The following is a 55,141-nucleotide window of genomic DNA, read 5'->3' on the forward strand; positions in this document are numbered from 1 at the left end:
AAACAAAAGCCGCGCCGCGATCAGCACCACCGAGACCTGCACCGCGCCCACAATAAAATAGGGAAGCACCTTGCCCAGCATCACCTCAATCGGTGTGACGGGCATGGACAGCAGGTTTTCCATCGTGCCGCGCTCCACCTCGCGGGTGAGCGCCATCGCCGTCATCATCACCATCGTCATTTGCAAGATCACGCCCAAAAGGCCGGGCACGATGTTGTATTGGGTGACGCCTTCGGGGTTGTAGCGACGATGCACCACGACATCGACTTCGCTGGCAGAAGTGGCACTTTGGGCTGTTTTAGAGCCGCTTTCGCGCAAAAGTGCCTGCGTCGCCACGGTGCCCAAAGTGGAAATCGCGCCCGAGGCGACGGAAGGGTCCGTGGCATCCGCCTCGATCAAGATCTGCGGGTGATCGCCGCGCAAAACCTTGGTGCCAAAATCTGAAGGCACGGTCACAACAAAGCTGACCTTGCCCGTGGCCATCAATTCCTCCGCCTCGGCGGCGGAGACATAGGGGTGGGTGAAGCGGTAATAGCCCGTCAGTTCCAGCGCGCTGACCATTGAGCGGCTAAACCGATCTTGCGCCGTGGCCACGAGGGCGGCGGGCAGGCCCTTGGGGTCATTGTTGATCGCAAAACCAAAGAGCAAAAGCTGCATCAGCGGCACGCCCAGCATCATCGCGAAGGTGATCCGGTCACGGCGCATCTGCACCGCTTCTTTGCGGATGATGGTGATCAGGCGGCGAAAGGACAGGAGCCGTGTCATTGCATATTGTCCGTTGAAGCACCCATGAGCTGGATGAACACATCTTCAAGGCTGGTGTCGGCCTCATGCACGGTGGCCCCGGTTTCCTGTGCCACCGCTTGCGCGGCTTCGCGCAGCGCAGGGCCATCGCGCCCGATCACATGCAAATCGGTGCCATAGGGGGCCACCTGATCGACCCCATTTCGGCCTGAAAGCTGGGTTTGCGCTGCGCTCAAATCGCCGCCGCGCAAGATCATGGTGGTGAGCCCGGCATCGCGCACGACCTCTGCGACTGTGCCTTGCGAGATCAGCTTGCCATAAGAGATGTAATTGATCCGCTGACAGCGCTCTGCCTCATCCATGTAATGGGTGGAGACAAGGACGGTGAGCCCGGCGCTTGCGCGGGTGTGGATTTCATCCCAAAACTCGCGCCGTGCTTTTGGGTCCACACCCGCTGTGGGTTCATCCAGCATCAAAAGCTGGGGGGTATGCATCAGGCACGCGGCGAGCGCGAGGCGTTGCTTCCAGCCGCCCGAAAGTGAGCCCGCCAATTGCCGCTTGCGGCTGCTCAGCCCAAAATCTTCGAGCGTATCGTCCACAGCGCCTTTGGGCAGGCCGTAAACCCCGGCCACGAAAGAAAGGTTTTCTGCGATCGTCAGGTCTTCGTAAAAGCTGAAGCGCTGGGTCATGTAGCCGACCTCGCGCTTGATCGCGCGCTGGTCGCGCAAGATGTCATGGCCCAACACCGAGCCAGTGCCGCCATCAGGCGTGAGCAACCCGCACATCATCCGAATGGTGGTGGTTTTGCCCGAGCCGTTTGGCCCCAAAAAGCCAACGATCTCGCCCCGGTTCACCTGCATCGAGACATGGTCCACCACGGTCCGGGTGCCAAAGGTCTTGACCAAATCGGTGACGGTGATGGCGGGGGCGTCACTCATGCGCACTCTCGGCCAAGGTGGCATCGACAATCTGGCCGGGTTTGAGGCTGGTCGTCCCTTCGGGCCGCGCCTCCACCAGATAGACCAGCTTTTGGCGGTTTTGCAGCGAGTAGATCACCGGGGGGGTGAATTCTGGCCCGTCCGCGATGTAGCTCACCCGCGCGGTGAGCCCCGGCGCGCAGCCATCGCAACTGATGCGCAGGCGCGTTTCGGGATGGATCGCGGCAATCTCGCCTTCGGGCACATAAAGGCGCAGTTTCACCGCGCCCTCGGGCAGCATCGTCAAGACGGGTGCCGTTGGGCCGACCATTTCGCCGGGATGGCGTAGCACATCGGAAATCACCCCATCGGCGGGCGCTTGCACTTTGCGCTTGTCCAAAAGCCATTGCGCCTGATCGACGCTGGCTTGGCCTGCGCGCACCGCGGCCTCTGCGGCGGCGATCTCGGCGGCGCGGGCAGGCAGCTTGGCCACGACCAAATCAGCCTCTATTTCGGCCACTTTTGCCTCTGCCACGCTCAGCGCGGTTTGCGCATCCTCGCGCTGGGCTTCTGTGGCGGCACCACGGGTGGCCAGCGTTTCATAGCGCGCGGCGGTGCGCCGCGTTTCCACCAATTGCGCGCGGGCAGAGGTAAGCGACGCTTCAATCACCCGGATTTCCTCGGGCCGTTTTCCCTGTTGCAGGTTTTCAAGCTGGCTTTGCGCTTGGGCAAGGGCTGCCTTGGCCTGCTCAAGCGCGATCATGGCGTCGCGGTCCTCTTGCATCGCAAGGGTTTGGCCCGCCACGACCTGATCGCCTCGCGCCACCTCCAGCAGGCGCAATTCGGCCAAGGCGACCGGCGCCAAAGCGACATGTTCCCCCTCGACATAGCCCGTCGCCAAAACGCTTGGTGCCGCGCAGGCGGCCAAAAAGGAGGCAATGATCGGCAAAGAACACAGGCTCATAGACTGCTCCTTCGGTGCTGTGCGATCAGCGCGGAGATGTTTGATTTCAAAATCGCGACGATGCGTGCGGTTTCTTCGGGGCCGATCTCTGTCCACCCCATGCGGCGGGTGACCACGGGCGCGCCAATGCGGAAGTAAAGGATCTGGCCCAGCGCGGTGAAGATCAGCAGTTTTGTTGTTTCCGCCTCGGCGGGTTCGCCCGTTGCGGTTTCCCACAGCCGGCAAAACCGCGTGTGGGAGGGAACCACCAGTTGTTCATAGAAACTATCGAGCCCGCTGCCGCCGCTTGCCACTTCGCGCAACATAAAGGCCACGCGGGACTGCATGTCATGATCGGCGATCATATGCGCCGCAAAGCGCTCAACAATCGTCAAAATCAGGGCTTCGGCGGCCTGTGGCGTTTCGGGCTCGGGCAGGGTGTCGAGGTTCAAAAGGCCGCCAATATGGCTGGCAAAGGCGGCAGCGCAGGCGCGGCGCAACCCGTCCTTGCCGCCGAAGTGATATGCGATCGAGGCGACATTGGTTTGCGCTGCGGCGGCGATCTCTCGGGTTGAGGTGGCATCAAACCCCTTTTGCCCGAAAATGGCGATGGCGGCGCGCACCAAAGCCCCGGCTGTTCCGGGATCAGAGAGGGAAACGGATTTTGTGTCGACTCGCTCAATCATGCGAATAGAATTCAATCAAACGATTGATTAGTCAATGACGCAAAGAAAACCCGATCCGGGGCTACCCCGGATCGGGTCAAAATAGGCTCTATTCTGGCCTAAATCTTAGTTCACGACAAATTCAGCATGCAGCGCCCCAGCGGCATTGATGCTTTTGAGAATGTCGATCATGTCGCGCGGGCTGACGCCAAGGGCGTTGAGTCCGGCTACCACATCAGAGAGCGAACTGGTTTCGGCCACTTCGGCCATCTGGATGCCGGGACCTTGTTCGATCGTTGCCTGAGTGCGCGGCACCACCACGGTTTCGCCCCGGGCAAACGGGTTTGGTTGCACCACAATCGGGGTTTCTTGCACGCGGAGCGTCAGGTTGCCTTGGCTCACCGCTACGCGCGAGATGCGGACATCTTCGCCCATGACGATGGTGCCGGAGCGTTGGTCCACCACCACGCGGGCGCGTTGTTCGGGTTCGACATCAAGGTTTTCAAGCCGCCCCAGCACATGCGCGGCCGAGCGCATGCCGGCATTTTGCACGTTCACGGTCACGGTGCCGGAATCTTCCATCGTTGCGATGCGTTTGCCGAATTCGCCGTTGATCACCTTTTCGATCCGCAGCGCGGTGGTGAAGTCGGGCGTGCGCAGCGCCAGCCGGATCGAGGACAGGCTGTTCAACTCAAAGCCAATCTCACGTTCGATATGCGCCCCCGAGGGGATCAGGCCTGAGGTTGGCACGCCTTGGGTGACTGCCGCGCCTTGGCCTTGCGCGGTCACACCGCCCGCAATCACCGCGCCTTGAGCGACGGCATAAATCTCACCATCGGCGGCATTGAGCGGCGTCATGATCAGCGTCCCGCCAAGCAGGCTTTTCGCATCGCCAATCGCCGAAACGGTGACGTCGATCTTGCCGCCCGCGCGCGCAAAGGGCGGCAGCGAGGCGGTCACCATGACGGCGGCAACGTTTTTGGGGCGGAATTGCTCACCGGTAACGTTAACGCCGAGCCGTTCGAGGATGTTGGACATAATGTCTTCGGTGAAGGGTGCGTTGCGCATCCCGTCGCCGGTGCCATTTAGGCCGACCACAAGACCGTAGCCCACCAGATCGTTGCCGCGGACGCCATCGAATTCGACCAGATCTTTGATCCGGATCGGCGCCGCCTCGGCAACAGGGGCGGTCAGCATCGGCACGATAAGTGCCAATACGAGGACAAGAAGCTTCATCAGTGATTTCATCACATGTAATCCGTCAGCGACAGTTGTGCCACGCGCGTGGTCAGCGTGTAGAGGGTTTCAAGCTGGGACTGCACCGCCTCAAGCGCGGTGGCCCCGTCATAGGGATCGACACCGATCAACTCGGTCTTCGAGATTTCGAGCGCGGCTTTTTGCGAGGTGTTGCGGGTTTGGGCGCTTTCCAACTGGCCCTCGACCAGACCGACATTCGCGCGCACAGTGGCCAGCGCGACATCCGCCGTCACCATCCGTTCCCCTGCCGCCTGCATCACAAACGCGCGCGCGGTTTGGTTGTTGGGGACCGCATCTTGCGAAACCAGCGTCGCCAAGGCGAACCCTTTGAGAAGGTCACGAATGGTGCTATCGGCGGCCGTCAGCGTGATCTGCGCTTTATCGCTGTCAGAGATTTGCACCGGCGCAAGCGGGTTTTGGCTGCCAAAATACGCAACATCCAAGAAACCGCCGCCGCCTACGGGTTGATCGAACCACGCATCGACCGCCGTCACCACATCTGTGCCGCTGAGCGCTGTGCTGGTTGCGGCTTTCAAGGCGGTCATAATGGTGTTTGAATCGGCCACGGGACGGGTGTCGGTCGTATTGCCCGACATCACATAACGGCCAGCCACATTGGTGTTGAGCGCATCCAGAATCGAGGAAAAGCGGATTTCCGCATCTTGTGCGCCGGTCGCAATTTCTGCCGTATGCGTTGTGTTCGTGATCGACATCAGGGACGATCCAAGATCATTGGCATGCCCCTGCATCAGTTCGAGCGCGGATTGTTGGCTGCTCGCCAGAAGATTGGTTTCCACAGCGACTTGGTTGAACACATCCGACCGTGACAAAGACCGTTCAATCGCCGCAAGCGCGGTGAAATCACCCCCGACAGCGGCGCCGACATCGCTGGAGACACCCGTAACCAGCTCATTCGAGAGCTTGGTCATGGTATTTTTGAGCTGCACATTATGATTGCGCATCATGTAGGTCTGGGCCATGTCGCCGACGGACATATACTTCATGTCAGAGCTCCAGGAGTTGCTGGATGAGGGCGTCGATCGTCTGGATCACCCGGGCATTGGCCGCATAGGCCTTTTCGACGACAAGCAGGTTTTGCATCTCGTAATCGGTGTCGACCCCATCAGCGAGCGCCATTTCATGCAACGCTTCTTGGCGCGCATTTGTGTAGCCTTGGGTCAGTTCCGAGGATTGCCGAGAGGACGAGGCAAAGGACAAGAGATCCGCCGACAGCCCCGCCATGGAGCGTTGCAGCGCGCCGAAATTGCCCGAGGCCGGAACGCTTTGGGTGGTCATGGCCGACGACATCGCATTGAGCAGCGTTGCGTCGCTTACCACGCCGGGCGTTGCCGCGTTCAGACCATCGCGCATATGCCAAGCGGCACCGCCCTGCAGTGGGTCGACAATCGCGTTGATCGAGATGCGTCCGGCAAGACCGGCTTCATTTGCCACCACAAGCGGGCCACCGCCATCGGTGAAAAGCCCAGCATCGCCGGGGTTCAGGGTCGGATCGACACTGGTGCTCTCAAACCGGGAGATCAGATCGCGGGCCACCGCATCAAGTTTGGCCTGCGCCTCGGTTCCCAGAGTATCGCGCACGGCAAAAGCTGCACCAAGTGTCCCACCGCCAAACTGGCTGCCCTCGCCAACGGTCATCGCTTGGCCATTGACGGTGATGCCGGAAAGCTGACCGCCCGCAAGCGTCATATCTGCGGCCATCACGCCAGCGCCGGTAAAGCCGATCTCATAGGCGTGGCCATCAAGCAAAATGCCGCCGCCTTTTGTGAACAGCGCGATCTGGTTGTTGTCGCGCTGCACGACCTTGATCGGCACGATTTCAGAAATGCTGTCGACCAGCATTTGGCGTTGATCCATCAGTCCATTGGCATCGCGCCCAACGGCGATTTGCGTGGTGATAGTGCGGTTCAGCAGTTCAATCTCGCCGAGCGTTTCGTTCAGTGTATTGACCTGTTTGGCGATCGATTGATCGGCCTCAAGCCGGGTCTGCTGCAGGTCTGCGGAAACACTATTGAGTTTGTCAGTCACCAGACGCGCGGCATCCACCGCGCTTGAAAGCCGCGCGCTGCTGTCGGGCATGCTTGCGGCTGTCAGAAGCGAATCCTCAAATTTGCTGATCGTCCAGCTGAGCGAGCCTTCGGTGGTCGGATCGCCGATTTGGTTTTCAAGGTCCGCATAAAAGGTGGTGCGGGCCGTGGCATCGGCTGCCGCCGCATCGGCAAGCCGTTTGTCTTGTAGCAGTGTTTCGTTGACCATGCGGTTGATGCCGTTGATCCGCACGCCGCCGCCATCTCCCCCGAGCGTGTCGGAGGAGAGCGAGATTTCGCGGCGTGCATAGCCTTCGGTCATCGCATTTGCGACGTTCGAGGAGACAACCTCGGCGGCCCGGGAGGCTGCGGTCAGCCCGGTCACGGCATTGTTCAGTGCACCTGTGATGCCTACCATTTGTCAGCTCCTCTCACTCAGGCGTTTTGCCTTAGCGTTTGATATTCGTCGTCTCTTGCAGCATCTCGTCCACCGTCTGGATGACTTTCGCATTCGACGAATAGGCGCGTTGGGTTTGGATCAGGTTGGTCAGTTCCTGCGCCACATCGACGGCAGACCCTTCACGGGCATAGCCTTCGACGGCACCGGTCGGGCCGTCACCGGCATCCCACAGGTAGAACGAGCCCGAACCCGACGAGACTTGGAAGGTCTGGTTGTCCAGCGCGGTCAGCCCGTTCGCGTTCGACACATCGGCCAGCGGCACCTGATAAACGGTGCGAATGAAGCCGGTGTCATAGGTCGCTTTGATGAAGCCGTTTTCGTCAATCTCTACCGCGGTCAGGTTGCCCACCGGCGAACCGTCTTTGGTGATCGAGGTCGGCGCGAAATCGGTGGCAAGCTGGGTCAGGCCGTTGGTATCGCCGATCCGGCCAATGGTGGCAGTGATGTTTTGCAAACCATCGCCAACGGAAAGGTCGATTGCACCCGTGGTGGCCGACCAAGCCGGGCTGCCCGAAAGCGGGGTCACGCCCGAAAGGGTGCCGCCGTTCGCGCTCGTGTTGTCGAAGTTGATCGTATACTGGCCCAAAACGCCGACACCAAGACCCAACGGGTCGGTGGTGGTGGCCGAATCGGTGATGGTCATCGTCCAGCTGTTCGAAGCGCCGGTGGCCGGAACGGTCGGGTCAAAGGTCACTTGCAGCGTGTTCGACGTGCCAAGGTTGCCGAAATATTCAATCGACGAGGTCAGGTTTTGGTCGCTGGCGCCGGCCATGGTTTCGGTGGCGGGCAGGTTGATACCGAGGTTCATCACCGTCGTCGGGTCGCCCGCAGTTTGGTTGGCGTTGATCACGACCGGCTCCAGACCGGCGGTGGTGTCGCGCGGTTGCAGCGGGATCGAGCCATCGGCGTTCGCGGCCCAGCCCAGAAGCACAAGCCCCGAATCGGTGCGCAGAACGCCGTCTTTATCGGTGTGGAACGAGCCCGTGGTGGTCATCATCAGCGGCTGCGAGCCCAGCCCGTTGATCAGCCCCGCCGTGGTCGAGACCGGCAGGAAGCCACGGCCCGAAATGGCGATGTCCATCGCGTTCGAGGTGCCGACAAGCGAGCCGCGCTCGTCAATCAGACGGCCCGTGGTGGCGCGCACGCCGCCTGCCGAATAGGTGCCGGAGTTGCGCGTCTGCGTCAGCACCATGCTTTCGAAATCCGCCGTGGCCCGTTTATAGCCATAGGTGGCGGAGTTAGCGATGTTGTCAGAAATCGTCGCAAGACGCGTGGCGTTGGCGGCAAGACCGGCCACACCGGCGTTGAGCGAGGAAGAAATAGACATGGGGGCGCCTTTCTGCTGCTGGTCCCTTGATCGACCGCCAGACTGCCGCAGGCGTCGTTAAGATGGACCTAACACCTAAAATGCGTTGGATTTCTTTGCCCCCGCGGCACGTGAAACGGGCGGATTAACGCCCGTTTCGCAGCAAAATCACCTCGAGCCGGTTGTTGCGCACCGACATTGCGGATTCGATGGCCGGTTTGCGGTCAGCGAAACCCGAGACACGGTGAATGCGCGCCGCTTCAAACCCGTCACCTTCCATCAAGCCCCGCATGGTCTGCGCACGCTCGGTCGACAGGTCCCACACCGGGTTTTGCCGCAGCATAGACGGATAGGCCCTTGTATGCCCGTTGATCGCCACACCATTGGTTGCGTAGCTGAACACACGGGTCAGCATTTGCGCGATCTCTTCGAGAATCAGTTCAGGCTGTGCGGTATCGGGCACGAAGAGCGGCTCTTCTTCCAGGTCGAAGAATTCGACGATCAGCCCTTCATCGGTGACTTTGGTCAAGATGTGGCGCGCCATCTGCTCGCTCACCATCGATTCGCCACCCACGCCTTGCAGCGCTTGTTCGATCTTGCGCGCCATTTCCTCGAAGGCGGCCTTTTCGTCTTCGGCGGCCTTGTCTTCAGAAAGGCCACTGTCGCCGCGGGCCTGCCGTTCTTCGGTGGGGCGTTGCCCCGCCGCGCCGGTGCCGGTTTGCGCGATCTGGTCTTCTGAGAAGACGGAATCGCCGCCAAAGGCACCTTCGCCGCCGCCGGAAATCCGGTTGATCGGAATCGTCGGATTGAAGTAATCCGCGATGCCTTTGCGTTGCTTTTCTGTTGTTGCGTTCAACAGCCACATCAAGAGAAAGAAGGCCATCATGGCGGTCACGAAGTCAGCATAGGCCACTTTCCACGCCCCACCGTGGTGCCCGTCGCCGCCGACGACCTTCTTACGTTTGATGATAACCGGAGCCGCGTTGTCACGCGCCGCCATGTCCACCACCTCATTTTCACCCGAGACAAGAGGTAGCAGGTTGGGCTTAAGCCACGCTTAACGGATAAAATTCAACGCAGTTATGGACTTAGGTCTTGGGGGCGAAGCCGCCGAACTTGCCGCCAAAAAAGCACAGCGGCGCGCCTTCGGTGCACAGCGTGAAGCGGTCCACTTGGCCGATGATGATCGTGTGATCGCCGCCTTCGTGCATCGCTTCCGTGGTGCATTCAAACCGCGCCAAGCACTTGTCGAGCAGTGGCACGGCTTGATCGTTGAGTTTGTAAGCCAGCCCCTCAAACCCCGGCCCCGAGGAAGACGAAAACCGTTTCGCGATCTCCGCTTGATCGGCGCTCAGCACGTGAATGGCAAAGGCGGGCGCGGCGGTAAAATGGCGATGCCGCAGCGATGACCGTGCCGCCGACCACAAGACCAAGGCCGGGTCGAGCGAGACCGAGGCGAAGGAATTCACCGTGATTCCAATCGGTTCGCCACCACCTTCTTCGCGCGCGGTGACCACGGTTACCCCGGTCGCGAAGCGCCCCAAAGCATCGCGCAACAGGCGCGGGTCATCGGGGGAGGGCACATGGCCAAGGCTTGCCGCCTCGGCCGCGCTCAGGCTCGCGTCGATATCGTCGCTTTCGCTCATCTATCCTCCTGCCTGGATGGTCCCGGATCAGAAATCGAGGTTTTCCACGCTCAGCGCGTTTTGCTGAATGAATTCGCGGCGCGGTTCCACTACATCGCCCATCAGCTTGGAGAAGATATCCTCCGCCTCGGCCAAGTCATCCACGCGCACTTGCAACAGCGTGCGGGCAACCGGGTCAAGCGTGGTCTCCCAAAGCTGTTCGGGGTTCATTTCGCCCAAACCTTTGTAACGTTGCAGGGTCAGACCCTTTTCGCCTTCTTGCAGAATTGCTGCCAAAAGGTCGAGCGGACCATAGATCAACTGCTCGCGATCCTTGCGCATCAACCGCGCGGGCGCGCCATAGGTTTCTTGCAGGCTGGCGGTGAACTGGGCAAGCCGCCGCGCCTCGCCCGAGCGTAGCACCGCGCCATCGAGCGTGCGGACCTCTTCCACCCCGCGCAGCACACGCGCGAGCCGCAGACCCTTGTCTTGCGTGGGCCGCCCGCTCCAGCCGCGCTCGTATTCCAGTGCCACAAGGTCAAGCCGCGCCGCGACTTGGTTCGCCGCGCTCTGCGCATCGGCATCGACATAGCCGGGCACCAGCGCGCCGGCGATGGCGGTTTGCTCCAGAATGCGCTGCGGATAATGCGTTGGGAAGGCTTGCAGAATGCGGCGGATTTGCCGGGCTTCTTCGACCAAACGCGCAAGGTCCGCGCCGACAATATCGGTGCCATCACCAAGCCGCAGGATCGCGCCTTCCACCCCTTGGGCGACCAAGTAATCTTCCAGGGCGAGTTGGTCTTTCAGATAGACCTCAGACTTGCCGCGAGCCACTTTGTAAAGCGGCGGCTGGGCAATGTAGAGATAGCCATGCTCGATCAGTTCCGGCATTTGCCGGAAGAAGAAGGTCAGCAGAAGGGTGCGGATGTGCGCGCCGTCCACGTCGGCATCGGTCATGATGACGATCTTGTGGTAGCGCAGCTTGGCGATGTTAAACTCATCGCGGCCAATGCCGGTGCCGAGCGCCGTGATCAGCGTGCCGATTTGATCCGACGACAGCATCCGGTCAAAGCGCGCGCGCTCCACGTTGAGGATTTTACCGCGCAACGGCAGAACTGCTTGGTTCTTCCGTTCGCGCCCTTGCTTGGCGGAGCCACCCGCCGAGTCCCCTTCGACGAGGAACAGTTCAGACAGAGCCGGATCTTTTTCTTGGCAATCGGCGAGTTTACCGGGCAGCGAGGCAACATCCATCGCGGTTTTGCGACGGGTGAGTTCGCGCGCTTTGCGCGCCGCTTCGCGCGCCAAAGCGGCTTCGATGATCTTGCCAACAATCCCTTTCGCCTCGGCGGGATGCTCCTCAAACCATTCGCCCAACTTTTCGTTCACAAGGTTTTCGACCGCAGGCCGCACCTCAGATGAGACCAGCTTGTCTTTCGTTTGGCTGGAGAATTTCGGGTCCGGCACTTTCACCGAAAGCACGCAGGTCAGCCCTTCGCGCGCATCATCGCCGGTGAAATCGACCTTCTCTTTCTTGGCGATGCCGCTGTCTTGGGCGTATTTCGTGATCGTGCGGGTCAGCGCGCCACGCAGGCCCGCCAAATGGGTGCCGCCATCGCGCTGGGGAATGTTGTTGGTAAAGGGCAGCACGGTTTCGTGGTAGCTGTCGTTCCACCACATCGCCACCTCAACACCGATGCCGCGCACTTCGCCGGTCATATAGATCGGATCAGGCATCACCGCGGTTTTCGACCGGTCGAGGTATTTTACAAACTCGCGCACGCCGCCTTCGTAGTGCAGTTCGACCTTCAGCGGCTCGGCGGGGCGTTCATCTTCCAAGATGATCCGCACGCCGGAATTGAGGAAGGCCAGTTCCCGCAGACGCGTTTCCAGCGTTTTGAAATTATATTCGAGGTTGGAAAAGGTGCCGTCCGGGTCCACCACTTTGGACGAGGCCAAAAACCGCACTTCGGTGCCTTTTTCGCCCGGTGCGTCGCCGACCTCATGCACATGGACGGTGCATTCGCCCTTTTCGAACTTGGCGTAATAGACCTTGTCATTGCGCCAGACGCGCAGTTCCAGCCAGTCAGACAGCGCGTTCACCACCGACACACCCACGCCGTGCAACCCGCCCGAAACCTTGTAGGCGTTGCCATCGTCATCGGTGTTGTTGAATTTGCCGCCCGCATGCAGCTGGGTCATGATGACCTCGGCCGCCGAAACCCCCTCTTCGGCGTGCATATCGACCGGAATGCCCCGACCATTGTCGCGCACCGAAACCGAATTATCCGCGTGGATTTTCACCGCCACATAGTTGGCATGGCCCGCCAGCGCCTCGTCGATGCCGTTATCGACCACCTCATAGACCATGTGATGCAGGCCAGACCCGTCATCCGTGTCGCCGATATACATGCCGGGGCGCTTGCGCACCGCCTCTAGGCCCTTGAGAACCTTGATGGAATCCGCGCCGTATTCGGTCTTTTTCTTGGGGGTGTCGGTCATCCGCGCCTATCCTGCAATTCGATGCGGATTTATAGTGTTTTGCGCCTGCCTTGTCACGCCTTCGCCACAATATTTAGCGGTTTTGAAACGGGGTTTCCGCCACTTGCGAGGTGCCTTGCGCCTCGGTCACATGCCAATATTGGCCGCGGTCCGCCAAAGCGTCAAAAAGCTCAAGCCCGGTGCCGGTCATCATCACCTGTGCGGGAAGCGCGCAAATCTCGTCATAAAGCGCGGCGCGGCGCCCGGCATCAAGATGCGCGGCGACTTCATCAAGCAAAAGCACGGTGCTTTCCCCCGCAAGCGCGCGGGCATTGGCCAGAAGGAGCGAGATCAAAAGCGCCTTTTGCTCGCCGGTGGAGCATTGATCGGCGGGCGTGTCTTTTTCGGCGTAAAGGGCCGTAAGGTCAGCGCGGTGCGGGCCCTCCAGCGTGCGGCCCGCCGCCATATCGCGGCGACGGTTGGCATCCAGCGCGGCGGCCAAATCATCGGGGCCTTGGTTCACCACGGCCAATGTTGCTGCTGGAAAAGCGGTGGCCGCGCCCGCCTGTGCCGCGGCGAGCTTTTCCAAAGCTTGCAGCCGTTGCGCCACGATCTGTGCGCCTGCCTCTGCCATCTGGCTTTCGAGCGCGTGATACCACGCCGGGTCGCGCACCTCGTCTTTCAGCAAGCGGTTGCGTTCGCGCATCGCCTTTTCATAGGCGAGCGTGGCATCGGCATGGGTGGGGAAGAAGCTGAGCGTCATCCGGTCCAAAAACCGCCGCCGCCCCTCGGCCCCCTCGATCCAAAGCCGGTCCATCGCCGGCACCAGCCAGAGCACCCGCATCAGCCGCCCCAAGGCGAGTTGCGAGGCGGATTTGCCATCAATCAGCACATCGCGGCTTTGGCCGGGCCGCGCGGAGGTCTCTAGCTCATACTCAGGGAGGTTTGCACGCAGCTTCCAGCCCACAGATTCCTGCCGCCGGATCAGTTCTTCGGCCGTCGCGCGCCGCAGCCCACGGCCCGGCGAAAACAGCGACACCGCTTCCAAAACAGAGGTTTTGCCCGCGCCATTCGGCCCGTAAAGCGCGACAGGCCGGGTATCAAAGGCAAATTCCGCCCGGCGATGCGAGCGGAATTGCAAAAGCGTCAGGCTGCGCAGGCTCACACGCGCATCGGCATCACGACATAGACCGCCGAAGTGTCATTGCCTTCGCGCATCAGCGTCGGATCGCCCGAGGAGTTGAACAGGAAAACGGCGTTTTCCCGGTCCACTTGGCTGGCGATTTCCAAGAGATACTTGGCGTTAAAGCCAATTTCGAGCCGCTCATCGCCGTAAGCCACGGCCAGTTCTTCTTCGGCAGCGCCTGCATCGGGGGCATTGACCGACAGCACGAGCCGATCTTCATCAAGGCTCAGCTTCACGGCGCGCGAGCGTTCAGACGACACGGTCGCCACACGGTCCACGGCTTTGGCGAATTCTTGCGCGTCCACTTCCAGCCGCCGCGTGTTCCCCATCGGAATAACGCGGGTGTAATCGGGGAAGGTGCCGTCGATCACCTTAGAGGTCAGCGTGATGGCGGGCGTGGCAAAGCGCACCTTGGTTTCGCTGACCGAAACGGCGATTTGCGCCTCGTCATCATCCAAAAGCTTGCGCAACTCGTTCACGGTTTTGCGCGGCACGATCACACCGGGCATCCCCGCCGCGCCCTCGGGCAAAGTCGCATCAATGCGCGCCAGACGGTGGCCATCGGTCGCCACACAGCGCAGCGCTTGGCCATCTTCGCCAGTCGCGACATGCATATAGACGCCGTTGAGATAATAGCGGGTCTCTTCCGTCGAGATTGCGAATTTCGACTTATCAAACAGCCGTTTGAGCACGCCCGCTTGGGCGGCGAAATTCGCGGTATATTCGGACGAGGCCATCACCGGGAAATCTTCGCGCGGCAGCGTGGCCAAGTTGAAGTTCGACCGCCCCGCCATCACCGAAAGCCGCCCGGCGGAGGGGTCATCGGCCAATTGCACCAGCGCGCCATCGGGCAGCTTGCGCACGATCTCATGCAGCATCACCGCCGAAACGGTGGTGGCGCCAGCGCGTTCCACCTGCGCGGGGGCTTTATCGACCACCTCAATATCAAGGTCGGTGGCGCGGAAGGAAACCGTGTCACCCTCCGCCTCGATCAGCACGTTTGCCAAGATCGGAATCGTGTTGCGACGTTCGACAACCGATTGAGCCTGTGCCACCGCCTTCAGAAGCGCGGCGCGTTCGATGCTGATTTTCATATCCATACCTCACCGGTTCCCGGGGGCGGCAAGGTAACATGCCAGCGCGCCGGAACAAGATTTTTCCGGACATTCCGTTGCTTTGTGCGGGGCGTCAAGGGTTCAGGATTCCATCAGCCGTTTCAGAAGGCCAATATCTTCCGCAAGTTGCTGATCGGTCGCCATCAACTCGTCGATCTTGCGGATTCCGTGCATAATCGTGGTGTGATCGCGGCCGCCAAAGCGCCGCCCAATCTCGGGCAGGCTCCGCGTGGTCAGGTGTTTGGCCAGATACATCGCCACCTGACGCGGGCGCGCAATGGTGCGCAGCCGTTTCGGGCCGATCATATCCGACAGGCGCACGTTGTAATGCTCTGCCACCTTGCGCTGAATTTCCTCGATCGTGACACGACGATCCGAGGCACGCAGAATATCGGCCAAGCATTCCTGCGCCAGATCAAGCGTGATCTCACGCCCCACAAGCGAGCCAAACGCAAAGAGCCGGGTCAGCGCGCCCTCCAGCACACGCACGTTGGTGGTGATACGATGGGCGAGGAATTCCAGCACGCCATCGGCCATTTTCAGGCCCGGATAGCGGGCGCAATAGGCATCGGCTTTGGATTGCAAAATACCCAAGCGCAGCTCGTAATCGGTCGGGTGCAGGTCCACCACAAGGCCGCATTGCAGGCGCGAGCGGATGCGCTCTTCCAAATCTTTGATCTCGCCCGGTGCGCGGTCCGCAGAAATTACGATCTGCTTGCCCTGATCCACCAGCGCGTTGAAGGTGTGGAAGAATTCTTCTTGCGTGCTGTCTTTGCCAGCGATGAATTGCACATCATCCACCATCAGCACATCGACGGAGCGGAACAGCTCTTTGAAATCCATGATCTGGCGGTCGCGCAGGGCTTGCACGAAGCGATACATGAATTGCTCGGCCGAAAGGTAAAGCACGCGCAGATCGGGACGCCCGGTTTGCAATTCATGCGCGATGGCGTGCATCAAGTGCGTTTTCCCAAGCCCAACGCCGCCGTAAAGGAACAGCGGGTTAAAGGTCACCGGGCCACCCTCTGCCACGCGCCGCGCGGCGGCATGGGCCAATTCGTTCGGTTTGCCGACCACGAAGCTGTCAAAGGTGAACCGCGCATCCAGCGGTGCGCCGGGCAGTTCGCTGTCCTCAGTCGCGCGCGCGGATTTGCGCGCAGCGGGCGCCGGGGCAGGGGTGTTGGCCGGGGCAACCGGACGCGCCGCGCCCAGACCAATGGTGATGCGTTCGACGGGCGCACCGGTCTTGCGCAGCGCGCTCAGAATCGGTTCGCCATAATTGCGCGACACCCAATCGCACATGAATTTGGTGGGCGCTTCAAAGGAAACGATGCCGTCTTTCAGCGCGACGATTTCAAGGGGCGCGATCCAAGTTTCATGGTTGGTCTTGCCGACCGTTTTCCGCAGATCATTGCTCACTTGCCCCCAGAGCTCTTTCGTCATGTTTTTCTTCCATCGCAGCTGTTCAGCTCAACATCATGAACCACGTCTCCGATGGCCCTTTCGCCGCAGCTGGCGAAAAGGTTTTCAGACACGACGAATGGACCGGAAAAACCGGACACGGCATCACCTGCCGAGTAGGGCTTGCGCCCCTCTTTCGTCGGATCGCATCTTGATGTCGAAGCGGTGGGCTTCTTGTCACGGCAGCATTCTTACCCTGCCTCGACACCAGCAATGCGTCATGTCCCCCAAGGCGACGTGAATCGCTCAACCAAGCTAGCAAGCCCTCACGGGAAGGTGCAACCGAACTTCATGCTTGACGGCGACTTTGATGAAACGAATCTGTGACACCCACGCAAATGCGCCACACCCATGATTAAGTACTTGAAAAAGCAGAAAAAACGAAAAGGCGCCCCGGAATCGGAGCGCCTATCCTAAAGGCGTAGTTGGTCTGATCGAAAGATCAGTTCGCGAGGGCTTTCACGCGCGCCGAAAGACGCGAGATTTTCCGCGAAACCGTGTTTTTGTGCATCACGCCCTTGGTCACGCCACGCGCCATTTCCGGCTGGGCGGCTTGCAGAGCGGCTTTCGCAGCGTCGGAGTCGCCCGAGGCGATCGCTTCTTCGACTTTGCGGATGAAGGTGCGGATACGCGAACGACGGGCTTTGTTGATGTCGTTGCGACGCTCGGCCTGACGAGCGCGTTTTTTGGACTGGGGCGTGTTGGCCATTGTACCGTGTTCCCGAACTAAAGCGAATATATAGCGCAAAGCCCGGTCGTCCCAGCGAACCGGATGATTCTAGCCTGAGCGGGCTCCACGCGCATGTGAGAGGTGCCAATAGGGGAAACAGGCCGGAAAGAAAAGCCCCTTTCGGGCCCCGGCCTGCCTTTTCGCCCTTATTTGTCGCGGAATTGCGGTTCGCGTTTTTCCAAGAAGGCTGACATACCCTCTTTTTGGTCTTCCGTCGCAAAGAGCGCATGGAACACCCGGCGTTCAAACAAAACGCCTTCGCGCAATGTGGTCTCATAGGCGCGGTTGACGCATTCCTTGACCACCATCGTTGCAACGGCAGATTTAGAGGCGACTTTGCGCGCCGCCGCCAGCGCCTCGGGCACCAGTTGCGCCACGGGCACGACGCGGCTCACCAGCCCCGAACGTTCCGCCTCGGTCGCATCCATGAAGCGGCCCGTCAGATGCATGTCCATTGATTTGGATTTGCCCACAAAGCGGGTCAGGCGCTGCGTGCCGCCAATGCCCGCGACCACGCCGAGGTTGATCTCGGGCTGGCCAAATTTGGCGTTTTCGGCGCAGATGATGAAATCGCACATCATGGCGAGTTCGCAGCCGCCGCCCAAAGCGTAGCCAGCAACGGCGGCGATGATCGGTTTGCGGGTGCGCAGAAGGCTGTCGGCCTCAGAACCGAAGAAATCGCTCGTGTACATCTCAACGAAGCTTTTCTCCGACATCTCTTTGATGTCAGCGCCAGCCGCGAAAGCTTTTTCCGAACCCGTCAGAACGATGCAGCGCACCTTGTCATTGTCATCAAGTTGCTTGAGCGCATCGGCCAACTCGCCCAACAGCTCGGAATTGAGAGCATTGAGGGCTTCTGGACGGTTAAGGCGGATCAGAGCGACGCTGTCTTCGATTTCGACGATCAGGGTCTGGTAGGCCATTGCGGGTGCCTTTCCTTGTTATCGGGGCAAGTCCTAGCAGGTGGGGCGCGAAACTCAAGACTTGTTGCGGCACTGTAGCGCAGCGTTACCTAAGGGCAGGGCGAAGTGCTAAAAAACCCGGCCATTAGCGCTGACAGCTTGGGCAGAAATAGCTTGAGCGCCCCCCTTGCACGATGCGCCGGATCGGGGTGGCGCAGGTGGTGCAGGGCGCGTCTTCGCGGTCATAAACGCGAAAAGCGTGTTGGAAATAGCCAAGCTCGCCATCGGCTTGGCGGTGGTCGCGCAGGCTTGATCCGCCTGCTTCAATCGCCTCGGCCAGCACCTCGCGGATGATCGGCACCAGCGCCGCGATCCGTGCGCTCGCGATTCTATTGGCGGCGCGGCGCGGGTCGATGCCCGCACGATGCAGCACCTCGCAGACATAGATATTGCCAAGCCCGGCAATCAACCGCTGATCCAAAAGCGCTGTCTTGATCGGGCTTTTGCGAGATTTGAGCGCCGTCACAAGATAACTCTCGTGAAAGTCATTGCCGAACGGCTCTGGTCCCAGCCCCGCAAGCAGCCAATGCGCGGCTTCTCGGTCGGTCCGCACCAGGTCCATCGCCCCAAAGCGCCGCGCATCATTAAGGGTGACGCGTGCCCCGCCTTCCATATGCAACACCACATGGTCGTGCTTTTGCGGCGCGGGGTGGTCGAGGTGGAAATCCCCTAGCATCACGCCCGAGACCAGCATCCGCCCCGACATGCCCAAATGAATAAGCAGGCTTTCCCCGGTATCGAGATCCGCCAGGATGTATTTGGAGCGTCGCCGCAACAGCCCGACCCGCGCGCCGGTCAGCCGATCTGCCATGCCCTCGGGCAGGGGCCAGCGAAGATCGGGGCGGTTCACCTCGGCCCGTTCGATCACACGCCCCTCCATCGCCGGGGCAAGGCCGCGGCGCACCGTTTCTACCTCGGGCAGTTCAGGCATTTTCGCTCCTGTCGCATTGTCACGGCCGCTGCCGCCCCTATAAGAGGGGGAACGTTTCAAGGATCGGCAAGGGCAGATGAGCACGGATCAGACCAGAACGACGCATTTCGGCTACCAGACTGTGGATGAAGACGCGAAGGCCGGGATGGTGCATGGCGTGTTTTCGCGGGTGGCCTCGAAATACGACATCATGAACGACCTCATGAGCATGGGCATCCACCGCATTTGGAAAGATGCGATGATGGATTGGCTCGCGCCGCGCCCCGAGCAAAAGCTGCTCGATGTGGCCGGTGGCACTGGGGATATTGCCTTCCGCTTCCTCAAGCGCGCGCCGGGGGCGACCGCCACCGTTTGCGATATGACGGAATCGATGCTGATCGAGGGGCAAAAACGCGCCGAGGCATCCAACATGGCCGACCGCCTGAATTGGGTGGTGGGCGATGCGATGAACCTGCCCTTTGAGAGCAACACCTTTGACGTTTACACCATTTCCTTTGGCATTCGGAACGTGACCCGCATCCAAGATGCGCTGAACGAGGCTTACCGTGTGCTGCGCCCCGGTGGGCGGTTGATGGTGCTGGAATTCAACCAGATCCCCAATGATCTGATGCAGGCCGTCTATGACGCCTATTCGTTCAATGTGATCCCGGTGATGGGGCAGATCGTGGCGAATGACCGCGCCAGCTATCAGTATTTGGTGGAATCGATCCGCAAATTCCCGAACCAAGAACTCTTCGCCTCGATGATCCGCGAAGCCGGGTTTGAGCAGGTGAAATACCGCAACCTTTCCATGGGCATTGCAGCACTGCACTCCGGCTGGAAGGTCTAAAATGCGCGGCCCGCATAATATCTGGCGCCTGATCCGCACCGGGGCGACTTTCGAACGGACCGGGGCCATGCGGGTGGCGCTGGAAGCAATGGAGGCGCCGCCCCGGCTGCGCCTCGTCGCCCGGATCATGGGCTGGCCGTTTAAATGGCTGGGCTACAAGGGCGATCCGAACCTGCCGCCGGTGACCCGTGCGATCACCGCGCTGGGCCCGTCTTACATCAAATTTGGGCAGATCATGTCGACCCGCCCGGATGTGGTGGGCGAGGAACTGGCGAACCAGTTGCGGATGCTGCAAGACCGTCTGCCGCCCTTTGACCAAGCGGTGGCCAAGGCGGTTTTGGCCGAAGAACTGGGCCATTCGGTCGATGAGATTTTCTCGGAGTTTTCCGAACCCGTTGCGGCGGCTTCCATCGCGCAGGTGCATGCCGCGCGGCTTGCCGAAACCGGCGAGAAGGTCGCAGTAAAAATCCTGCGGCCGGGCATCGAGAAAGCCTTCCAACGCGATATCGACGCGTTCCATTTCGCGGCCGAGATGATCGAGCGGCTCTCGCCCGCCTCGCGGCGGCTGCGCCCCACTGATGTGATCAAGCACTTTGAAGGCATCGTGGTCGGCGAATTGGATTTGCGGCTTGAAGCGGCCTCGGCCTCGCAATTCGGTGCCAATACCGAGCGGGACGAAAAGTTCCGTGTGCCGCTGCCGGTTTGGTCGCTGTCCAGCCGCCGGGTGTTGGTGATGGATTGGGCCGAAGGTCTTCCGATGGGCGATGCCGAGGGGCTGAAAGCCGCAGGCTATGACGTGACCGAAATCGGCACGCGTGTTTTGCAGCTGTTCCTAAGCCATGCGCTGCGCGACGGGTACTTCCACGGTGACATGCATCAGGGCAACCTGAAGGTGGCGCCGAACGGCGATGTGATTGCGTTTGATTTCGGCATCATGGGCCAGATCGACGAATACACCCGCCACGTTTACGCCGAGATCTTGATGGGCTTCATCCAGCGCGATTATCGCCGCGTGGCCGAAGTGCACTTTGAGGCGGGCTATGTGCCCAAAGATCAAGATGTGACGCAATTTGCTTTGGCCTTGCGCGCCGTGGGCGAGCCGATCTTTGGCATGAATGCCAAGCAAATCTCGATGGCGCGGCTTCTGGCCTATCTCTTTGAGGTGACCGAGCGGTTTGGCATGGCCACGCGCACGGAGCTGATTTTGCTGCAACGCACGATGGTAGTGGTCGAGGGGGTGGCGCGTTCGCTCAACCCGGCGATCAACATGTGGGAAACGGCAAAACCCGTGGTGGAAAGCTACATCCGCGAAAACGTCGGGCCGAAGGCCGCGTTGCGCAACCTTGGGCGCACGGCGCGGGTGCTGGGACGGTTTGGGCCGCAACTGCCCGATATGCTGACCGCTGCGCTGGAAAACGCCACAAAACCCGCCGAGCCGGCACCCGAACCGCAAGTGGTTCGGGGCACGCATGTGGCGGGGGCTGTGGGGCTTTTGGCCGTGGGCGTCGTGTTGGGGCTGTTGCTTTAATTCGCGTCGCGCAAAGCCGAGATAGACCCGGTTCCGACCGTTGCACCGCCTGCAAGCACAAGCACCGCACCCTCTGCGGTGCCTTGGGCTTCCAAAATGCGGTTGTAGGTCTCGACCGGGTCGGTCGAAAGCAAGGTGCCGTTGTTATAGCTTTCAAGGTTGAAGGTGTAATTGCCTGCGGGCAGGAAGTTGCCCGTGGAATCCACCCCATCCCATTGCATCGCATCGGCCGAGACCGGAATTGTTTCGCGGGCGACCTCGTTGCCTGCCGCGTCGCTGACGACCAGAACGGTATTCGTCGCGCCAATCGCCGGGTTCGGCGAGATTGTCACCGCATCGGTGCCATTGAAATATGCGGGCGATTCGCTGCGCGCATCCATGCCCACCCAACCCGCATATTCGCTCATCCCCATCAGACCCAATTGCGCGGTGAGGCTTTCCAAAAGCTCGTTCGTCTTGGTTTGTTGTTCCACCTGCGAGAAGGTCGCCAACTGCACCGCATAATCGGCGCTGTCCATCGGGTCGGTCGGGTCTTGGTTCGTCATCTGCGTGGTGAGCAGTTTCAGAAACATCTCGTAATCGGTGTTCAGCCCGCTTGAGGCGGTGGAACTGCTGCTGGTCGTGGAGGTGGTCGTCGCAGCGGTGGCGGAGGTGACGGTGGTCATGGCAAGTCCTCAGATGCGCAGGTCAAGCCCGCCGATGGCGGCGGTATTGGTGCTGCGTTGCATGGCGAGCGTGGCATTGTCGAAGCGGATCGGGCGCTCGGTTTCCGAGCTGGTTTCCGGTGCGAACATCCGTGCGGCTTCGGCACGGTCCTGCGCCGATTGGCGTTGATCGGCCTGTTGGCCAAAATCGAAGCTGATGTTGGAATAGCCCATCTCGCGGAAGTCACGCGCGAGGCTATCAATATTGCGCCGCATCAGGTCGAGCGTTTCGGGCCGTTCCGCCTGCACGCTCACGGTGATCGACCCGTCATGGCTGTGCAGCGTCATACGCACTTTGCCGAGTTCCTCGGGCGAAAGGGAGACTTCCACGGGCTGATCTGGGCTGCTGGGCATTGCCTGTGCAAGCTGCTGCGCAATGTGCTGCGGCGAGGCGGCTACGGTTCGGTTCGCGGTTTGCACACCACCGCTATGGGTGGTTGCATCGCTCCGTTCCCCCTGCACCAGCGGCGAAAACGGCTCAACCGAATCCGTTGTGGTTTGCGCGGTGGTCTGCTCCGGCGTTGCGGTCGCGGCGGTGCTGCGTGTTGTTTGCAGCGCCTCGCCCACATCTTTTTTGCGGTTGACCTCGGCTCGGGCCTCAGCCGCATCGGGGGTGGCCTTAGTCTCTCCTTCATCGCCGCGAAGCCGGTTTTGCGTCCGGGTTTCGCTTTGCGGCGAGGCGGCCGCGGCGGCTTGCGCGGGCACGCCCTGTTGCGCGCTATTTGTGCTGGCGCTGGCCACGGTTTGCGGCGCTGCGGATGGGTTGGCTGCTGCCGCCGTTGGACGCGGTGTTTCTGTGGCCGCCTCCGCCGTGGGAGTCGATTCGGCCAAAGCTGCCTCGAACCGGCTTTCCGCCATCGAGGGGCGATGCTGAGGTTGCGGGGGGGCTGCTGCGGCCGGCGCGGGTTGCGCCGCGACGGTTCGCACCGAAACATCTGACCCAGTTGCGGGCAGAGTGTTTTGCGTCGTCTTGGCGGTGCGCGCTTCGCCATTGGCAATGGGCGCAGCAGCTTGTGCAGCTGCCGTTTGCATCGTGGCCGATGGCGTTGTGGGGGCCTGCGATTCGTTTGCGCCTTGTGCCTGCGCCGCTGCAAAGATTTGCGCCGCTGCGGAGAGGGCTTCGGGCTTGGCGGTTTTCTCGGCAGTTGGGTCCGGTTTTTGCGGAGCCACGTCGCGCGGGGCGGCCTCCGCCATGGCGGCGTTGGCTTTGGGGCTTGCGTCTGTGCTGGTGCGTTGCACCGGGGAAGCCGTTTCTTGCGGCTTGGTGGCGGGAACCTCCATCGCCGCACGAAGGGGATGCGTGGCAACCGAGGTGGTTTGCGCGGCCTGCGCGGACGAGGTCAAATCCGCTTTCGGTTGCTCTGTCTTCTCGGTGCGTTTTTCGCCCAAACGGGTCTCTTCGACCGCACGCATCGCGTTGCTCGCGTCTTTTGCGGCTGGCGCGTCAGCGGGTTCCGCAAGGGCCCCTTTAGGGCTCATTTGCATCGCGTCAGTCGCTTGCGCGGCGTGTTTCTTGATGTCGCCCTGCGGTGCGTTGCCTTGCGCGAGTACCTGCTTGGTCTCAGCGTTTCCGGCTGTTTCCGGGGCGACAATCGTCCCCTCTTGCGCATCGGCGGGCGTGGTTTGCGGCATCGGCATCTGGGGCGCAACCGGCAGCACAAGGCCAGCCGCATCCGGTGCCGCATCTGCAGCTTTCTCCGCCACAACCGATTTGCCGGCTTTCGGCGCCGATGCAGCCCAATCTTGCGTGGCAGAGGCGTCTTGCCAGAACACTTCCAGCGCGGCGGGGCTGGTTTGCCCGGTCAGGCGCGCGGCTGCCGGTTCGGCTTGCGCTTCGGGCACCGGCTCCGGCACGGGCGCGGAAGCTGTCTCGGACGTGCCCGTCTGGGCCGCAGCTTTCACGGGCACCGGTGTTTTGGGCGTATCCGCGACCAACGCATCAAAGGCATCAGAATCACCTTTGCTTTGCGCAGAATCGGAGGCTTGCCCCCGTGCCGCACGCTCGGCGGGCAAGGTGGCGAAGAGCTGGATCTGTTCTGGAGCAGTTGTTTTCATGGCCTCACGACTTCTGCCTGTGACTTTGGCCACCATGGCAGCAGGAGGTTACCGCTTCTTTACCTCGTTCTGCGCAGACTAGGGGAAATCGATGCAATTGGAGCGATTCCCATGCAGATGCGCCCCGCCACGGCCACTATCACGGCCCCTGTCGCCGCAAGCGACCTTCCCAAACCGCCCACCAAGGCGGCGGCGAGCGAAGAGCAGATGCGCGCGAAGGCAAAAGAACTCGAAGCCAGCTTTCTGGCCGAGATGCTCAAGCTTTCGGGCGTGGGCAAATCGCAAGAAAGCTTCAACGGCGGGGTGGGGGAAGAGCAGTTCTCTTCCTTCCTGACCGACGAATATGCCCGAATCATGGTCGAAAAAGGCGGCATCGGACTGGCCGAATCGATCTTTCAGTCGCTGCAGAAAGGAGCGCAGAATGCCTAATGAGACCGAGGACCGGATCGCACAGTTGATCGACATCCTTCGCCTTGAGAAAGACGTGATCAAAAATGCCGAATTCGGCGTGCTGCCGGATTTGGTCGCGCGCAAAGAAGCGGTGCTGGCCGATCTGGAAGGGACGCCCGCGCCGCTTCTGGCCCAAGCGCAGGCGATGGCGCTTGAAAATCAGCGGCTTCTGGATGCGGCGCTAAAAGGCGTGCAAGCCGTGCGCAAACGGCTTGCCGAAATCCGCGAAGCGGCGCGCAGCTATAAGAGCTATGATCAGAACGGAAAAGGCCGCTCAATCGGCGCAGCCAAAGGCACGATCGAACGGCGTGCGTAAACCATTCTTCTAAATTCTGATGCATTCAGGGCCGTCCGAAAGGGCGGCCTTAGCATTTCGTTAGCCCTTCACGTGCCAGTGTTCCCCTGCATCCCGAGGGGTGGCGCGGTCCGGCTCAGAAGCCGCCGCATGGGTCAGAAAGCCATTGGCGCCGTTTAATGGACGGCATGTGAAACCCGGCGCAAAGCGCCAAACTAAAGGGACCAACCATGTCCAGCATTCTCACGAACTCCAGCGCGATGGTCGCGCTTCAGACCCTCAAAGGCATCAACTCGAACCTGGCGAAAACCCAGTCCGAAATCTCGACCGGTAAATCGGTGGCTTCGGCCAAAGACAACTCGGCGATCTGGGCCATTTCAAAAGTGATGGAATCGGACGTTTCGGGCTTTGAGACTGTGTCGACCAACCTCGCGACTGGCCAATCGATGGTGTCGGTGGCGCGGACCGCGGCTGAATCGATCACCGATGACCTGAAGGCGATCAAGGAAAAAGTCGTCGCGGCGCAGGATCCTTCGGCGGATCAGGTAAAGCTGGGCGCCGAAGTCACGCAAATCGTCGACATGATCCGTTCGAAAGTCAGCGGCGCGCAATTCAATGGCATCAACCTGATCGATGGCTCGACCCCGTCGACCGGCGTTGTTGGCTCGCTCGACCGCAACGGTAGCTCTGTGACGGTGAACACGATCAACGTGGCGGGCGTTGACCTTGGGAGCACCCCCGGTGCCGGTACCGCGACCCTGGGCTCCCTTACCGGTCTGACGGCTGCGACCGACACGCATTCTGCGGGTGGTTCGGTTGCAACCGCTGGCACTGCAGCCTTCACGCTCGCGGGTGCCGTGGCCGGGGATGAGATCAAGATTACGCTTGGTGATCGCGATTTCAGCTACACCGTGACCACCGCCGATGCCGCTGCGGGTAACACCCCGAACGACATCGCGGTCAACGCTCTGCGTGATCAGATCAACAACTCGGGTATCGCTGGTCTGACCGCGTCGTACACTTCTGGTACGGCTGGTCAGTTGACCATCAACAACGCGACCGGCGGGAACCTCAACATCGCGATTGAAGTGACCGCCAGCTCGGGTGGTCTCTTGGGCGCGCTGAATGGTTTCGCCGTCGGTGGTGGCCAAGCGTCCTTGGACGCCATCGAAACGATGATCACGACCACCGTCAACGCGGCTGCGTCCTTCGGTGCGGTTGAATCGCGTCTCGAAAGCCAGTCCGCCTTCGTGAGCGACCTGACCTCGGCCATGAAATCCGGTATCGGCTCGCTCGTCGACGCCGATATGGAAGAGGCCTCGGCCCGTCTGCAAGCGCTGCAAACGCAGCAACAGCTTGGCATTCAGGCGCTGTCGATTGCCAACCAACAACCGCAGTCGATCCTGTCGCTGTTCCGTTAATAGCTTTCGGGGGCGCCGCACAGGCGCCCCCTTCCCCCCTCCGCGGCAAAGCCGCGGTCTGACCCCAATCGCCACTGGAAGGTATTCCCGTGAACGCTACAATTTTGGCCAAAACGGCCTATGCAAACCCCGGTCAGCCCACCCGCACCCTGCGCGGCACCGAATACGAAATCTTCGCGCGCGTGACGCATCGCCTCAAAATTACGGCGGGCATGGCGAAGTCGAATTTCCCCGCGCTGGTTTCGGCGCTTTACGACAACCGCAAGCTTTGGACGACCTTGGCTGTCGATGTGGCGCAGCCTGACAACGAGCTGCCGGAAATGCTGCGGGCGCGGATCTTCTATCTCAACGAATTCACACAACAGCACAGCGCCAAAGTACTCAAGGGTGACGGTACGGTGGATGTGCTGATTGATATCAATACCGCCATCATGCGGGGCCTGCGCCGCGAAGGCGGTGCCGAATGACCGGTCTTGTGCTCAAACTGGCGCCCAAAGAACGGGTGCTGATCAATGGCGCTGTCATTGAAAACGGCGACCGTCGCTCGCGGCTCGCGATCATGACGCCCAATGCGCATATCCTGCGGCTGCGCGATGCGATCCATCCCGAGGAGGTCAACACCCCGGTGCGCCGCGTGTGCTACATTGCGCAGCTGGTGCTTTCGGGTGATGCCGAACCGACCGAAGCGCGGATGCAGCTTCTGCGCGGGATCGAGCAATTGAGCCAAGTGCTGACCGACCCGGACAGCCGTGCCTATCTCAATCAAGCGACGGCTGCGGTGTTGGAAGACCAGCACTATCAAGCGCTGAAATGCTTGCGTGCCCTTTTGCCACGGGAGGAGCGGCTGCTCGCCGCCAAAAGCGCATGAGTTACACGCCAATCATCCCCGCCAGCGGCTACGCTGGCTGGAAAATGCTCAACAGAACGATGGATGTGCAGAAGGCGGCTTTCGTCAATTCTGCCGAAATTCAGCGCGATGAAGAGTATTTTCGGGAGAAGATTGGCAGTATCACCACGGCTGAAGACCTTGTCGCTGATCGCCGCCTGCTGAAGGTGGCGCTCGGCGCCTTCGGGCTGTCGAACGATATCGACAACAAGTATTTCATCCGCAAAGTGCTGGAAGAAGGAACGCTCGATTCCTCTTCTCTCGCCAATAAAATGGCAGACAAGACTTATCTCAAGATGTCGGAAGCCTTTGGCTTTGGCGATTACGAGGTGCCCCGCACCAGCCTCAGCAGCTTTGCCGACGAAATCCTGACCAAATACGAGACTCGTCAGTTCGAAGTCGCGGTGGGCGATTCCGACAATAGCCTGCGTTTGGCAATGGCCGCGCAGCGCGAATTGCCCGAACTTGCCGCGAAGACCAGCAGCAACGATGCGAAATGGTATACGGTGATCGGCTCCACGTCTTTGAGCGAGGTAATGCGCACGGCGCTGGGTCTGCCCACAAGTGTGGGCTCTTTGGACGTCGACCAGCAGCTGAGCATGTATAAAGACAAGGCTGAATACGTCTTTGGCACGTCGGATTTCTCGACCTTCAACGAGACTGAAACGATGGATAAGCTGGTGCGCAATTATCTTGTGCGCTCGCAAATTTCTGCCGGCAGCACCATGTCGTCGCAAAGCGTGGCACTGCAATTGTTGCAAGGCAGCGGCTCCAGCTTCTCGATTCTGCTCTAAACAGGGCAGGCGCCCCCTGCGGCGGGGTGCGCGGTTTACCCTAGGTTCAGGCATGCTAAACAAGGGCGCCCGGTTTGACCGGGCGTTTTGCATGAACGGAAGACCCAATGCCTGCACTGACCGCTGACCAAATTCGCACCGCGCGCGCCAAGAAACCGCGCGTCTTTGCCCGTGATTTTGCCGAAGGCCTTGGCATCACCGAGGCTGAGCTTTGTGCGGCGTTTTTGGGCAGCCATGCCACGCGGATCATCGCCGACCCGTCGGTTGTGTTGCCGCGTGTGACGGCGCTGGGCGAGGTGATGGCCCTGACCCGCAACGACAGTTGCGTGCTGGAAAAGGTCGGCCAATATGACAATTTTGCCTATACGCCCGAAGGTGCGCAGGTGGTGAATGGCACCATTGAATTGCAGCTTGATCCGGCGCGTTGGATTCATGCCTTTGCTTGGGATGAGCCCACGAATAAGGGGCCGAAACGCTCGATCCAGATTTATGACGCCAGCGGCGAGGCGGTGCATAAGGTGCACCTGCGCGAGGCTTCCGATGCTGAGGCTTGGGCGAAGCTGGTTGCCGATCTGGCGCTGCCCGATCAAAGTGATGCGCTGAACCTTGCGCCCAAAGCGGCCGCACGTGCCGCAGAGCCGCATGGTGTGCAGCTTGCGGGCGGTGCGGTTGAAAAGCTGATGTATCGCGCGGGAGAGCTGGGCTTGTCGGTGCGCTTTACGGTGGAAAGCAACGGATGCATGGAAACCCATCGCGGCTCGATCCACCGGGTGCTGCCCGCCGGGCCGTGGATCAATGTGCTTGATCCGGGGCTCGAATTGCATCTGCGCATGGATCACATGGCGGCCGTTTGGCGTGACCGCGAAACCGTTGAGGCGTTTGACGCCGAGGGGCGCTTGATTGTGCAGATGGGCGCGGGCGATGAAGACGCCGCCGAAACGTGGCGCGCTATGCTTGACGATCTGCCGACGGCTTAAGGCATCAATTCACGGATCACGGCATTGAGCACCGCGCGACCTTCCCCGGTGGCGCGGATGCGGTGTGCGTCGCGCGCAATCATGCCCCAGCTTTCAAGGTTATTTAGAGCCTGTTCCGGCAGGCTTTGCCCCGAAAGCTGTTCATAACGGGTGGGGTCGATCCCTTCGGCCAGCCGCAGTCCAAACAGCAAAAACTCGGTCGCTTCTTCATCACGGCTCAACGTTTCGCGCGGGGTCTCGCCGTTTCCCTCGCGTTCGACGCAGGCCAGCCATTCGCCGGGGGCTTTGGGGGCCTCGGTCGCGTAGCGGGTGCCGTTGAAGCTGAGCCGCCCATGCGCGCCGGGGCCGATGCCCGCATAATCGCCATAGCGCCAGTAAACGAGGTTATGGCGGCATTCCGCGCCGGGGCGGGCGTGGTTCGAGACCTCATAGGCCGGAAGCCTTGCCGCCTCGCAGATTTCCTGCGTGCGTAAGTACATGTCTGCGGCCAGCTCATCTTCGGGCAATTCGCGCAGCTTGCCCGCTGCGAACAAGCGGCCAAAGGCGGTGCCGTCTTCGATGGTGAGTTGGTAAAGCGAGAAGTGATCCACCGCCATCGAAAGCGCTTCGTTCAACTCGCGCGCCCAAGCCTCAAGGCTTTGGCCTTGGCGGGCATAGATGAGATCAAAGCTCACGCGGTCAAAATGCGCGCGCGCAATGTCAAACGCTGCGCGCCCCTCGGCGGCACTGTGCATCCGGCCAAGGCGTTTCAGGCTTTCGTCATCCATCGCCTGCATGCCCATCGAAAGCCGGGTCACGCCCGCTTCTGAAAAGGCTCTAAACCGGCCAGATTCGACACTTGTGGGGTTGGCCTCAAGCGTGATTTCCAGATCATTCGCCGTGGGCCAAGTGGCGCGGATGCGCTCAATCACCTGCGCGACGGTCTCTGGGTCCATCAGCGAGGGCGTGCCGCCGCCAAAGAAGACGGTGTTGAGCACCCTTCCTCGGGTTTCCGCCCCGATCCGGTCGATTTCAGCCAAATAGGCTTGCCGCCAGCGTGCGTGGTCAATCGTGCTGGCGACATGGCTGTTGAAGTCACAATAGGGGCATTTGGCGGCGCAAAAGGGCCAGTGGACGTAAAGGCCAAAGCCCCCCTGCCGCCAATCGCTCATCCCTTATAGGCCGTCACTTCGATCTCGACCTTCATCGCGGGGTTCACGAGGCCAGCCACAATCATCGTGGCGGCGGGACGAATCTCGCCAAAGGTCTCGGACAGTGCCGGGATGATCTCTTCCATGAAGGCCGCATCGGTGATGATGTAATTGGCCCGCACCACATCGCTCAAGCCAAAACCCGCCTCTTCCAGCACGGCTTTGATCGTGGCGAGCGCATTGCGCGCCTGATCCAGCGCCGCATCGGGGAAGGTTTTTGTTTCCGGGTCCACGCCCGTCGTGCCCGCGACAAAGCACCAATCGCCCTGCACGACCGCGCGCGAATAGCCGAGTTTGGGTTCATAGGGCGAGCCGCCCGAAATGTTACGGCGCATCATTCGGCCTCCATGACCTTGACGAACTTGCGGAACGCATCGGCGCGATGCGAGATTTCGTTTTTCTTCGCCGGGTCCATCTCGGCAAAGGTGACCTCATAGCCTTCAGGCTGGAACATCGGGTCATAGCCGTGGCCTTGGGCGCCGCGCATCGGCCAAACTAGCTGACCTTCGGCCTTGCCCTCAAACACTTCGTCATGCCCGTCAGGCCAGGCCAGCACGAGGGTGGAGCGGAAGCGGGCCGTGCGCGGGAAGGGAGCGCCCAGCTTTTCGCATTCTGCCCAAGTGCGCTCCATTGCCATCCCGAAATCGCGGCCATTCGGGGTTTCGGCCCAATCGGCGGTATAAACCCCCGGCGCACCATCCAAAGCATCGACCTCGATTCCGCTATCATCGGAAAGCGCGGGCAGCCCGGTCGCTTTGGCGGCGGCATGGGCTTTGATCCGCGCATTGCCGACAAAGGTGGTTTCGGTCTCTTCCGGTTCGGGCAGGTTCATTTCCGCCGCGCCCACGACCTCCACCCCATAGGGGGCCATCAGATCGCGCATCTCGGCGAGCTTGCCCTTGTTATGGGTGGCGACCAAAAGCCGCTTTTCGGTGAACCGTCTCATGCCACCGCAGCCTTTTGCGCCGCCACAAGCTGCGCCACGCCGGCTTCTGCCAGATCAAGGAGTTGGTTCATTTGTTCGCGCGAGAAGGTGGCGCCTTCGGCGGACATTTGCACCTCAACCAAGCGGCCCGCGCCGGTCATGATGAAGTTGCCATCCACGCCCGCTTCGCTGTCTTCGGCGTAATCAAGATCGGCCACCGGCTGGCCCGCGTAAATGCCGCAAGAAATCGCGGCGACATGATCCAGAATCGGGTCCGAAACGATCAGGCCGGATTTCAGCAGCTTGTTCACGGCGAGACGCAAAGCCACCCAACCGCCTGTGATCGAGGCGCAGCGGGTGCCGCCATCGGCTTGCAGCACGTCACAATCGACCACAATCTGCCGTTCGCCCAAAGCCGAGCGGTCCACGCCCGCGCGCAAGCTCCGGCCAATCAGGCGTTGAATTTCTTGCGTGCGGCCCGATTGCTTGCCCGCCGCCGCTTCACGGCGGTTGCGCGAATTGGTGGCGCGCGGCAGCATCCCGTATTCGGCGGTCACCCAGCCAAGGCCCGTGCCCTTGAGGAACGAGGGCGCGCGATCTTCGATCGTGGCGGTGCACAGCACATGGGTGTCGCCCATTTTGATCAGGCAAGAGCCCTCGGCATGTTTGGTCACAGCGGTTTCAATTGAAATCGAGCGAATATCACCAAGATTACGTCCAGAGGGGCGCATGATTGATCCTTTCCCGTGCGTTTGGGCCCCATTTGAGGCCCCGCGCGAAGTGATGCAACCCCGAAGGCAAGATTGACGAGACGCGAAACCCCGTTTTAATGCCGCATAAGAGCCATGACGAACCAAAACGAACTCTTCTCCGAACTGAATGACCGCTCGCGCGAGGTGTTTCGGCGGGTGGTCGAGGGCTATCTGGAAACCGGTGATCCGGTGGGCTCGCGCACGCTCACCCGGATGATGAGTGAAAAGCTCTCTGCCGCGACGATCCGCAACGTGATGCAAGATCTCGAATACCTTGGTCTGCTAGGTAGCCCGCATGTTTCGGCAGGCCGGGTGCCGACGCAATTGGGCCTGCGGATGTTTGTCGATGGCTTCATGGAAGTGAGCGAGGTGCAGGCCACTGACCGCGCCGCTTTGGAGGCCACCTTGGGCGGCGAGGCGGATATGGGCGCGGCGCTGGATAGGGTCGGCTCGGCGCTTTCGGGGCTCACGCATGGGGCGAGCCTTGTGCTGGCCCCCAAAGCCGAAGCGCCGATCCGGCATATTGAATTTGTTTCGCTTGCCCCGGACCGGGCCTTGGTGGTGCTGGTCACCGCTGATGGTCAGGTGGAAAACCGCGTCTTCACGCCCCCTGCGGGGCAAACGCCCTCGTCGATGCGCGAGGCCGCGAATTTCCTCAATGCTTTGGCCGAGGGGCATACGCTGAGCGAACTCAGCCGCGTTGTCGCCGCCGATATTGCCGCGCGTCGCCAAGAATTGGATGCGCTGGCCGCCGATATGGTCGAAAGCGGACTCGCCCAATGGGATGATCACGGCGAGCCGTGGGAGCGGCTGATTGTGCGTGGCAGTTCCAATCTGCTCGATGGCGAAGACGATCTGGACCGGGTTCGGAGCCTTTTTGATGACCTAGAGCGCAAGCGCGACATCGCCCAATTCCTTGATCTGGCCGAAACTGGCGAAGGTGTGCGCATTTTTATCGGCTCAGAGAACAAACTCTTTTCACTTTCGGGTTCCTCTTTGGTGGTCTCTCCCTATATGAACGCGGATCGGAAGATCATCGGTGCGGTCGGTGTTATTGGCCCCACACGGCTCAATTACGGGCGTATCGTGCCGATCGTGGATTATACGGCGCAACTGGTCGGGCGGATGCTGTCGGGCCGGGGCAAAGGGTGAGACGAATGACCGAGAAGAAAGACGAGATGGCAGAAGACCAAGCGCAACTCGACGAGGCGCTGGCCGCAGCGCTGGAAGAAGATTTCGACGAACTCGAGATGCTGCGCGCCGAGCGCGACGAGTTGAAAGACCGTTTCATGCGCGCGCTGGCCGATGCCGAAAACGCCCGCAAGCGGGCTGATCGTGATCGTCGTGAGGCCGAGAACTATGGCGGCTCGAAATTGGCGCGCGATATGCTGCCGGTGTTCGATGCGCTCAAACGCGCGCTGGATGCGGCCGGCGAAGAGGTCCGTGCGGCCGCGCCTGCGCTGATCGAAGGCGTGGAGCTGACCCAGCGCGAGTTGCTCAATGTCTTCGCGCGCCACGGCGTGAAAGCGGTGGCCCCGCAGGTGGGCGACAAATTCGACCCGCAAGAGCATGAGGCGATGTTCGAGGCCCCGGTGCCGAACACCGTCGCGGGGGACATCATTCAGGTGATGGAGCCGGGCTTCATGCTGCATGACCGGCTGCTGCGCCCGGCGAAAGTGGGCGTCAGCTCGATGCCGAAGGCATAAAGTTTCCAACGCCTGAGGGCTTTGAGGCGCGGCCTGATCGGGCCGCGCTTTTTTTATTTGAGCAGGGCGCGCAGTTCGTAAAGCGCATCCATCGCTTGTTTGGGGGTCATTTCATCGGGGTGAAGGTCGCGCAGACGGTCTTCCACATCCGATTTGGCGGCCGCTTGCGGCGCGGGCGCCGGCGGCGCTGCGGCGACCGAGAAAAGCGGCAGATCATCAATCACCGCCTGTTTCTTGCCGCCCTCGCGCTCGCCTTTTTCAAGCGCATCCAGCACCACGCGGGCGCGGCTCACCACGCTTTCAGGCAGGCCCGCGAGCCGGGCGACTTGCACCCCGTAAGACCGATCTGCCGCGCCTTTCTTGACCTCGTGCAGGAAGATCACCTCGCCGTGCCATTCCTTGACCGAGACGGTCGCGTTTTCGACGCCCTCTAGCTTCGCGGAAAGCGCGGTCATTTCGTGGTAATGGGTGGCAAAGAGCGCGCGGCAACGGTTCACGCCGTGCAAATGCTCCATCACCGCCCAAGCGATGGACAGGCCGTCATAGGTGGCGGTGCCGCGCCCGATCTCATCCAAAATCACCAGCGCGCGGGCATCGGCTTGGTTCAAGATTGCCGCCGTTTCGACCATTTCCACCATGAAGGTCGATCGCCCCCGCGCCAAATCATCCGCCGCGCCGACGCGGCTAAAGATTTGGCTCACCAGCCCCACATGGGCGCGGCGCGCGGGCACAAAGCTACCGGTTTGAGCCAAAAGCGCGATCAGCGCGTTTTGGCGCAGGAAGGTCGATTTCCCGGCCATGTTCGGCCCGGTGAGCAGCCAAATCGCGGGCGTGGTGCCTGCGGTCAGCGCGCAATCATTCGCCACAAAGGGCTCGCCTTGGCGTTTCAGCGCGGCTTCCACCACCGGGTGCCGCCCGCCCGCGATCTCAAAGGCGTGGCTGTCATCGACGTTGGGTTCCACCCAATCTTCGGCGGCGGCAAGGTCGGCAAAGGCGGCGGCAAGGTCCACCTCGGCCAAGGCGCGCGAAGCTTCTGAAATCGGCCCGGCGGCGGCGAGAATCGCGCCTTTTAGGCTGTCATAGAGCCGCTTTTCAATCTCCAGCGCGTGGTTGCCCGCATTCAAAATCCGGGTTTCCAACTCGCTCAGTTCCACCGTGGTAAAGCGGACTTGGTTGGCGGTGGTTTGGCGGTGGATGAACCGGGCCGAAAGCGGCGGGGCCAGCATTTTCTCGGCATGTGTTGCCGTCGTCTCGATGAAATAGCCCAGCACGTTGTTGTGCTTGATCTTGAGCGAGGCGATCCCGGTTTCTTCGATAAATTCGGCCTGCATCCGGGCAATCACGCCGCGCCCCTCGTCGCGCAATTGCCGGGTCTGGTCGAGTTCCGGCTCATAGCCGGAGGCAATAAAGCCGCCATCGCGCGCCAAAAGCGGCGGTTCGGCCACCAAGGCAGCATCCAAAAGCGCGACCAGATCATCATGGCCAACAAGGCGCTGCGCCGCTTCGGCCAAAATCGGGGGGGCCTCGGTCTCGCCCAGCCGTTCTGCAATGCGGCCCGCTTGTTCCAGCCCATTGCGAATGGCGGCCATATCGCGCGGGCCACCGCGGTCAAGCGCAAGGCGGCTGAGCGCACGGTCCATATCGGGGCAGCGCTTGAGATCGGCGCGCAAATCTTCTGCAAATCGACCCTGTTCCAGCAGAAAACGCACCGCATCATGGCGGGCATGGATCTGAGACAGATCACGCGAGGGAGCAGAGAGGCGCCGCTCCAACAGCCGCGCGCCGCCCGCTGTGACGGTGCGGTCAATCGTGGCCAAAAGCGAGCCCTCACGCCCGCCTGAAAGCGCCTGCGTCAGTTCAAGGTTGCGCCGGGTCGCGGCATCAATCTGCACAAGACTGCCAGCCTCTTCGCGCAGCGGGCGGCGCAGAAGGGGGAGTTTGCCGCGTTGGGTGAGGTCGAGATAATCGACCAAAGCGCCCATCGCCGAAATCTCGGCCCGCGAAAATGCACCAAACGCATCAAGTGAACCGACGGAAAACAGATCGCAAAGCCGCTTTTCCGCCCCTTGGCTGTCAAAGCTCGACCGCGCCAAGGGGGTGAGTGCTGCGCGCAAATCAGAGACTATTTCGGCGCAATCTTGCTCTTTCGTCTCGCTCACCAGCACCTCGCGCGGTGCAAGGCGGGCGAGTTCCGGGCCAAGGCGCGGCAGCGGGCAGGGCATCACCCGAAACTCGCCGGTCGAAATATCGACCCAAGCCAGCGCGCCTTCGTCGCGCAACTCGGCCCAAGCGGCCAAGAAATTGTGGCGACGCGCCTCAAGCAGGCTTTCTTCGGTGAGCGTGCCGGGCGTGACAAGACGCACCACGCCGCGCTTCACCACCGATTTGGCGCCGCGTTTCTTGGCTTCGGCCGGGTCTTCGAGTTGTTCGGCAATGGCGACGCGGAAGCCCTTGCGGATGAGCGTGAGCAGATAACCCTCGGCGGCATGCACCGGCACGCCGCACATCGGAATCTCTTCGCCCAAATGCAGCCCGCGTTTGGTCAGCGCAATGTCGAGCGCGGCCGCAGCGGCCACCGCATCGTCAAAGAACATCTCGTAGAAGTCGCCCATCCGGTAGAACAAAAGCGCCCCGGCGTTTTCTTCCTTGATGGACAGATATTGCGCCATCATGGGCGTGACGGTGTCTTTGGCCATGAAATCCCCCTGCGCGGCGCACATTATAAAAGGCCGCACCCCCGTGCAAACCGATTGAGGCACTGGGCCAAGGGGTTTAAGGAAAGGGCGCCCACTGGAGGAGTTTGGCCCATGTCCACCAAGAACCGCGTCACGCCTGAAGAGGCGCTGGCCTATCACCTCGATCCGACCCCGGGGAAATATGAGATCGTCGCCTCTAAGCCGATGACCACCCAACGGGATCTGAGCTTGGCTTATTCGCCAGGGGTTGCGGTACCGGTGGAAGCGATCGCAGAGCGGCCCGAAACCGCCTATGACTACACGGTCAAAGGCAACATGGTGGCGGTGATCTCAAACGGCACAGCCATTTTGGGCTTGGGCAATTTGGGCGCGCTGGCCTCTAAGCCGGTGATGGAGGGCAAGGCGGTGCTGTTCAAGCGCTTTGCCGATGTGAACGCCATCGATATTGAGCTTGATACCACCGATCCCGATGAAATCATCAAGGCGGTGAGCCTGATGGGGCCGACCTTCGGCGGGATCAACCTTGAAGATATCAAGGCGCCTGAATGTTTTATCATTGAGCAGCGGCTCAAAGAGATCATGGATATTCCGGTCTTCCATGATGACCAGCACGGCACGGCGGTGATTTGTGCGGCGGGTCTGATCAACGCGCTCGAACTGTCTGGCAAGAAGATTGAAGACTGTAAGATCGTGCTCAACGGCGCGGGCGCGGCGGGGATTGCTTGCCTTGAGCTTGTGAAGGCGATGGGCGCGCGGCATGACAACTGCATCATGTGCGACACCAAGGGCGTGATCTACCAAGGCCGTACCGAGGGCATGAACCAATGGAAATCGGCCCATGCCGCCAAAACCGAGGCGCGCACGCTGGAAGATGCGATGAAGGGCTGTGACGTGTTCTTGGGCGTTTCGGCCAAAGGCGCGCTGACGCCCGATATGGTTTCGACCATGGCCGACAATCCGGTGATTTTCGCCATGGCGAACCCGGACCCGGAGATCACCCCCGAAGATGCCCATGCGGTGCGCCCCGATGCGATTGTGGCCACGGGCCGCTCGGACTACCCGAACCAGGTGAACAACGTTTTGGGCTTCCCCTACTTGTTCCGTGGGGCGCTGGATATTCATGCCCGCGCGATCAATGACGATATGAAAATCGCCTGCGCCAAGGCGTTGGCCAATCTGGCGCGCGAAGACGTGCCCGATGAGGTGGCAATGGCCTATGGCCGCAAGCTGACCTTTGGCCGCGACTACATCATCCCGACGCCATTTGACCCGCGTTTGATCCATGTGATCCCGCCGGCTGTGGCGAAAGCCGGGATGGATACCGGCGTGGCGCGCCGCCCGATCATTGATATGGACGGCTATGCCGAAAGCCTGAAAGCACGGATGGACCCGACAGCGGCCATCTTGCAAGGGATCAACGCGCGCGCCCGTCAGGCGCAGGCGCGGATGATCTTTGCCGAGGGCGATGACCCGCGAGTGCTGCGTGCGGCGGTAGCTTACCAGCGCGGTGGCATGGGCACCGCGCTTGTTGTGGGCCGCGAGGCGCATGTGAAAGAGCAGCTTGAAGCTGCCGGGATCGGCGATGCCTACCGCGAATTGCAAATCGTCAACTCGGCCAATTGCAAGCATATCGAGACCTATAAAGACTTCCTCTACCGCCGCCTGCAACGCCAAGGGATGGACCGCGAAGACGCGCATAAGTTGGCCACGCGTGACCGCCATGTCTTTGCCGCGCTGATGCTGGTGCATGGCCATGGGGATGGGATGATCACCGGGGCCACGCGCAAATCGGCGCATGTGCTTGAGCTGATCAACAAGGTGATCGACGCCAAACCTTCCGATGGGGCGGTGGGGATCACGGCGCTCTTGCACAAGGGCAAGGTCGTGCTGATCGGCGATACGCTGGTGCATGAATGGCCCGATGAGCATGATCTGGCCGATATCGCCACGGCGGGCGCGCGGGTTGCGCGGGGCCTTGGGATCGAGCCGCGGGTGGCCTTTGCCTCGTTCTCGACCTTTGGCTACCCCGTGTCTGAGCGCGCGATGAAAATGCACGTTGCGCCGCAGGTGCTTGATGAGCGTGGGGTCGATTTCGAATATGATGGCGAGATGGCTGTCGATGTCGCCCTGAACCCCGAGATGATGAAGCACTATCCGTTTTGCCGCCTGACCGGGCCGGCCAACGTGCTGGTGGTGCCCGCGCGGCACTCTGCTTCGATCTCGGTCAAGCTGATGCAGGAAATGGCGGGCGCGACCGTGATCGGCCCAATTTTGACCGGCATCCCGCATTCGGTGCAAATCTGCTCGAACCGGGCGACGGTCAACGATATCCTGCATATGGCCGCGCTGTCGGCCAGCCGTCTGGGCCAGACGCGCTAAAATTGCTACCGGGTCAGGGCGCCCCTTGGCCCGGAATTTCCGTGAGGGGGTGCCATGACCATCTTCAACCTCGGCTCCATCAATGCCGATCATTTCTATCGTTTGTCGCATCTGCTGAGCCCGGGGGAAACCTTGGCTGCCAGCGCTTATGACCGGGGCTTGGGCGGCAAGGGGGCCAACCAATCGGTGGCCGCTGCCCGCGCCGGGGCCGATGTGCGCCATATCGGCGCGATTGGGGCCGATGGCCGCTGGATGCGCGAGGAATTGCGCCTTGATGGGGTCGATTGCACCCATGTCGCCGAGGTGGAAACCGCCTCGGGCCATGCGATCATCAATGTCGATGCGGCGGGTGAAAACACCATCGTGATCTTTGCCGGCGCGAACCGGGCGATTCCGGTCACTGCGTTGGAGGCCGCGCTCTCGGATGCGGCGCCGGGCGATTATATCTTGATGCAAAACGAGACCTGCTTGCAGGTGGAAGCCGTGGAACTGGCACGCCACAAGGGGGTGTTTGTCGCCTATTCCGCCGCGCCGTTTGAGGCAAAAGCGGTGAGCGCTGTGCTGGATAAACTCGACCTTCTGCTGCTAAACGCAGTCGAAGCGGCGCAGTTGTGCGAGGCATTAGACACGCGGCTTGAGGCGCTGCCGGTCAAGGCCGTCTGCGTGACCCACGGCGCCAAAGGCGCGGTTTGGCACGATTTGATTGATGGCACCAAGCATGACCAGCCCGCCTTCAAGGTGGAGCCGGTCGATACCACGGCGGCGGGAGATACTTTTGCGGGCTATCTTGTGGCCGGGCTGGCCGATGGGTTGAAGCCCGCGCAGGCGATGCGGCTTGCGGCGGCGGCTTCGGCAGTGAAGGTCACGCGCGCCGGTACGGCAGCCGCAATCCCAAAGCGCGGTGAGGTGGATGCTTTCTTGACCGCGCAGGGCTGATGCAAAATCTGCGCTATGGCTATGCCTTGGGCTGAGAGTCAGCCCAAGGAGTAACCAGTGCCGCGCACGGTGCGCACCGGATCGGTGCCGCCGTTGACCATAAGCGCTTTGCGCAACCGGCCCACATGCACGTCAATCGTGCGGGTGTCGACATAGATGTCGCGCCCCCAGACCCGGTCCAAAAGCTGGTCGCGGGTCCAAACCCGGCCGGGCTTTTCCATCAGCGTAGACAGCAGCCGGAATTCGGTCGGGCCAAGTTTGAGCGGCGCGCCATCGCGGAACACGCGATGTTCGGCGGCGTCCAAGATGATATCATCATAGGTGAGCCGTTCGCCCATCGTGGCGGGGCGGGTGCGGCGCAGTTGCGTGCGCAGCCGCGCCATCAACTCCACCACCGAATAGGGTTTCACGACGTAATCATCGGCCCCGGTTTCCAGCCCGCGCACCCGGTCGCTTTCTTCCGAACGCGCCGAAAGCATGATGATCGGGATCGCACGGGTATCGGGGTTCGCCTTCACGCGACGGCAGATTTCGATGCCCGAGACATTGGGCAGCATCCAATCAAGAACGATCAGGTCGGGCTTTTCCTCGCGCACGAGCAAAAGTGCCTCATCGCCATTGACGGCCATTGCCACCCGGAACCCTTCGGCTTCGAGGTTATATTGCAAAACCTCCCGTTGGGCCGATTCGTCTTCCACCACCAAAACACAGGGCTGTTGCGCCGGACTCATAAATTAACTCTCCCCGGGAACGAAATCAGTCACGCTATCGGCCTTGGGCCGCGCATCATCGGGCATTTCGCCGGTCACAAGATAGGTCACTTGCTCGGCAATCGAGGTGCACAGATCGCCCATCCGCTCGATGTTTTTGGCGATGAAATGCAAATGCATGCAGGGCGTGATGTTGCGCGGATCTTCCATCATATAGGTCAGAAACTCGCGGAAGAGCGCGTTATACATTTGGTCGATCTGCACATCGCGGGCGCGCACATCGGCGGCCAAATTGGCATCGCGCTGGATGAAGCTGTCGATGGCATCTTTGAGCATGCCTTCCACTTCCACCGCCATCCGCTTGATCGCACCGGAAGAGGCATTGATCGTGGGCATTTCGGCAATGACTTTGGTGCGCTTGCCCATGTTCTTGGCATAATCGCCCACGCGCTCAAGGCTGCCGGCGATTTTAATCACGCTCAGCGCCACGCGCAGGTCGGTGGCATGGGGCGCGCGCAAAGCAATCAGCCGCGCGGCTTCGGTGTTGATCATCTCTTCAAGCTGATCAACCAGCTTGTCGCGTTGCCGGACCTGCTCGGCCAGTTCTTCGTCGCGGTCTTCCAGCGCTTGCGCGGCGTCGAGCACCTGACTTTCGACAAGGCCCCCCATCTTGACGACCATCGCCTGCGCGGCCTCAAGGTCGCGGTCGAAGGATGAAACGATATGCTGGCTCATTGTGAAGTCCTTAACCGATGCGGCCGGTAATATAGCTTTCCGTGCGGGGATCGCGCGGATTGGTGAAGATTTGCCCGGTCTCGCCGAATTCGACAAGGTTTCCGAGGTGGAAGAAAGCCGTGCGTTGCGAAACGCGGGCGGCTTGCTGCATCGAGTGGGTCACGATGACGACCGAGAAGTTTTCGCGCAATTCGTCGATCAGTTCTTCGACCTGGGCGGTCGCAATCGGGTCAAGCGCCGAGCAGGGCTCGTCCATGAGCAGAACTTCGGGCGAGGTGGCTACGGCGCGCGCAATGCAAAGACGCTGTTGCTGGCCGCCCGAAAGGCCGGTGCCCGGCGCATCGAGCCGGTCTTTGACCTCGTTCCAAAGCGCCGCTTTACGAAGCGAGGCTTCGACGACTTCATCCAACTCGGCTTTGTTCTTCACTTGGCCGTGGATTTTCGGGCCGTAAGCCACGTTGTCGTAGATCGATTTCGGGAACGGGTTCGGCTTTTGGAACACCATGCCAACGCGGGCGCGCAATTGCACCGGATCGACCTTTTTGTTGTAGATGTCTTCGCCATCCAGAAGGATATCGCCCTCAACCCGGCAGATGTCGATCGTGTCATTCATCCGGTTGATGCAGCGCAGGAAGGTGGATTTCCCGCAGCCCGAGGGGCCGATGAAGGCGGTGACCGTTTTGTCGAGAATGTCCACATCGACATCCTTGATCGCGTGGGTCGTGCCGTAGAACACCTGCACCTTGCGGGCGGCAATCTTGATATCGTTGGCGTTCACGGTTCTCTCCGTCAATCTCATGTCGTTCATCGTCATATCCTTACCAGCGCCGTTCGAAGCGGCGACGCAGAAGCACCGCGAGGATGTTCATCGCCAGCAGGAAGACCAGCAGCACGATGATAGCTCCCGACGCGCGTTCGATAAATGCGGGGTCGGAGCGTTGCGTGAAGTTATAGACCTGCACCGGAAGCGCGGCGGCCGGGTCAAGGAACCCTTCGGGCGGCGCGGCCGGATATTCTTTCACAAAGGCCACCATGCCAATGAGCAATAGCGGCGCAGTTTCGCCCAAGGCTTGGGCCAAGCCGATGATCGTGCCGGTCAGAATGCCGGGGAGGGCAAGCGGCAGCAGATGGTGGAAGATGGTTTGCATCTTCGAGGCCCCCACGCCAAGTGCGGCATCTTTGATCGAGGGCGGCACGGCTTTGAGTGCGGCACGGGTCGCAATGATGATCGTCGGCAGGGTCATCAGCGTGAGCACGAGGCCCCCGACCAGCGGCGAGGATTGCGGCAGACCCGCGTAGTTGATGAAGACCGCAAGACCCAGAATACCGAAGACGATCGAAGGCACGGCGGCGAGGTTCGCGATATTCACCTCGATCAGGTCGGTGAAGCGGTTTTGCGGCGCGAATTCTTCCAGATAGATCGAGGCGGCCACGCCAATCGGCAGAGCCAAGGCCAGCACGATCAGCATCATATAGGCCGAGCCCAAGATCGCCACGCCAAGACCCGCCGATTCGGGCCGCAGTTCCGAGGCATCGGGGTTGGTGATGAAGGCCCAGTTGAAGGCGAGCCGCAGCATTCCGGCATCGCGTAGCGCTTGGGCAAGCTCAAGTTGCGCGGGGCTGACGTTGCTATCAAGCGCGGCGCTTTCCATCGTTACGCGGCCTTTGAAAAACCCGTCGATCCGGCCATTGGCGAGCACGTTAAACTCGATCGTCGTGCCAATAAGATCGGGGTTCGCCAGAACCATGTCACGCAGCGCGGCGGGGGCCTCTTTGGAGATCAGCGAGCCGATTTCCTTGGCTTTCATGCCTTCCGGCGCCAGACCCTTTTCCGCTACCACGGCTTCCAGCGCTTGGGCCAGAACTTTGCCATAGGTGATGGTGGTGGCTTTCGCCATTTCATCGGGATTGCGGTTGCCCTTTTTATCGAGCACCGCCGCATCAAGCGTAACGGGCAGCGTCATCATCGTTTGACGGAATGACCCAAGGCCCGAGCCCAGAACCGAGGTGAGCAGCACAATAAGCGCCAGAACCCCAAGGGTCACAGCGGTGATGCCATAGATACGGAAACGCTTTTCAGCGGCATTGCGCGCCTTGGTGCGGGCGTCTTGCGTGTAAAGCGAGGGGCGGTGGTGAGACATGTCGGCCAGCGTCATTCGTATTGCTCGCGATATTTGCGCACGATCACCAGTGCGACGATGTTCAAGATCAGCGTGAAGACAAAGAGCGTCAGGCCAAGGGCAAAGGCCACCAGCGTCTCGGGCGAGGCAAATTCTGTATCGCCGGTGAGCTGGGAGACGATTTTCACCGTCACTGTGGTCATCGCTTCAAACGGGTTCATCGAGAGTTTGGCGGCAGCGCCTGCGCCGAGCACCACGATCATCGTTTCCCCGATGGCGCGCGAGGCGGCGAGCAGGATCGCGCCGACAATGCCCGGCAGGGCGGCGGGCAAGATCACCTGTTTGACGGTTTCCGATTGCGTTGCCCCAAGGCCGTAGGAGCCATCGCGCAAGGACTGCGGCACCGCGTTGATGATGTCATCCGACAGCGAGGAGACGAAGGGGATGATCATGATCCCCATCACCAGACCCGCGGTCATCACCGAGGAGGAAGAGGTGCCAAGGCCAAGCGGTTGCGCGAAGTAATCGCGCAGCATTGGGCCGACGGTGATCAGCGCGAAAAGACCGTAAACGATGGTCGGGATCCCGGCGAGGATTTCCAAAAGCGGCTTGGCGATGGCGCGCAGTTTCTTGGAGGCATATTCGGCAAGGTAGATCGCTGCGAACAGGCCGATTGGCACGGCAACGGCAAGCGCGATCAGCGAGACATAAAGCGTGCCCCAAATCAGCGGCCAGATGCCCAGATCGGACCCGCCGCCAAATTGCGGGTTCCATGTCAGCGACAGGAAGAAATCAGCCGCCGGGTAGATTTTGAAGAAATGCACCGTCTCAAAGACGAGCGAGAGAACGATCCCCACCGTGGTCGCGATCGCGACGAGCGAGGCGGCGATCAGCAGCACTTTGACAAAGGATTCCGAAACGTTGCGGGCACGGAATTCCGGCTGGATGCGTAAGAACGCCGACGCAAAACCGGCGAGCGCCACCGCCAGAACCGCCACCGTCATGCCAATGCGGCCCATGTGGTTGAGGCTGCGATAGCTTTTTGCGGCTTCAAAAACGGTGGGCTTCACATTGGAGCCGAGCGCGATGCCAACATCGCCCATGCGCGAGCGGATATCGCTCAGATCAGCACGCATGTCGGAAATGGCTTTGTTGCTCAAATAACCTTGCGCGACGATCAGATCGAGCCCTTCGGCGATCTTGCGCACATCGGTCATAACAAGGTCGAGGTGTTCTTCGCCGGGTAGCAGTTTCGCCACGCGGGTTTCGATTAGGGCGGGCTGGGCAAAGAGCCAAACCGCCATCAGCACAAAGGCGGGCACGGCGGTGAACAGCGCCACCGTCTGGCCGTAGTAGCCGGGAAGAGAATGAAGCTTGCGCAGATCGCCCTTGGCCGAGCTCAGCGCGCGCTGGCGTCCGAGAATGAAGCCGCCGATGGCGAGAACAAGCACAAGCGCCGCAAGAAGGCCGAGAGTCATGGGACGATCCAGAAATGGGAAGGGTGGCGCCCTGAGGCACCACCCGGGAGGATTATAGCTTAGTTCAGCGGGCCCATCGGGGTGCCAGCAGCGACCATTTCTTGGGTCGCGGCCAGTTCCGGGTCCGACACGAGGCCATAGGCGGCCAGCGGGCCTTCCGGGCCAGCCATTTCGTCGGAGACGAAGAAGTCGATGTATTCTTGCAGGCCCGGGATCACGCCGAGGTGCGCTTTCTTCACGTAGAAGAACAGCGGACGCGAGACCGGATATTCGCCGGTGGCGATCGATTCGGTCGAGGGAACCACGCCCGACATGGTCGCGACGCGCAGCTTGTCGGTGTTGTTTTGGTAGAACGACAGGCCGAAGACGCCGATCGCGTTCGGGTTGGCGTCGAGACGCGAGAGGGTCTCGGTGTAGTCGCCGTCGATGTCGACCGAAACGCCGTCGGTGCGCAGCGCGAGGCAGGCTTTCTCACCGTCTTTTTCGCCTTTGGCGGCGACGAAGGCTTCCATCGCGCCGGTGGCTTCACAGCCAGCTTCCAGCACTTTGATGTCGAACACTTCGCGGGTGCCGTGTTTGGTGCCCGGGATGAAGGCGAGGATGTCTTGTTCCGGCAGTTCGGCGTTCACGTCGTGCCAGGTTTTGTTCGGGTTGGCGACGAGCGCACCGTCCACCATCACTTCGGCGGCCAGAGCATTGTACCAGTCGGAGGGGGTGAAGGCGAATTCCGGGCCGTCGATTTTCGAGGCGAAAACGATCCCGTCGTAGCCGATGCGGACTTCCATGATTTCTTCCACGCCGTTGGCGGCGCAGGTGTCGATGTCCGATTGTTTGATGCGCGAGGAGGAGTTCGCGATGTCGATGGTGTTTTCGCCCACGCCTTCGCAAAGTTTCTTACGGCCAGCGCCCGAGCCGCCGCCTTCCACGACCGGGGTCGGGAAGTCGAAGTTTTCGCCGAAAGCTTCGGCGACGATGGTCGCGTAGGGCAGAACGGTCGAAGAACCGGCCGATTGGATCTGGTCGCGGGCCAGAGCGCCCGAGGTCGAAGCCGCCAGAATGGCCAGCGCCGAAACGCCAAATTTCGCGGTGTTCATGGATCTCTCCTGAAAATCGTTGCGGGCGTTTTTGCCCTCGGCGCCCGTCCTAGGCTCGGGTCGTGACGCTTATGCAAAAGTTGTATGACAGTTACATGACAGCCTGACGGCAGGGCGTGTCACTTTGCCCGCAGGCTTTCCGCTATAAGTGCGGGCACATCTTCTAACTCGCCTAATGCGGGTAGAAGCGTGCCGCTAAAGCCAGCTTCTTCAAGGGCTTGCGGAACATCTTGTGCGACATGCCCGCCGCGTAGCACGAACAAAGGCAGGCAGGTGGCGGCGCGATAATGTGCGGCGACCTCACGCAGGTGGGGCATCTCTTCCAAGAACGCGAGTCGCAAATGTTGCTTTGGCAGACGGGGGGCAAGTGTGCGGGCCAGTTCGACGGTCATATCGTGCGAGCTGCGCGAAACCTGCGAGCCATGCGCCACCAAGATCACCTCTGGCCCCGCGTCTTTGAGCGTTTGCACAATCAAATCGGGTAAGGCGGGTTCGCGCCCGAAAGGCGGTAGAATCTCTGCGCTATGGCCGAGTTCTGCCAAGCGGCGCGGCAATTGCACCTTGGTGAACCAGCCCTCTGCCATGAAAAACGGATAGATCAGCGCGTCGGGTTGGGCGGCCACCGCTTCGCGCAGCGCACCCGTGCAGGCCAAAGTGGCCGCGCCCACCTTTGTATCAGGCAAAAGCGCTTCGACCTTTGTTGCCAAAGTCTCCAGCGCGGCTTGCGCGGGTTCAGGATCAGAGGGGAAGCCGTGGGCGACGATCAGCACATTTCTCATGCGCGCAAGCCTAGCGCGGCGGGGCTGTGCGGCAAGGGCTGGGCGAATTGGTTAATGAAATATGACGCCAAGTCATTGGAATTACGTCATATTGTTTGCACTGTTTGGTTGCGGAGAATCATGCTTTCCCCTAGAAACGACTTACCGGCCAGGACGGCCAGAACCCAATAGACAGTTTCACGTGTGGTGCGTAGGGGAGCACGTGGGGTGAGGAGGGTCCTGGTAGGGGTGCCGGGACCCTCCTATTTATTTAGGGGTCGATTTCCCCAAGTTCGCAGACGATCTTCCACTCTTCTTCCGTGACCGGCTGCACCGACAGCCGCATCGAGGTCACGAGCGCCATTTCCGACAGGCGCGGATCGCCCTTGACCTCTGCCAAGGTCACTGGGCGTTTGAGCGGGCGCACCGCGCGAATATCCACACAATCCCAACGCGGGTCATCGGTGGTGGAATCTTGGTGGCTCAGCGCGCAAACCTCGACAATGCCGACGATCTCTTTGCCGATGTTGGAATGGTAGAAGAATCCCTGATCGCCGATCTGCATTGCGCGCATGTTGTTGCGAGCAAGGTAGTTGCGCACGCCGTTCCATTCTTCGCCCACGTCCCCCTTGGCGACCTGCATGTCCCACGACCAGACATTGGGCTCGGATTTAAAGAGCCATTTCGCCATCAGCCGATCACCTTTTTCCATTCCTGCACGGTGACGCTGTCAAACAGGCCAGCGGCGGCATAGGGGTCGCCCGCCGCCCAGTTTTGCGCGGCTTCAAGGCTTTCGCAGTCTAAAATCACCAGCGAACCGCACATTTGCCCGCCTTCAAGGAACGGCCCGGCCATCGCCACGATCCCGGTTTCCTCGATATAGGCCAGATGTGCGGCGCGGGTGTCGAGCCGGGTTTGCAGCGCACCGGCTTTGTCGCGGCAGATTACGGCGTAAAGCATGTCATTCCTCCTTGAGCGGACGCGAGAGCAACGCCGCAGCGGCGTCGGAAACAGAAAGGTCTTTGGCCACCAGCGCGGCGACCATGGCGGTGATGGGCAAATCCACCCCGTGGCGTTGGCCCAGTTGCACGGCGGCGCGCGCGGTGGCCGCGCCTTCAACCGTGGTGGCGGGGTCGAAATCTTCGCCTTTGCCGAGCGCGAGACCAAAACGGAAATTGCGTGATTGCGCCGAGGTGCAAGTGAGCACCAGATCGCCAAAGCCCGAAAGACCATCCAGCGTTTCGGGGCGCGCGCCAAGCTTGAGCGCGAGCCGCCCCATTTCGGCAAAGCCCCGCGTCATCAGCGCCGCGCGGGCCGAGTCGCCCAGTTGCGCGCCAATCACCACGCCTGCGGCAATGGCGATCACGTTTTTCAGCGCGCCGCCCAGTTCGGCGCCAATCGTATCGGTGGTGCGATAGATGCGCAGCGTTGGGGTGGAAAGCTGTGCTTGCAGCGCGCTGGCATCTTCGCGCGTGGCAAGCGTTAGTGCGGTGGGCAGGCCGCGCGCAATATCGGCGGCGAAACTCGGCCCCGTCAGAACGGCGGCGGTGGCTTTGGGGCAGGCGGCCTCAATCACCTCAATCGGGCCGTTGCCGGTGGCCAAGTCGATGCCTTTCGAACAAGAGATCAGTGTTTTGCCATCGAGCCGCGCGGCATGGCTGGCCAAAAAGCCGCCCATTTGCTGCATCGGCATGGCGAGCAGCACGATATCCACCCCGTCCACGCAGGCAATGTCAGAGGTGACCGAAAGCCGCTGCGGAAAATGCGCATCGGGCAAGCGGCGGGCGTTGCAGCGGCTTTGCTGCATGTCTTCGGCATGCGCGGTATCGCGCGCCCAAAGCACCACCTCGCCAATCTGTGCGAGGGTGATTGCCAGCGCCGTGCCAAAGGCCCCCGCGCCTAAAACCGCAATGCTCATGCTTTTGCCCCCTTTTTACCCGATCCGAGCATTGTGGGCGCGGTTGCGTCAAGCGGCCAGCGTGGCCGCGGCACCAAATCGGCAGCGGTCGCCGTGCCTGCGCGGAACCGTTCGATCCCGGCATAGGCGATCATCGCGGCATTATCGGTGCAGAGTTTCAAAGGCGGCGCGGTGAAGCGTACGCCCATCTCGGCACATACGCTTTCCAGCTTCGCGCGGATGGTTTGGTTCGCCGCGACGCCCCCCGCCACGGCCAGCGCAGGCTCTGCGGGGGCGTCTTCAAGATAGGTTTTCAGTGCGCGGCGGGTCTTTTCGGCCAGCACATCGGCCACGGCCTGCTGAAAGCTCGCGCACATATCGGCGCGGGTTTGGCGATAAAGCCCGCCATGCGCGGCCACCTCTGCATCGCGGGCGCGTAGCAGCGCGGTTTTCAGGCCCGAGAATGACATATCGCAGCCGGGCCGATCCAAAAGCGGGCGCGGGAAGGGGAAGGCTTTGGGGTTGCCGTTTTTTGCCTCCGCTTCGACCACCGGGCCGCCGGGTTGCGGCAGGCCTAGAAGCTTCGCCGTTTTGTCAAAAGCCTCGCCCGGGGCGTCATCAATCGTGCCGCCAAGGCGTTGGAAGCTTTCCGGCCCGCGCGCGATCAGGAATTGGCAATGCCCACCGGAGACCAGCAGCATCAAATAAGGAAACGCCAGCCCATCGGTGAGGCGTGGCGTCAGCGCATGGCCCGCCAAATGGTTCACGCCGACAAGCGGCAGGCCAGCGCCAGCCGCAATGCCCCGCGCGCACATCACGCCTGACATCACCCCGCCAATCAGCCCTGGTCCGGCAGTGACGGCAATGCCATCCAGATCACCAAGCCCAAGGCCGGATTGGGCCAAAGCCTCTTCCACACAGCCATCGAGCTTTTCGGCATGGGCGCGGGCGGCAATTTCGGGGACAACGCCGCCAAAGGGCGCATGCAGCGCCACTTGCCCCGCCACGACCGAGGCCAGCACCTCGGCCCCCGCAGGGCCATGGCGCACAACCGCGGCGGCGGTATCGTCGCAACTCGATTCGATGCCGAGAAAGGTAAGCACTTTGGTCATGGGGTTTTGTTGCACAGGCCTTTCTTCGCAGGTAACACCGGGGAAGGCATCGCACAACCCGAGGCCCTTATGACCGATAGAAATGCCTTTCGCCCCCGGCTTTTGCTCACGCGCCCGCGCGCTGGATCCGAGCGTTTTGCGCGCCAGTTTCAGGCCCGGTTTGGGGCGGATTGGCCGATCACCATCGCGCCCTTGATCGAGATCGAGCCGACTGAGGCCGAATTGCCTGCGGCAAATGTACTCATCATTACCTCGGAACAGGCGATTGCGCCGGTGGTGAACGCCCCCGGCTGGGCGGGCAAACCAGTCTATTGCGTGGGGCCGCGCACTTCGGAAGTTTTGCGTCGCAATGGGTTTGAGGTGCTGGGCACCGCGCCCAATGCGCAGCAGCTTTTTGCGCTGATTTCGGCGGAACCCGATCCGGGGCCGATGCTGCATGCCCGAGGCAATGAAAGCGCCTTTCCCTTGGCGCAAAAACTCAACGCTGCTGGGCGAAACGTGCAAGAAGCCGTGGTCTATGCACAGGTGCCGCAGCCACCGAGCAAGGAGCTGCAAGAGCTTCTGGATCGGGCGCAACCCCTGCTGGTCCCGGTCTTTTCTCCCAACAGCGGACGGCTTTTTGCGGCCGCCGCCGAAGGCACCTATGCGCGGCTTCGGGTGGCGGCGATTTCCGAAGCGGCAGCGCAGGCTTGCAGCGGTTTGGCGCATACCGAGTTGCGGGTGGCGGCTAAGCCTTCGGCAGAGGGGCTAATAGACGCACTTGTCGCACTGATGCGAGACAGTTCCGGTTGAGCCCCGCGACGCCCGACCCTAGACTGCCCGCAATCGAAGAATAAGCGCGCACCGGCGCGGACTGGAGGATTGGCCATGGCGAAACCGGAATCTGACGAGACTGAACCCAACGCAGCCACCTCTGCTCAAGACCTTGAAATGCCAGAGAAAGAAACCGATCCGGCAGCCGAGGCGCTTGATGCGGCGGAGCAAGGCGGCATCGAAGAGGCGGAGGTTGTCGCCGAGACCGAGACTGTGACCGAATCACAGACCGAAGCCGAGGCGATTGCGGAAGCCATGGAAGCGGCGCCGGATCAGGAAGAAGCGGAAAAGGTCGAAGAGACGCCCGCTCCTGTTGCGGCGAAACCGGCAGCCCCGCCGCCGCCACGCAAAGGTCTTTCGGTGATCTTGGGCGGTGTGATCGCTGCGGCGATTGGCGCGGGGGCGACCGTCGCCGCTTTGCCGAACATGCCCGCCGATTTGCGCGAGAAAATTCTGCCCGCAGGTGGTGGCGCTGCCGAATTGCACGCCGCGCTGGATGCGCAGGCCAAGAAAATTGCTGCACTTGAAGCGGCGACCGCCCAACCTGCGGCGGGGGCGTCGGAAGTGGAGGCGTTGAAAGCGTCGCTTGAAGAGATGAGCGCCAAATTGGCCTCGCTCGAAAGTGGTGCAGCAGCGGCAGCCGCCGATCAGGTCGCGGCGCTTGAAGCTGAAATCGCCGCAATGAAAGAAGAAATGAAGAAATCGCCGATGTATGCGACGCAGCAGCAGCTTGATGCCGCGACCGCAGAGGCGAAGGCACGGATTGCCGAAGCTGAGGCCGAAGCCGCGAAGATGCGCGCTGAAACCGAGGCGGCGGCGCAGCGCGCTGTGCGCCAAGCGGCGGTGGCCCGTGTGGCGGCGGCTTTTGATGCCGGTGCCACGCTTATTGGCCCGGTGGCCGAAGTTGAGGCGGCGGGCATGACCGCCCCAGCCGCGTTGAAGGCCGAAGTGCCCACCGTGGGCGCCTTGCAAGAGGCTTTCCCGGAGGCGGCGCGTAAAGCGCTTGCCGTGGCGCGCACCACCGATGCGGGCGACAGCCTTGGCGAAAAGCTTGGCACCTTCTTGCTTGCGCAAACCGGAGCGCGGTCGCTGACCGCCCGCGAGGGCAATTCGCCTGATGCGGTGCTTTCGCGCGCCCAAGCCGCCGTGGATGCGGCGCAATTTGAGACGGCCGTGGCCGAACTGGCGGCTCTGCCCGAGGCAGCGCAGGCCCAAATGCAATCTTGGAAAGACATGGTCGCGCGTCGCGTTGCGGCGCAGGCCGCGCTTTCTGACCTGGCCCAATCCGTTCAGTGAGGTAATGCGATGCTCTGGTCTTTGTTGAAAGTCGCGCTGTTCCTGGCCGCTGTGGCCGGGCTCACCTTTGGCGCGGCGATGCTGTCTGACTCGGGCGAGGCGATTCGTATCGTCGCGCTGGGGCAGGAGTTCAACCTTGGTGCGCTGCAAGCCGCCATCTTGATCACCATCATCGTGGTGGTGCTGTGGGTTGTCTTCAAAATCGTTGGTTTCGTGGTGGCGTTCTTGCGCTTCGTGACCGGCGATGAAACGGCGATCAGCCGCTATTTCGACCGCAGCCGTGAGCGCAAAGGCTACCAAGCCTTGGCCGAGGGGATGTTGGCGATTGCTTCGGGGGAATCGCGTCTTGCGATGTCGCGCGCCGCTAAGGCGGAACGCTATCTGCGCCGTCCCGATCTGACCAACCTGCTCACCGCGCAGGCGGCGGAAATGAATGGCGACACGCGCCGGGCCGAACAGGTTTACCGTCGGATGCTGAACGATCAGCGCACCCGCTTTGTGGGGATTCGCGGCCTTCTGTCGCAAAAGCTGGGCGATGGGGATACCGATACCGCGCTGAAACTGGCGCAAAAGGCGTTTGCGCTGAACCCGAAGCACCCGGAAGTGCAAAACACGCTCTTCAAGCTGCAAACCGAATCGGGCGACTGGAAAGGCGCGCGCGACGTGCTGTTGGCCAAGATGCGTCAGGGCGAGATCCCGAAAGACGTGCACAAGCGCCGCGACGCCGTGCTGGCGCTGCAAGAAGCCAAAGTGGTGCTGGATCAGAACGCTTCGATCGAGGCGCGCGAGGCGGCGATTGCGGCCAACAAATCTTCGCCTGACCTGATTCCGGCGGCGGCGATGGCGGCAAAAGCCTATGCCGATCAAGGCAATGTCAAATCGGCAACGCGTGTGCTGCTTAAAGCGTGGGAAGCGCAACCGCACCCCGATCTGGCGGGTGTCTTTGCGTCGCTCGTGCCCTCGGAATCGGCGGTTGAACGGCTTGCGCGGTTCGAAAAGCTGTTGTCGCTGCGCCCCGACCATGAAGAAACCAAGCTGCTGCGGGCTGAGCTGTGCATCGCGGCAGAAGATTTCCCGGGGGCACGCCGTGCGCTGGGCAATTTGGCCGAAACCAACCCGACCGCGCGCACGTTGACCTTGATGGCGGCAATCGAACGCGGCGAGGGCGAAAGCGAAGATGTCGTGCGTGGCTGGCTGGCCCGTGCCGTCACTGCGCCGCGTGGCAAGCAATGGTGCTGCGACAAGTGCCAAAACATCCAAGCGGAATGGGGCCCGGTCTGCGACAATTGCGGCGGCTTCGATACGCTAAGCTGGCGTGAGCCGACCTCGGGCGGCATTCCGCTGCCCAATGGGGCTGAAATGCTGCCGCTGATCGTGGGCGCAGGCAAGCCGAAGGCGGAAGAAGCCTTTGACATTACGCCAGATGCCACAGCGGAAGGTGAAAAATAGGGCTACACATCCCTGCGATGGCGTGCTAGTTGCGCGCCATCACGCCGGTGTAGCTCAGCTGGTAGAGCACGTCATTCGTAATGATGGGGTCGGGGGTTCGAGTCCCTTCACCGGCACCAGAAATCAGGAAAGGCTGGAACCTTTTACGGTTCCAGCCTTTTCCTTTTGCGTGGCGCGGGATCTTATTTCGTATCTTGCCGCACGATGTCTGAGACGAGCACGCCCAGCGCGGCATCGCCGATCACCATGCGGACTGCTTCAAGCATGGTGCGGCGCAGGTCGGCCATTGTGGCGGTATCGGTGAAAGCGCCGTTGAAGCCGCCTGCATTGGCATGGTCAAACAGCACTTGCAGAAGTGAATCGCGGATCTTCGGTTCGGCGGCATAGACCTTTTCGGTGCTGCCCAGCGTCACTTCCAAGCTCAGCGACAGCACCACCAGCGAGGCGACTTGGCCGCCGTTGATCACTGGCACCACGAATTGGTTGTTCAGCTTGACGAATTCGGTCGTGGGTTCGGCTTCGTGCCCATCGCCTTCCTCGCCGTGCGTATCGGCGGCATGGGCGTCGGCCTTCGGAGCGGCATGTCCGGCGTCGGCGCCTGCCCCATGCTCGCCCCCGCCTTCGGTGGCGACTTCTTCCGGTGCGGGGGGTGGCGGCCGCAGGAAATAGCCTGCCGCACCGCCCCCCAGAAGGCCAATCAAGGCTAGGATGATGGGGAGGATTTTCATCAGCATCGGGCGGACTCCTTAGAACGGCAGCAGAATATCGGCGATTTGTTGGCCATAGCGGGGTTGCTGCACATCGGTGATCTGACCGCGCCCGCCATAAGAAATGCGTGCTCCGGCGATCTTGTCATAAGTGATTTCGTTTTGGCGGCTGACATCCTCGGGGCGGACAAAGCCGGTCACGACAAGTTCGCGGACCTCAAAGTTCACCCGCACCTCTTGCACACCTTGAATGCGCAGCACGCCATTGGGCAGGCGGTCAAGCACCGTGGCGGCGACGCGCAGCGTCAGCTTTTCATTGCGCGCAACCGTGCCATCGCCCGAGTAGGAGGACGAAGAGCCGGTTTCATAGGCGTTGGCGGTGGTGGCCCCTTCGGGCAAGCGCGCATCAAGCCGCTGCGGAATGCCCATCATTGACGGCACGCCCATCGTATCCGAGCTAGAGCGGTTGCGCCCGGTGGAGTTTGAAATCTGGGCGCTGTCGTCGATTTCGATCACCACGGTCAGAATGTCGCCGCGGCTGGCGGCGCGCCGGTCTCCCAAAAGCGAGCCACGGTTGCCCGACCAGAGCGAGGCTTCACTCGCCGCCGGTTGGCCCTCGATGCTGTCGGGCATGGGGGTGGAGGTCATGGCGAAAAATTCGTTGCCGCCTTCCACCGGGTTGAACTCTGGGGCTTTGCCGACCTGCTCAATACGCCCGCAGTTGGCAAGCGAGAGGGCGAGGAGGGCAATCATCAAGGGGCGCATGAACGAGGCTCTCATTGGGATTGGACATAAGCGACACCATCGGCGCCGATCGTGGCAAAGACGGTGGATTTGGAGGTGACGTTCATCACCCGGATCGAATCGCCGATGGCGCCGCGATCCAATGTGCGCCCCTCGGTCATGATGCTGAGCCCACGGCGCTGATAGGCGAGCGAGATCATCTGATTGCGTTCGACCACCGCGGGCGGGGTCAGATCTCCAGCTTGAATCGGTCGCCCGGGATAGATGGCCACGCGGGTTTCAAGGCCGATGACCTGATCCAGATCGCCGATGGCACCGGGAATAGTCTCTTCCGCCAAGGTGACATCTTCGGGAGAAATGACGCTTTGCGCGCGTAAGGTGCGCAAAGCGACGACCGATCCCGCCTCGGCAACTGTGCCAAGCGTGAAGCTGGCCAGAAGGGCAAGCGCGATTCGTTTCATCAGCGCACCTGCGTGGTGGCTTGCAGCATTTCATCGGCGGCGGTGATGACCTTGGCGTTCATCTCATAGCCGCGTTGAGCTTTGATCAGTTCGGTGATTTCGCGCACCGCATCGACCGAGCTTTCTTCCAGATAGCCTTGGCGCACCGTGCCCAGCCCATCTAGGCCGGGGGTAGAGACGGTGGGCGGGCCAGAGGCTTCGGTTTCCAAAAACAGGTTCGAGCCAATCGCCTCGAGGCCCTTTTCGTTGGTGAAGCTGGCTAGCGTGATTTGGCCCAGAAGCTGCGGCTGCACCTGATTGGTGAAATAGGCATAGACCTCGCCATCGGCGTTGATCGCGATGGTGCGCGCATCATCGGGAATGGTGATGCCGGGCACCAGCGGATAGCCATCGGAGGTGACGACTTGCCCATCGGCAGA

General features: G+C 61.3%; 55 protein-coding genes and 1 tRNA gene (2 of these 56 only partly in view). 17 read left to right on the forward strand and 39 right to left on the reverse strand.

The window, feature by feature from the left end:
• The 17 genes from BW967_RS07090 to mutM all read right to left on the reverse strand — a co-directional run.
• On the reverse strand, window positions 1–765 hold the 5' portion of the coding sequence (locus tag BW967_RS07090) for an ABC transporter permease (RefSeq protein ID WP_076484366.1). The gene continues 372 nt to the left of window position 1, outside the view; 765 of the gene's 1,137 nt are visible here — the first part of the coding sequence; the start codon lies at window positions 763–765; the stop codon falls past the left edge of the window.
• On the reverse strand, window positions 762–1,682 hold the full coding sequence (locus BW967_RS07095) for an ABC transporter ATP-binding protein (protein ID WP_076484367.1): 921 nt from the start codon (window positions 1,680–1,682) through the stop codon (window positions 762–764). Before BW967_RS07095 ends, BW967_RS07090 begins: the two co-directional genes overlap by 4 nt.
• Window positions 1,675–2,625, reverse strand: a complete 951-nt coding sequence (locus tag BW967_RS07100; RefSeq protein ID WP_076484368.1) for an HlyD family secretion protein — start codon at window positions 2,623–2,625, stop codon at window positions 1,675–1,677. The genes BW967_RS07095 and BW967_RS07100 overlap by 8 nt, the downstream gene beginning before the upstream one ends.
• Window positions 2,622–3,290 carry a CerR family C-terminal domain-containing protein gene (locus BW967_RS07105; RefSeq protein ID WP_076484369.1) on the reverse strand — a complete coding sequence of 223 codons (669 nt, stop codon included), beginning with the start codon at window positions 3,288–3,290 and terminating at the stop codon, window positions 2,622–2,624. The genes BW967_RS07100 and BW967_RS07105 overlap by 4 nt, the downstream gene beginning before the upstream one ends.
• A 105-nt stretch (window positions 3,291–3,395) precedes the next feature.
• Complete coding sequence (locus BW967_RS07110) at window positions 3,396–4,505, reverse strand: flagellar basal body P-ring protein FlgI (protein WP_373455189.1); 1,110 nt, start codon at window positions 4,503–4,505, stop codon at window positions 3,396–3,398.
• An 11-nt stretch (window positions 4,506–4,516) separates the two neighbouring features.
• Complete coding sequence (locus tag BW967_RS07115) at window positions 4,517–5,530, reverse strand: flagellin (protein ID WP_083952023.1); 1,014 nt, start codon at window positions 5,528–5,530, stop codon at window positions 4,517–4,519.
• Window position 5,531: 1 nt separating this feature from the next.
• Entirely contained in the window at window positions 5,532–6,989 is a 1,458-nt protein-coding gene (gene flgK / locus BW967_RS07120; protein ID WP_076484371.1) for a flagellar hook-associated protein FlgK, read from the reverse strand.
• Window positions 6,990–7,020: 31 nt separating this feature from the next.
• Window positions 7,021–8,358: a flagellar hook protein FlgE gene (locus tag BW967_RS07125; RefSeq protein ID WP_076484372.1), complete on the reverse strand. Its 1,338-nt coding sequence runs from the start codon at window positions 8,356–8,358 to the stop codon at window positions 7,021–7,023.
• A gap of 124 nt (window positions 8,359–8,482) precedes the next feature.
• Window positions 8,483–9,337 (reverse strand): flagellar motor protein MotB, encoded by an 855-nt coding sequence (locus BW967_RS07130; RefSeq protein ID WP_076484373.1) that lies wholly within the window; start codon window positions 9,335–9,337, stop codon window positions 8,483–8,485.
• 88 nt (window positions 9,338–9,425) lie between these two features.
• Complete coding sequence (locus BW967_RS07135; protein ID WP_083952025.1) at window positions 9,426–9,983, reverse strand: flavin reductase family protein; 558 nt, start codon at window positions 9,981–9,983, stop codon at window positions 9,426–9,428.
• A gap of 27 nt (window positions 9,984–10,010) precedes the next feature.
• On the reverse strand, window positions 10,011–12,461 hold the full coding sequence (gene gyrB, locus BW967_RS07140) for a DNA topoisomerase (ATP-hydrolyzing) subunit B (RefSeq protein WP_076484374.1): 2,451 nt from the start codon (window positions 12,459–12,461) through the stop codon (window positions 10,011–10,013).
• 73 nt (window positions 12,462–12,534) lie between these two features.
• The gene (recF, locus tag BW967_RS07145; RefSeq protein ID WP_076484375.1) at window positions 12,535–13,605 is read right to left on the reverse strand and encodes a DNA replication/repair protein RecF; all 1,071 of its coding nucleotides are present in this window, start codon (window positions 13,603–13,605) and stop codon (window positions 12,535–12,537) included.
• On the reverse strand, window positions 13,602–14,720 hold the full coding sequence (dnaN, locus tag BW967_RS07150; RefSeq protein WP_076484534.1) for a DNA polymerase III subunit beta: 1,119 nt from the start codon (window positions 14,718–14,720) through the stop codon (window positions 13,602–13,604). Before dnaN ends, recF begins: the two co-directional genes overlap by 4 nt.
• A 102-nt stretch (window positions 14,721–14,822) precedes the next feature.
• A complete protein-coding gene (dnaA, locus tag BW967_RS07155; RefSeq protein WP_076484376.1) occupies window positions 14,823–16,184 on the reverse strand; it encodes a chromosomal replication initiator protein DnaA in 1,362 nt (453 codons plus the stop codon).
• Between the two features lie 460 nt (window positions 16,185–16,644).
• Window positions 16,645–16,911 carry a 30S ribosomal protein S20 gene (gene rpsT, locus BW967_RS07160; RefSeq protein WP_076484377.1) on the reverse strand — a complete coding sequence of 89 codons (267 nt, stop codon included), beginning with the start codon at window positions 16,909–16,911 and terminating at the stop codon, window positions 16,645–16,647.
• 167 nt (window positions 16,912–17,078) lie between these two features.
• On the reverse strand, window positions 17,079–17,855 hold the full coding sequence (locus tag BW967_RS07165) for an enoyl-CoA hydratase (protein ID WP_076484378.1): 777 nt from the start codon (window positions 17,853–17,855) through the stop codon (window positions 17,079–17,081).
• A gap of 124 nt (window positions 17,856–17,979) precedes the next feature.
• Complete coding sequence (mutM, locus tag BW967_RS07170; RefSeq protein ID WP_076484379.1) at window positions 17,980–18,825, reverse strand: bifunctional DNA-formamidopyrimidine glycosylase/DNA-(apurinic or apyrimidinic site) lyase; 846 nt, start codon at window positions 18,823–18,825, stop codon at window positions 17,980–17,982.
• Between the two features lie 76 nt (window positions 18,826–18,901).
• Between mutM and ubiE the strand changes: the two genes are divergently transcribed.
• Together ubiE and ubiB are read left to right on the forward strand one after the other, a co-directional pair.
• On the forward strand, window positions 18,902–19,654 hold the full coding sequence (gene ubiE / locus BW967_RS07175; RefSeq protein WP_076484380.1) for a bifunctional demethylmenaquinone methyltransferase/2-methoxy-6-polyprenyl-1,4-benzoquinol methylase UbiE: 753 nt from the start codon (window positions 18,902–18,904) through the stop codon (window positions 19,652–19,654).
• A 1-nt stretch (window position 19,655) separates the two neighbouring features.
• Window positions 19,656–21,182, forward strand: a complete 1,527-nt coding sequence (gene ubiB, locus BW967_RS07180) for a 2-polyprenylphenol 6-hydroxylase (protein ID WP_076484381.1) — start codon at window positions 19,656–19,658, stop codon at window positions 21,180–21,182.
• On the opposite strand, the gene BW967_RS07185 is transcribed toward ubiB, so the two are convergent.
• Window positions 21,179–21,847 (reverse strand): flagellar hook capping FlgD N-terminal domain-containing protein, encoded by a 669-nt coding sequence (locus BW967_RS07185; RefSeq protein WP_076484382.1) that lies wholly within the window; start codon window positions 21,845–21,847, stop codon window positions 21,179–21,181. The two genes, ubiB and BW967_RS07185, sit on opposite strands and share 4 nt — an antisense overlap.
• 9 nt (window positions 21,848–21,856) lie before the next feature.
• A complete protein-coding gene (fliK, locus tag BW967_RS07190; protein ID WP_175610427.1) occupies window positions 21,857–23,941 on the reverse strand; it encodes a flagellar hook-length control protein FliK in 2,085 nt (694 codons plus the stop codon).
• A 111-nt stretch (window positions 23,942–24,052) separates the two neighbouring features.
• On the opposite strand from fliK, the gene BW967_RS07195 reads away from it, so the two are divergent.
• The 7 genes from BW967_RS07195 to BW967_RS07225 all read left to right on the forward strand — a co-directional run bounded on the left by BW967_RS07195 (window position 24,053) and on the right by BW967_RS07225 (window position 28,764).
• Window positions 24,053–24,370: a rod-binding protein gene (locus tag BW967_RS07195; RefSeq protein WP_373455188.1), complete on the forward strand. Its 318-nt coding sequence runs from the start codon at window positions 24,053–24,055 to the stop codon at window positions 24,368–24,370.
• Complete coding sequence (locus BW967_RS07200; protein WP_076484384.1) at window positions 24,363–24,707, forward strand: hypothetical protein; 345 nt, start codon at window positions 24,363–24,365, stop codon at window positions 24,705–24,707. The genes BW967_RS07195 and BW967_RS07200 overlap by 8 nt, the downstream gene beginning before the upstream one ends.
• 209 nt (window positions 24,708–24,916) lie before the next feature.
• On the forward strand, window positions 24,917–26,107 hold the full coding sequence (locus BW967_RS19015; protein WP_076484385.1) for a flagellin: 1,191 nt from the start codon (window positions 24,917–24,919) through the stop codon (window positions 26,105–26,107).
• A gap of 89 nt (window positions 26,108–26,196) precedes the next feature.
• A complete protein-coding gene (gene flaF / locus BW967_RS07210; RefSeq protein ID WP_076484386.1) occupies window positions 26,197–26,574 on the forward strand; it encodes a flagellar biosynthesis regulator FlaF in 378 nt (125 codons plus the stop codon).
• Window positions 26,571–26,975: a flagellar biosynthesis repressor FlbT gene (gene flbT, locus BW967_RS07215; protein WP_076484387.1), complete on the forward strand. Its 405-nt coding sequence runs from the start codon at window positions 26,571–26,573 to the stop codon at window positions 26,973–26,975. Before flaF ends, flbT begins: the two co-directional genes overlap by 4 nt.
• Complete coding sequence (locus BW967_RS07220; protein ID WP_076484388.1) at window positions 26,972–27,787, forward strand: DUF1217 domain-containing protein; 816 nt, start codon at window positions 26,972–26,974, stop codon at window positions 27,785–27,787. The genes flbT and BW967_RS07220 overlap by 4 nt, the downstream gene beginning before the upstream one ends.
• A gap of 107 nt (window positions 27,788–27,894) precedes the next feature.
• On the forward strand, window positions 27,895–28,764 hold the full coding sequence (locus BW967_RS07225) for a ChuX/HutX family heme-like substrate-binding protein (RefSeq protein WP_076484389.1): 870 nt from the start codon (window positions 27,895–27,897) through the stop codon (window positions 28,762–28,764).
• Here BW967_RS07225 and hemW read toward each other — a convergent pair.
• Genes hemW through rph form a run of 4 tightly spaced genes read right to left on the reverse strand, consistent with a single transcriptional unit; the run spans window position 28,761 to window position 31,610 of the window.
• Complete coding sequence (hemW, locus tag BW967_RS07230) at window positions 28,761–29,915, reverse strand: radical SAM family heme chaperone HemW (protein ID WP_076484390.1); 1,155 nt, start codon at window positions 29,913–29,915, stop codon at window positions 28,761–28,763. The two genes, BW967_RS07225 and hemW, sit on opposite strands and share 4 nt — an antisense overlap.
• Entirely contained in the window at window positions 29,912–30,292 is a 381-nt protein-coding gene (locus BW967_RS07235; RefSeq protein ID WP_076484391.1) for a RidA family protein, read from the reverse strand. The genes hemW and BW967_RS07235 overlap by 4 nt, the downstream gene beginning before the upstream one ends.
• Window positions 30,289–30,900 (reverse strand): RdgB/HAM1 family non-canonical purine NTP pyrophosphatase, encoded by a 612-nt coding sequence (gene rdgB / locus BW967_RS07240; protein WP_076484392.1) that lies wholly within the window; start codon window positions 30,898–30,900, stop codon window positions 30,289–30,291. Before rdgB ends, BW967_RS07235 begins: the two co-directional genes overlap by 4 nt.
• Window positions 30,897–31,610: a ribonuclease PH gene (rph, locus tag BW967_RS07245; protein WP_076484393.1), complete on the reverse strand. Its 714-nt coding sequence runs from the start codon at window positions 31,608–31,610 to the stop codon at window positions 30,897–30,899. Before rph ends, rdgB begins: the two co-directional genes overlap by 4 nt.
• A gap of 114 nt (window positions 31,611–31,724) precedes the next feature.
• Here rph and hrcA point away from each other — a divergent pair, with 114 nt between their 5' ends.
• Together hrcA and BW967_RS07255 are read left to right on the forward strand one after the other, a co-directional pair.
• Window positions 31,725–32,783 carry a heat-inducible transcriptional repressor HrcA gene (hrcA, locus tag BW967_RS07250; RefSeq protein WP_076484394.1) on the forward strand — a complete coding sequence of 353 codons (1,059 nt, stop codon included), beginning with the start codon at window positions 31,725–31,727 and terminating at the stop codon, window positions 32,781–32,783.
• A gap of 5 nt (window positions 32,784–32,788) precedes the next feature.
• Entirely contained in the window at window positions 32,789–33,337 is a 549-nt protein-coding gene (locus tag BW967_RS07255) for a nucleotide exchange factor GrpE (RefSeq protein WP_076484395.1), read from the forward strand.
• A 53-nt stretch (window positions 33,338–33,390) separates the two neighbouring features.
• Here the strand turns inward: BW967_RS07255 and mutS are convergent, their stop codons facing one another.
• On the reverse strand, window positions 33,391–36,033 hold the full coding sequence (mutS, locus tag BW967_RS07260; RefSeq protein WP_076484396.1) for a DNA mismatch repair protein MutS: 2,643 nt from the start codon (window positions 36,031–36,033) through the stop codon (window positions 33,391–33,393).
• Window positions 36,034–36,144: 111 nt separating this feature from the next.
• On the opposite strand from mutS, the gene BW967_RS07265 reads away from it, so the two are divergent.
• Both BW967_RS07265 and BW967_RS07270 read left to right on the forward strand, forming a co-directional pair.
• A complete protein-coding gene (locus BW967_RS07265) occupies window positions 36,145–38,412 on the forward strand; it encodes an NADP-dependent malic enzyme (protein WP_076484397.1) in 2,268 nt (755 codons plus the stop codon).
• A gap of 54 nt (window positions 38,413–38,466) precedes the next feature.
• On the forward strand, window positions 38,467–39,348 hold the full coding sequence (locus BW967_RS07270) for a ribokinase (protein WP_076484398.1): 882 nt from the start codon (window positions 38,467–38,469) through the stop codon (window positions 39,346–39,348).
• Between the two features lie 38 nt (window positions 39,349–39,386).
• On the opposite strand, the gene phoB is transcribed toward BW967_RS07270, so the two are convergent.
• The 11 genes from phoB to tsaD form a co-directional block, all read right to left on the reverse strand.
• Entirely contained in the window at window positions 39,387–40,079 is a 693-nt protein-coding gene (phoB, locus tag BW967_RS07275; protein ID WP_076484399.1) for a phosphate regulon transcriptional regulator PhoB, read from the reverse strand.
• A gap of 3 nt (window positions 40,080–40,082) precedes the next feature.
• Entirely contained in the window at window positions 40,083–40,793 is a 711-nt protein-coding gene (gene phoU, locus BW967_RS07280; RefSeq protein ID WP_076484400.1) for a phosphate signaling complex protein PhoU, read from the reverse strand.
• A gap of 10 nt (window positions 40,794–40,803) precedes the next feature.
• Complete coding sequence (pstB, locus tag BW967_RS07285; RefSeq protein WP_076484401.1) at window positions 40,804–41,601, reverse strand: phosphate ABC transporter ATP-binding protein PstB; 798 nt, start codon at window positions 41,599–41,601, stop codon at window positions 40,804–40,806.
• Between the two features lie 10 nt (window positions 41,602–41,611).
• Window positions 41,612–42,949 (reverse strand): phosphate ABC transporter permease PstA, encoded by a 1,338-nt coding sequence (gene pstA / locus BW967_RS07290; protein ID WP_076484402.1) that lies wholly within the window; start codon window positions 42,947–42,949, stop codon window positions 41,612–41,614.
• Window positions 42,946–44,391: a phosphate ABC transporter permease subunit PstC gene (pstC, locus tag BW967_RS07295; protein WP_076484403.1), complete on the reverse strand. Its 1,446-nt coding sequence runs from the start codon at window positions 44,389–44,391 to the stop codon at window positions 42,946–42,948. The genes pstA and pstC overlap by 4 nt, the downstream gene beginning before the upstream one ends.
• A gap of 59 nt (window positions 44,392–44,450) precedes the next feature.
• On the reverse strand, window positions 44,451–45,485 hold the full coding sequence (locus BW967_RS07300) for a substrate-binding domain-containing protein (protein WP_076484404.1): 1,035 nt from the start codon (window positions 45,483–45,485) through the stop codon (window positions 44,451–44,453).
• 119 nt (window positions 45,486–45,604) lie between these two features.
• On the reverse strand, window positions 45,605–46,264 hold the full coding sequence (locus tag BW967_RS07305) for a sirohydrochlorin chelatase (RefSeq protein ID WP_076484405.1): 660 nt from the start codon (window positions 46,262–46,264) through the stop codon (window positions 45,605–45,607).
• A 250-nt stretch (window positions 46,265–46,514) separates the two neighbouring features.
• Window positions 46,515–46,934, reverse strand: a complete 420-nt coding sequence (locus tag BW967_RS07310) for an EVE domain-containing protein (protein WP_076484406.1) — start codon at window positions 46,932–46,934, stop codon at window positions 46,515–46,517.
• Window positions 46,934–47,203 carry a YciI family protein gene (locus BW967_RS07315; RefSeq protein WP_076484407.1) on the reverse strand — a complete coding sequence of 90 codons (270 nt, stop codon included), beginning with the start codon at window positions 47,201–47,203 and terminating at the stop codon, window positions 46,934–46,936. The genes BW967_RS07310 and BW967_RS07315 overlap by 1 nt, the downstream gene beginning before the upstream one ends.
• Window position 47,204: 1 nt before the next feature.
• Window positions 47,205–48,161 carry an NAD(P)H-dependent glycerol-3-phosphate dehydrogenase gene (locus tag BW967_RS07320; protein WP_076484408.1) on the reverse strand — a complete coding sequence of 319 codons (957 nt, stop codon included), beginning with the start codon at window positions 48,159–48,161 and terminating at the stop codon, window positions 47,205–47,207.
• Complete coding sequence (gene tsaD / locus BW967_RS07325) at window positions 48,158–49,252, reverse strand: tRNA (adenosine(37)-N6)-threonylcarbamoyltransferase complex transferase subunit TsaD (protein WP_076484409.1); 1,095 nt, start codon at window positions 49,250–49,252, stop codon at window positions 48,158–48,160. Before tsaD ends, BW967_RS07320 begins: the two co-directional genes overlap by 4 nt.
• A 69-nt stretch (window positions 49,253–49,321) precedes the next feature.
• Here tsaD and BW967_RS07330 point away from each other — a divergent pair, with 69 nt between their 5' ends.
• The 4 genes from BW967_RS07330 (at window position 49,322) to BW967_RS07345 (ending at window position 52,929) form a co-directional block, all read left to right on the forward strand.
• The gene (locus BW967_RS07330) at window positions 49,322–50,044 is read left to right on the forward strand and encodes a uroporphyrinogen-III synthase (RefSeq protein WP_076484410.1); all 723 of its coding nucleotides are present in this window, start codon (window positions 49,322–49,324) and stop codon (window positions 50,042–50,044) included.
• A gap of 75 nt (window positions 50,045–50,119) precedes the next feature.
• Window positions 50,120–51,361: a hypothetical protein gene (locus BW967_RS07335; RefSeq protein WP_076484411.1), complete on the forward strand. Its 1,242-nt coding sequence runs from the start codon at window positions 50,120–50,122 to the stop codon at window positions 51,359–51,361.
• A gap of 9 nt (window positions 51,362–51,370) precedes the next feature.
• The gene (locus BW967_RS07340; RefSeq protein WP_076484412.1) at window positions 51,371–52,810 is read left to right on the forward strand and encodes a heme biosynthesis protein HemY; all 1,440 of its coding nucleotides are present in this window, start codon (window positions 51,371–51,373) and stop codon (window positions 52,808–52,810) included.
• Window positions 52,811–52,853: 43 nt separating this feature from the next.
• Window positions 52,854–52,929: transfer RNA gene (locus BW967_RS07345), tRNA-Thr, on the forward strand.
• Window positions 52,930–52,992: 63 nt separating this feature from the next.
• On the opposite strand, the gene BW967_RS07350 is transcribed toward BW967_RS07345, so the two are convergent.
• The 4 genes in view from BW967_RS07350 to flgG are tightly spaced (at most 12 nt apart) and all read right to left on the reverse strand, a layout consistent with a single transcriptional unit that may run on beyond the window.
• Window positions 52,993–53,544, reverse strand: coding sequence for a flagellar basal body-associated FliL family protein (locus BW967_RS07350; protein ID WP_076484413.1), 552 nt, complete (start codon window positions 53,542–53,544; stop codon window positions 52,993–52,995).
• Between the two features lie 12 nt (window positions 53,545–53,556).
• Window positions 53,557–54,282, reverse strand: coding sequence for a flagellar basal body L-ring protein FlgH (gene flgH / locus BW967_RS07355; RefSeq protein WP_076484414.1), 726 nt, complete (start codon window positions 54,280–54,282; stop codon window positions 53,557–53,559).
• 11 nt (window positions 54,283–54,293) lie between these two features.
• Entirely contained in the window at window positions 54,294–54,722 is a 429-nt protein-coding gene (flgA, locus tag BW967_RS07360; RefSeq protein ID WP_076484415.1) for a flagellar basal body P-ring formation chaperone FlgA, read from the reverse strand.
• Window positions 54,722–55,141, reverse strand: the 3' portion of a protein-coding gene (flgG, locus tag BW967_RS07365) for a flagellar basal-body rod protein FlgG (protein WP_076484416.1). The gene runs 366 nt beyond the window's last position; the window shows 420 of its 786 coding nt (coding positions 367–786); its start codon lies beyond the right edge, outside the window; it ends in the stop codon at window positions 54,722–54,724. The genes flgA and flgG overlap by 1 nt, the downstream gene beginning before the upstream one ends.

It is taken from the genome of Rhodobacter aestuarii (genome assembly GCF_900156655.1).
Taxonomy (GTDB): domain Bacteria; phylum Pseudomonadota; class Alphaproteobacteria; order Rhodobacterales; family Rhodobacteraceae; genus Rhodobacter; species Rhodobacter aestuarii.

What these genes read in the sequence shown, in the direction of transcription:
- BW967_RS07095 (WP_076484367.1), bottom strand. Translation starts at nt 1,682, where the DNA reads ATGAGTGACGCCCCCGCCATCACCGTCACCGATTTGGTCAAGACCTTT.
- BW967_RS07100 (WP_076484368.1), bottom strand. Translation starts at nt 2,625, where the DNA reads ATGAGCCTGTGTTCTTTGCCGATCATTGCCTCCTTTTTGGCCGCCTGC.
- BW967_RS07105 (WP_076484369.1), bottom strand. Translation starts at nt 3,290, where the DNA reads ATGATTGAGCGAGTCGACACAAAATCCGTTTCCCTCTCTGATCCCGGA.
- BW967_RS07110 (WP_373455189.1), bottom strand. Translation starts at nt 4,505, where the DNA reads ATGAAGCTTCTTGTCCTCGTATTGGCACTTATCGTGCCGATGCTGACC.
- BW967_RS07115 (WP_083952023.1), bottom strand. Translation starts at nt 5,530, where the DNA reads ATGAAGTATATGTCCGTCGGCGACATGGCCCAGACCTACATGATGCGC.
- flgK (WP_076484371.1), bottom strand. Translation starts at nt 6,989, where the DNA reads ATGGTAGGCATCACAGGTGCACTGAACAATGCCGTGACCGGGCTGACC.
- BW967_RS07125 (WP_076484372.1), bottom strand. Translation starts at nt 8,358, where the DNA reads ATGTCTATTTCTTCCTCGCTCAACGCCGGTGTGGCCGGTCTTGCCGCC.
- BW967_RS07130 (WP_076484373.1), bottom strand. Translation starts at nt 9,337, where the DNA reads ATGGCGGCGCGTGACAACGCGGCTCCGGTTATCATCAAACGTAAGAAG.
- BW967_RS07135 (WP_083952025.1), bottom strand. Translation starts at nt 9,983, where the DNA reads ATGAGCGAAAGCGACGATATCGACGCGAGCCTGAGCGCGGCCGAGGCG.
- gyrB (WP_076484374.1), bottom strand. Translation starts at nt 12,461, where the DNA reads ATGACCGACACCCCCAAGAAAAAGACCGAATACGGCGCGGATTCCATC.
- dnaN (WP_076484534.1), bottom strand. Translation starts at nt 14,720, where the DNA reads ATGAAAATCAGCATCGAACGCGCCGCGCTTCTGAAGGCGGTGGCACAG.
- dnaA (WP_076484376.1), bottom strand. Translation starts at nt 16,184, where the DNA reads ATGACGAAAGAGCTCTGGGGGCAAGTGAGCAATGATCTGCGGAAAACG.
- rpsT (WP_076484377.1), bottom strand. Translation starts at nt 16,911, where the DNA reads ATGGCCAACACGCCCCAGTCCAAAAAACGCGCTCGTCAGGCCGAGCGT.
- BW967_RS07165 (WP_076484378.1), bottom strand. Translation starts at nt 17,855, where the DNA reads ATGGCCTACCAGACCCTGATCGTCGAAATCGAAGACAGCGTCGCTCTG.
- mutM (WP_076484379.1), bottom strand. Translation starts at nt 18,825, where the DNA reads ATGCCTGAACTGCCCGAGGTAGAAACGGTGCGCCGCGGCCTTGCCCCG.
- ubiE (WP_076484380.1), top strand. Translation starts at nt 18,902, where the DNA reads ATGAGCACGGATCAGACCAGAACGACGCATTTCGGCTACCAGACTGTG.
- ubiB (WP_076484381.1), top strand. Translation starts at nt 19,656, where the DNA reads ATGCGCGGCCCGCATAATATCTGGCGCCTGATCCGCACCGGGGCGACT.
- BW967_RS07185 (WP_076484382.1), bottom strand. Translation starts at nt 21,847, where the DNA reads ATGACCACCGTCACCTCCGCCACCGCTGCGACGACCACCTCCACGACC.
- fliK (WP_175610427.1), bottom strand. Translation starts at nt 23,941, where the DNA reads ATGAAAACAACTGCTCCAGAACAGATCCAGCTCTTCGCCACCTTGCCC.
- BW967_RS07195 (WP_373455188.1), top strand. Translation starts at nt 24,053, where the DNA reads ATGCAGATGCGCCCCGCCACGGCCACTATCACGGCCCCTGTCGCCGCA.
- BW967_RS07200 (WP_076484384.1), top strand. Translation starts at nt 24,363, where the DNA reads ATGCCTAATGAGACCGAGGACCGGATCGCACAGTTGATCGACATCCTT.
- BW967_RS19015 (WP_076484385.1), top strand. Translation starts at nt 24,917, where the DNA reads ATGTCCAGCATTCTCACGAACTCCAGCGCGATGGTCGCGCTTCAGACC.
- flbT (WP_076484387.1), top strand. Translation starts at nt 26,571, where the DNA reads ATGACCGGTCTTGTGCTCAAACTGGCGCCCAAAGAACGGGTGCTGATC.
- BW967_RS07220 (WP_076484388.1), top strand. Translation starts at nt 26,972, where the DNA reads ATGAGTTACACGCCAATCATCCCCGCCAGCGGCTACGCTGGCTGGAAA.
- BW967_RS07225 (WP_076484389.1), top strand. Translation starts at nt 27,895, where the DNA reads ATGCCTGCACTGACCGCTGACCAAATTCGCACCGCGCGCGCCAAGAAA.
- hemW (WP_076484390.1), bottom strand. Translation starts at nt 29,915, where the DNA reads ATGAGCGATTGGCGGCAGGGGGGCTTTGGCCTTTACGTCCACTGGCCC.
- BW967_RS07235 (WP_076484391.1), bottom strand. Translation starts at nt 30,292, where the DNA reads ATGATGCGCCGTAACATTTCGGGCGGCTCGCCCTATGAACCCAAACTC.
- rdgB (WP_076484392.1), bottom strand. Translation starts at nt 30,900, where the DNA reads ATGAGACGGTTCACCGAAAAGCGGCTTTTGGTCGCCACCCATAACAAG.
- rph (WP_076484393.1), bottom strand. Translation starts at nt 31,610, where the DNA reads ATGCGCCCCTCTGGACGTAATCTTGGTGATATTCGCTCGATTTCAATT.
- hrcA (WP_076484394.1), top strand. Translation starts at nt 31,725, where the DNA reads ATGACGAACCAAAACGAACTCTTCTCCGAACTGAATGACCGCTCGCGC.
- BW967_RS07255 (WP_076484395.1), top strand. Translation starts at nt 32,789, where the DNA reads ATGACCGAGAAGAAAGACGAGATGGCAGAAGACCAAGCGCAACTCGAC.
- mutS (WP_076484396.1), bottom strand. Translation starts at nt 36,033, where the DNA reads ATGGCCAAAGACACCGTCACGCCCATGATGGCGCAATATCTGTCCATC.
- BW967_RS07265 (WP_076484397.1), top strand. Translation starts at nt 36,145, where the DNA reads ATGTCCACCAAGAACCGCGTCACGCCTGAAGAGGCGCTGGCCTATCAC.
- BW967_RS07270 (WP_076484398.1), top strand. Translation starts at nt 38,467, where the DNA reads ATGACCATCTTCAACCTCGGCTCCATCAATGCCGATCATTTCTATCGT.
- phoB (WP_076484399.1), bottom strand. Translation starts at nt 40,079, where the DNA reads ATGAGTCCGGCGCAACAGCCCTGTGTTTTGGTGGTGGAAGACGAATCG.
- phoU (WP_076484400.1), bottom strand. Translation starts at nt 40,793, where the DNA reads ATGAGCCAGCATATCGTTTCATCCTTCGACCGCGACCTTGAGGCCGCG.
- pstB (WP_076484401.1), bottom strand. Translation starts at nt 41,601, where the DNA reads ATGAACGACATGAGATTGACGGAGAGAACCGTGAACGCCAACGATATC.
- pstA (WP_076484402.1), bottom strand. Translation starts at nt 42,949, where the DNA reads ATGACGCTGGCCGACATGTCTCACCACCGCCCCTCGCTTTACACGCAA.
- pstC (WP_076484403.1), bottom strand. Translation starts at nt 44,391, where the DNA reads ATGACTCTCGGCCTTCTTGCGGCGCTTGTGCTTGTTCTCGCCATCGGC.
- BW967_RS07300 (WP_076484404.1), bottom strand. Translation starts at nt 45,485, where the DNA reads ATGAACACCGCGAAATTTGGCGTTTCGGCGCTGGCCATTCTGGCGGCT.
- BW967_RS07305 (WP_076484405.1), bottom strand. Translation starts at nt 46,264, where the DNA reads ATGAGAAATGTGCTGATCGTCGCCCACGGCTTCCCCTCTGATCCTGAA.
- BW967_RS07310 (WP_076484406.1), bottom strand. Translation starts at nt 46,934, where the DNA reads ATGGCGAAATGGCTCTTTAAATCCGAGCCCAATGTCTGGTCGTGGGAC.
- BW967_RS07315 (WP_076484407.1), bottom strand. Translation starts at nt 47,203, where the DNA reads ATGCTTTACGCCGTAATCTGCCGCGACAAAGCCGGTGCGCTGCAAACC.
- BW967_RS07320 (WP_076484408.1), bottom strand. Translation starts at nt 48,161, where the DNA reads ATGAGCATTGCGGTTTTAGGCGCGGGGGCCTTTGGCACGGCGCTGGCA.
- tsaD (WP_076484409.1), bottom strand. Translation starts at nt 49,252, where the DNA reads ATGACCAAAGTGCTTACCTTTCTCGGCATCGAATCGAGTTGCGACGAT.
- BW967_RS07330 (WP_076484410.1), top strand. Translation starts at nt 49,322, where the DNA reads ATGACCGATAGAAATGCCTTTCGCCCCCGGCTTTTGCTCACGCGCCCG.
- BW967_RS07335 (WP_076484411.1), top strand. Translation starts at nt 50,120, where the DNA reads ATGGCGAAACCGGAATCTGACGAGACTGAACCCAACGCAGCCACCTCT.
- BW967_RS07340 (WP_076484412.1), top strand. Translation starts at nt 51,371, where the DNA reads ATGCTCTGGTCTTTGTTGAAAGTCGCGCTGTTCCTGGCCGCTGTGGCC.
- BW967_RS07350 (WP_076484413.1), bottom strand. Translation starts at nt 53,544, where the DNA reads ATGCTGATGAAAATCCTCCCCATCATCCTAGCCTTGATTGGCCTTCTG.
- flgH (WP_076484414.1), bottom strand. Translation starts at nt 54,282, where the DNA reads ATGCGCCCCTTGATGATTGCCCTCCTCGCCCTCTCGCTTGCCAACTGC.
- flgA (WP_076484415.1), bottom strand. Translation starts at nt 54,722, where the DNA reads ATGAAACGAATCGCGCTTGCCCTTCTGGCCAGCTTCACGCTTGGCACA.